This is a genomic window from Nonomuraea insulae, from assembly GCF_042656245.1.
Genome location: NZ_JBHSPA010000119.1, coordinates 1 through 54,814 on the forward strand (window position 1 = coordinate 1; position 54,814 = coordinate 54,814).

Consider the following 54,814-nt stretch of genomic DNA (forward strand, 5'->3'; position numbering starts at 1 on the left):
GCGACCGGCACCCGCAGCCGGCCCGCGCCGGCGAGCGCGACCGCGACCGCGAGACCGTGCACCGCCAGCGGGTCGGCGGGCGCTCCCACGGCCGTCCCCGTCTCGTCGGCCGGCGCGCCGTGCGACATGTGTACGCCGTGGGCCGCCGCGGTGAAGTCCGGGGCGATCGTCACCACCCGCGCCGCGTCGCCGGCGATGGCGACGAGGTCCGGCAGCGCTCCTCCGGCGCAGTCGAACACCGCGTCCACGCCGGACGGCGCCAGCGCGTGAATCCGTTCGACGAGCCCCGTCCCATAAGTCGCCGGCCGCGCGCCGAGGGAGCGCAGGAAGTCGTGGTTGTGCTCGCTCGCCGTACCGATGACGGTGGCGCCCCGGGCGAGCGCGAGCTGGACGGCGACGGTGCCCACCCCACCGGCCGCGCCCTGCACGAGCAGGGTGTGCCCGGCGCCGACCGCGAGCCGGTCGAGGACCCGGGTGGCCGTCTCGACGGCGCCCGCGGCGCCGCCCGCCTCCTCCCAGCTCCACGTGGCCGGTTTGGGCGCCCAGGCGGCCAGGACGGCGAAGTCGGCGTTGGCGCCGCGCACGGCCGTATGGGTCATCCCGAACACCTCATCGCCGATGCCCACGCCCGTGACGCCGTCGCCGACCTCGTCCACCACGCCCGCGGCGTCAACTCCGGTCCTGGACGGGAACGTCGTGGGCACCACCTCACGCAGTTTCCCCGAACGGATCAGCGTCTCCCCCGGCGAGACTCCGGAGGCCCGTACGGCGATGCGGATCTCACCCGGTCCGGCGTGCGGCGCCGCCACCTCGGCGACGTGCACAACGCTGGGCGGGCCGTACTCGATGAACTGGATTGCTCTCATGCCGCAGACCGTAACGGAGCACCCCGTCCGTTTGACTAAAGTGAGAACGGTGACGGCCCAAGTGATAGCGAAGCTCCGCTCGGACGCCCGTGACAACCGCGCGCGCATCCTCGCCGTCGCCCGCGCCACCTTCGCCGCCGAGGGCGTCGGCGTGCCGATCCGGGAGATCGCCCGGCGCGCCGAGGTCGGTGTCGCGACCGTCTACAGGCACTTCCAGACCAAGGAAGCACTGCTGGCCGAGGCCCTGGCCGAGCAGGTGACCCCGTGCTCGGCGATCGTGGAGGAGGGTCTGGCGGCCGACGACCCGTGGCGCGGGTTCCGCCTGGTGATCGAGAAGCTCATGGAGTCGCATGCCCCCGACCGGGGCTTCGCCTCACGGCTTGCCCAGGCGGCCGGCTTGGCCGTGGAACGCGATCGCACGCTGCGGCTGATGCTCGAACTGGTGCGGCGCGCGAAGGAGGCGGGCCCCCTGCGCGGGGATTTCGTGCTGGAGGACATCAGCCTGGCGCTGATGGCGAACGACGGCATCCGCGCCGAGTCGCCCAGGATGAGGGTGGCGGCCTCGCGCCGCTTCGCGGCCCTGATGCTCCAGTCGTTCCAGGCGAGCCCCGTCCCTGCGCCGCTTCCACCGGCCGTCCGGCTGCCGCTCTCCAGAGGCTGACGTCTCGTTCAGGCGCGAGCATGGAGGGTTCGTCTCCCGCTACGGGCGCAGCTCCAGGGAGATGTCCGGGGACAGCGCGCGGAGGAAGCCGGGCGCGTCGAAGAGTGCGCCGGCCGAGGCGACACCGGCCGTCCTGGTCCGTCCGGTGAGGATGCGGTCGGTCGCTTCCACCACGAGCGGCGCGGTGACGGCGTAGATGTCCCGGCCCCGCGCCACGGCGCGCCGTTCATCGCCCCCGGAGCGTACGACGACATCGACGAGGAACGTCTGCGCGGAACGGCCGCGCTCGTCGGCGCCCGTCGGCGGCGGTGTGTCCGGGGTCAGGAGGTCCGTCGCCGCCTCGACCGTCATGTAGGTGCGCACGTCGGGGATGGACAGGTGGCTGGGAATGGTGACGACGTCGGCCATGGTGAACTCCCCGATGACGGCCTGCGGGCCCATCGGGTCGGGAAAGGGCCATTTCAGCGTCGGCAGGTCGTCATGGTGGTACTCCAGCCGCCCGTTCGCGTAACGGACGTGCCGGCCGTCGCGCCGCTGCCGGGAGATCGCGCCCGCGGCACGCGTCCCGGGAGTGGGGTGCCAGCTGCTCAGCCCGTACGCGACGTGCGCCTCGTCGGCCGTCGTCCAGTCGCCCATCGCGGCGGTGGTCAGCAGGTCGCCGAGGCCGCCGTAGAAGGCCATCGCGGGCAGGATCACCGTTCCCGCGGCGCGGGCGCGCTCGGTGAAGTGCGTGAACGTGTCGAGGTTGGCCTCGATCTCGGCCGCCACATCCAGGTACGGAATCCCGGCTCGCAGCGCCGCCTCGATCACGGGGGCGGCCGTGGTGGCGAAGGGCCCGGCACAGTTGATCACGGCCGCCGCCCCGGCCAGTGCGCGGTCGAGCGAGGCGGGATCCCCGACCGACGCCGGGCGGGCCTCCAGGTCCGGATCGCACGCCCTCAGCTTGGCGGCGTCGCGGCCGGAGAGCAGCGGGACGAACCCGCGATCCAGCAGGTGTGCCACCACGAAGCGCCCGGTGTGGCCGTACGCGCCGAACACCGCCACCGTGAGCCCTGATCCCATGGGTTCTCCCCCGTACTCGACCATCGTCGTCCCGGATATTCTGACGAGAGCGGGGGTCTCGCACGAGTGTCCCGAACGCCAATACCCATACAATTCCAGACATGGGCACTGTCGCGCTGGCCGTCACCGACGGGATGTTGCACTTCGAGTTGTCCTTGGCGTACGAGGTCTTCGAGCTGACCGGCCCACGGTACGACGTCGTCGTCTGCGGACCCGCTCCCGTGCGGGTCGGCCGGTTCCTGCTGGAGCCCGATCACGGCCTCGACCGGCTCTCGCGCGCCGACACCGTGATCGTCCCCGGCTGGGCCGACGTCGACGTGGACCCGCCCGCCGCCCTGGTCGACGCGGTGCGCGCGGCGCACGAGGCGGGCGCACGGGTGGCCTCCCTCTGTACGGGCGCGTTCGTGCTGGCCGCCGCCGGTCTGCTGGACGGGCGGCGGGCCACCACGCACTGGGCGCACGCCCGGGCCCTGGCCGCCCGCTACCCGCGGGTGGAGGTGGATCCGGACGTCCTCTACGTGGACGACGGCAGCGTGCTCACCTCCGCGGGCAAAGCCGCCGCCATGGACCTGTGCCTGCACCTCGTCCGCCTCGACCACGGCTCCTCGGTCGCCAACACGCTCGCCCGCTCCCTGGTCGTGCCCCCGCACAGGGACGGCGGCCAGGCCCAGTTCGTGACCACTCCGGTGCCCGCTCCCGGCCACCACCCGCTCGCCGAACTGCTCCCCTGGGCGATCGAACGGCTGGACCGTCCGCTGACCGTGCAGGACCTGGCACACCGGGCGAACATGAGCTCGCGCAACCTGGGCCGCCACTTCAGGTCGGTGACCGGCACCACCCCGCTGCAGTGGCTGCTGACCCAGCGGATCCGCCACGCCCAGGAGTTGCTGGAGACCACCGACGGCAGCGTCGACGCCATCGCGGCGGCCACCGGCATGGGCACCGCCACGACGCTGCGCCGCCACTTCAGCCGCACGGTCGGCGTTCCTCCTGACACCTACCGCCGCACCTTCCGCTCGCGGACCCGCCCGGGTGGCCCGAACTGACCTTCCTGGTCTTCTCGGGCCCTATCCCTGAGTGAGTCCTCGGGTCGTCACGACCGCCCGCCGAACTGCCAGTTGTGCACCTCGATGGCCGCGTACCGGTCCGCGGTCAGGACGGCCCGCGCCGCGCCGGCGTCCGGCGCCCGGAGCAGCGCCGCCGTGCCCAGCCAGGTGTCGCCGTCGTCGGACAACAGCGGCCCGTAGGCGATCAGCTCGTCCCTGCCGGGTGGCACGTCGATGTCGGCGGCCTCCCCCGAGCCGAAGCCGAACACCAGGTACCGGTTGCCGCCCTCCTCGCCGCCGGCGAACTCCCACATGGTGCGCCCCAGCGTGTTGCGCCATCGGCGCACCAGCACGTCCCGGTACGCGCCGGCCTGGTAGTTCGGCTCGTCGAAGGCGAACGCACGGGCGGCGGCGGAATCGGGGAGGTCGACGATGTGCACGCTGCCGGTGGGAGTCTCGCCGTCGTCGGCCATGGTCGGGCCCCGGGCGATCATCTCCTTCGCGTACCGGTCCATGTAGGACCAGTGCTCTTCCAGCAGTTCGTCGCGCAGTGCCAGCGAGTCGAGACGGTCACGGTGGTAACAGAGGAACTCCATGCCCCTAGTTTTCACCCACGGGCAGTTCCCCCCGCACACGGGGTGGGCGGAAACGATCATTTCTGACCGTCATCAATCAACGAGGGTCATCACGTCTGTCTGGCTGGTCATCGTGACGCGCCATATCCAGGTCGCAAAGCCACGCAACCGTGAGGAGCGGATCATGAACCCAACCCCCGGCCCGGCCCGGCGCAGGCGCCTGCTGGCGATCGCCGCCGCGGTCACCGTCATCGGCGGCGGCGGATTCCTGGCCGTCCATCCCGCCCTGGCCGGCCCCTGCGATCTGGACGCAGGGGCCACCTGCCTCGACGAAGACGCTCTCACCTGGGAGGAGCCCACCGGAGAGAGCGATATGGAAGAGGAGTCAGGCGACACGATGGTCCCCAGCGAGGAGGCCGCCGAGGTCTTCGATCCCGATACGAGCGTCGATCCCAGCGTCCAGGCCGCCGAGGGCCTGCCGTGGGGGCCGAAGATCAACGCCGCCATCGATCTCGCGGCGGCGGCGCTCAGGGACAGGCCCGCCTGCGACAACGCCGTGAGCGGCCCGGCGGGACGCGCGTCCAGGATCTTCGCAGGCGTGGTCGGCAGGCGGCGCATCGTCAACCTCACCTCCCAGACCGACGGCGTGTATCCGGACAATCCAGCGGCTGTGAGCGGCAACAAGATCTTCCTCTATCGTCCGTGGCTCACCGCGCAGGCGGCCAAGGTCCGGCACCGCAACAGCGGCGTCTCGCTCGGCGACGATGGATGGCGCACGGTGATCCTGCTGCACGAGCTGGGGCACCTGACCGGTTCGCTCTCCGGCGACCACTTCGAGATGCCGGGATGGGAGTCCAGGGTCCTGGTCAAGTGCCTGAGGTAGGACCTCCACCCGGGCGGGGCCGGTCAGAGCCCCGCCCGGGCTTCGTTTCTTAACCGGCCTCATACATGGGAGTATCTAAAGTCCTAGGACACTAGATAAATGGAGGAGCCGGTGATCGAGTTCCATCTGGACGGACGGTCAGGCGTCTCGCCCTACATGCAGCTGGTCCAGCAGGTACGGCAAGCGCTACGGCTGGGCCTGCTGCGCGAGGGAGACCAGCTTCCGACCGTCAAAGAGGTGGTGGCGCAGCTGGCGATCAACCCCAACACCGTGCTCAAGGCGTACCGGGAGCTGGAGCACGAAGGCCTGGCGGCCGCCCGGCCGGGGGTGGGGACGTTCGTCACGGCGACGCTGGCCGGCAACTCGCTGGCCGCACACGGCCCGCTGCGGCAGGAGCTACGGCGCTGGCTGGCCAAGGCCCGCAAGGCCGGGCTCGACGACGAGAGCATCGAGGCCCTCTTCATGACCACCTTTCGGACCGCCTCTCAGGAGGACATAGCGTGACATCAGCCCTACAGGCCCAGGGACTGGGCAAGAAGTACGGCAAGCGATGGGCGCTGCGCGACTGCACCATCGAGATCCCGGCCGGGCACGTCGCCGGCATGGTGGGCCCCAACGGGGCCGGGAAGACCACACTGCTGAAGCTGGCCACCGGCCAGCTGGAGCCGACGTCAGGCGGCCTGACCGTGCTGGGGGGCCGCCCGGGGGCCGGCCCCGCGCAACTGGCCAAGGTCGGCTTCGTCGCCCAGGACACTCCGCTGTACGGCGCATTGAGCATCGCCGACCATTTACGGCTGGGGGCCGGCCTCAACCCGCGCTGGGACGCCGCGCTGGCCCGCGAGCGGGTCGCCCAGCTCGGCCTGGAGCTCAGCCACCGGGCGGGGAAGTTGTCGGGAGGTCAGCGCGCCCAGCTCGCCCTCACGCTGGGCCTGGCCAAACGGCCCGAACTGCTCATCCTGGACGAGCCGGTCGCCTCGCTCGACCCGCTGGCCCGCCGCGAGTTCATGCAGGGCCTGATGGAGGCGGTGGCCGCGCACGAGTTCAGCGTGCTGTTCTCCTCGCACCTGGTCTCCGACCTGGAGCGGACCTGCGACTACCTGATCGTGCTCGTCGACTCGCGCGTCCAGGTCGTGGGTGAGGTGGACAAGCTGCTGGCCACCCATCACCGCCTCACCGGCCCGCGCCGAGACCCCGACCGGCTCCCCGCCGACCAGCACGTCGTCTCCGCGCGGCACACCGACCGGCAGAGCACGTACGTGGTGCGCACCGACGCGCCCATCCTCGACCCCGCCTGGACCGTCAGCACTCTCACCCTGGAAGACCTCGTCCTGGCCTACATGAGCAAGCCGGCCCTCGACCGGCAGGCCGCGCTGGAGGTGCGGCCATGATCTGGCTGACCTGGCGTCAGTTCCGCGGCCCCGTCGCGCTGATGACCGCCCTGCTCGTGGTCGTCGGCATCGTCCTGGCCGTGACCGGCCCGACCATGGCCACCCGCTACGCCACCGGGATCGCCGCCTGCGCCAAGGTCGAGACCTGCGACCGCTTCTTCGACAACTTCTTCGACGATTACACGACCCCCTTCCTGGCGGTCACGCTCGTCGTGCTGGTCCTGCCCGGCATCGTCGGCTTGTTCTGGGGGGCGCCGCTGATCACCCGCGAACTGGAGGCCGGCACGCATCTGCTGGTATGGAACCAGAGCATCACCCGCACGCGCTGGCTGACCGTCAAGCTCGCCGTGATGGGGCTCGTCGCCATGGCCGCCGCCTGCCTGTGCGGGCTGGCGGTGACGTGGTGGTCGGCGCCCATGGACAAGTCCGCGCCGCCGGAGTTCGCGCTGATGAACCCGCTGGTGTTCGACGCGCGCGGCATCGTCCCCATGGCGTACGCGGCCTTCATGTTCGTGCTCGGCGTGACCGTCGGAATGGTCGTCCGCCGCACGCTGCCCGCCATGGCACTCACCCTGGCCGTCTTCGCCACCCTCCAGATCGGCATGCCGCTGCTGGTCCGGCCCCACCTGCTCCCGCCCGTCCAGGCGGCCATCCAGCTCAGTACCGCGAACGTGGACGGATTCCGCCGCGGCGGCAACGACCTGCTGGCCCTGGAGCTGACGGACCGGGTGTCTCTCGACACCGGCGCCTGGGTGCTCTCCAGCGCTCTCGTCGATCCGGCCGGACGCACGATCGCGACGGGCGAGTCCCTGCCCGTCTCCGCCTCCTCCGGGCCCTGCAGCCCGCCCACGTCCTCCGGGCAGGGCGGGGACCCGATGTCGCTGTGCTTCGCCGAGCTCAACCGGCTGGGCTACCGGCAGGCGGCGACGTATCATCCCACCAGCAGTTTCTGGCCGATGCAGTGGATCGAGGCCGGGCTCTACGTGCTCCTCACGCTCGGCCTCACGGGATTGTGCTTCCGGTGGATCCGCAGGCGCGTGTCATGAGGCCCAAGACTGTGACGGCCGCACTCGCCGCACTCGCCCTCGGCCTCGCGGTGGCGGCCTGCTCGGCACCGGTGCCGCCCCGGGGGGAGGCGACGGCGCAGACCGGCTCCGTCTGCGCGCGGCCTCAGGGCAGGACGCCCAAGCAGACGCCCACCACCATCGACGTCGTCGAGCAGGCGTACTTCTGCATCCTGGGCAACTACTACAGCGGCTCCAAGCTGGACGCCCGCGTGCTGCTGACCGCCGGGTTCGCCGCCTTGACCCGTGAGCTCGACCGCGGCGGGCGCGACGTGGCCGAGTCCACCATGCCCGCGCTGACCGGCGACAGGAAGGCCGACTGGAACGCCTTCGAGGCGGCCTTCAGGAAGATCGCCGGCAAGGTGCCCGACCTTGACGAGAAGCTGGCCGTCGTCACCCTCGAGGCCATGGTGGCCGGGCTCGGCGACGACCACGCCGCCTGGCAGCACGACCCCTCGCCGACCCACCCGGACCTCTACGACGGCGACCGTTACGGTCTGGGGTTGTCGGCCAGCGTCTCACCCCTGCAGCTGAACGGGGACCCGGAGAACACGCTGCCCCCGCTGTTCGTCACCGCCGTTCTGGGCGGGGCGGCGCAGAAGGCCGGGGTGCGTCCCGGCGACCTCATCGAATCGATCGACGGATCGGCGCCGTTCATCGACGGGAAGCTCACCTCCGCCGCGGTGGCCGCGCTCTATCCCCGCTACCCCGACGAGGACCCGGTCCGGCTGCGGCTCCTGCGCGAATCCACCGGCCGCCGCTGGAGCGTGACGCTGAAACCCGACCTGTTCCAGCCGGATCTCGCCGCCCTGCAACTGGTGCGTACGAAGCTGCTGCGCGACTCCGTCGCCTACGTGCAGATCGCAGCGTTCGGGCCCCAGGTCGCCGACCGGGCGCTCAAGGCCGTCGCCAGGCTCGGCACGCTCACCGGGATCGTCCTGGACCTGCGCGGCAACACCGGCGGCAGCCCGGACGAGGTGAACCGGCTGCTCGGGGCGTTCGCCCATAACAAGATCACCGCCTACCAGTGCTCCGTGGACGGCAAGTGCACGGCCATGCGGACCGACAACGGCGTCACCCTGCTCAACCTGCCCCTGGCCGTGCTCACCGATCGCGGCTGCGCCTCGGCCTGCGAGCACTTCAGCGCCGCGGTCAAGGACCTGCGTCTCGGGCAACTCGTCGGCACCCGGACCGCGGGCGCCGTGTCCGGGCTTCAGCAGCCCTATCTCCTGATGAACAACAGCATCCTGGGGTTCCCGTCGAAGCACCACCTCGGGCCCAACCGGGAGCAGATCGACAAGGTCGGCGTCTCCCCCGACCACTATCTCCCCCTGACCGCCGGGGACGTGGCCGCCGGACGTGACCCCGCCCTGTCCAAGGCCCTTTCGCTGCTGCCCACGTAAGGACGTCGTCATGGTCAAGACCTTTGTGGCCGCCGGGCTGGTCGTCCTCACCGCCGCCGCCTGCACCGCGCCCGCCGCGCCCCGCACCGATCCCGCCGCATTCAGCAGCGCGTCCGCCCTGGTGGGCAAGCCGGCGACGCTGCCCGCGCCGACCGGCCCGCACCCCGTCGGCGCCACCCTCCTGTTCCTCAAGGACACCTCGCGTCCCGACCCGTGGGAGCCCACCGCGCCGGCCAGAGAGCTCAAGGTCACCCTGTGGTATCCGGCGAAGACGCGGGCGGGCGAACGGGCGCCGTACACCTCGGCCAAGGAGTCCGAGCTGCTGCTGAAGGCCGCGAGGGTGGGGACCGTGCCGTTCGACCTGTTCAGCAGGACGCGGACCAACGCCGTCAAGGACGCGGAACCGGCCGGGGAGAAGGGCGGGCTGCCGCTCGTCGTGCTCTCCCCCGGCTGGACCAAGCCCGTCAGCACGCTGACGTCGCTGGCCGAGGAGCTGGCCAGCCAGGGTTACGTGGTGGCGGGGATCGACCACCCGTACGAGAGCTACGCGACGGCGCTGCCCGGCGGGCGGATCGCCGAATGCGTCGCGTGCGACTTCGACACGGACCCGGGCTTCGACACCAGGGTGGTCCAGTCGCGGGCGGCCGACGTCTCCTTCACGCTGGACGAACTGATCGACAGGTATCCGGAACTGATCGACCGCTCGCGGATCGCGATGGCGGGCCAGTCGATCGGCGGGGCCGGCGCCGTGGCGGCCATGGTGAAGGACTCCCGGATACGCGCCGGGATCAACATGGACGGCACCACGTACGCCAGGATCCCGAAGAAGGACGGCCTGTCACGGCCGTTCCTGCTGCTCGGCAACCCGGAGCACGTGCCCGGGGGCCGCGACCACTCCTGGGATCGCGACTGGAAGCTGCTGACCGGCTGGAAGCGGTGGCTCATGGTCTCCGGCGGTGATCATCAGAGCTTCACCGACTTCCCCGCGCTGGCCGCCTCGGTCGGTCAGCGGGCCGGTGGCACGCTGACCGCCGCCCGGGCCGCGGAGCTGACCCGTACCTACGTGACGGCCTTTCTCGATCTGCACCTGCGGGGCAAGCGGGAGCCGCTCCTGGACGAGCCGTCGCCGCGCTACCCGGAGGTGAAGTTCTGCGGCCGGTCCTGAGGTCCCGTCCCGTCCGCGGCCGGCAACGGCGGCCAGGCCTGCAGCGTCAGGTCGACCATGGCGTGCAGTTCCGCACGGGACACGCCGCCGGCCGCCTGGACGGAGATGCCGTAGGAGATGGCCCAGACGTAGCCGCGGGCGCGGATGAGCTCGATCACCGTGCCGGCCTTGCGGTCGTCAGGGAGACGTTCCAGAAATCGGCGTAGCGGCCGCCGCGGCGCAGCAGCTCGTCGTGGCCGCCTTCCTCCACGACCCGGCCGCCGTCCAGGAAGACGATGCGGTCGGCCCGCTGGACGGTCCGCAGCCGATGCGCCACCATCACCACCGTCCGCCCCGCCATCAGACGCTCGATCCCTTCGTGCACGGCGGCCTCGTTCAGCGGGTCGAGGGCGGAGGTCACCTCGTCCAGCAGCACGATGGGCGCGTCCTTCAGCAGCGCCCGCGCGATCGAGACCCGCTGGCGCTCCCCGCCCGACAGCAGCGCGCCGCCCTCGCCGACGTTCGCCGCCCATCCGCCGGGCAGCCGCTCGATCACCTCGTCCAGCCGCGCCGCGGTCGCCGCCGCCCGCAGCTCGGCTTCGCCTGCGCCGGGACGGCCGAGACGCACGTTCTCCTCGATCGTGCCGTCGAAGAGATAGACGTCCTGGAAGACGATGGCGATCCGCGCCATCAGCACCTCGGTGTCGATGGCGCGTACGTCGGCGCCTCCCACGCGCACCGCGCCCGCGTCCACGTCGTGGAAGCGCGCGAGCAACTGCAGCAACGTGCTCTTGCCCGCGCCCGAGGGCCCGACGACGGCGAGCCGCTGCCCCTGCGGCACGGACAACGACAGGCCGTCGATCACCGTGTGGTCGTCGCGCCGGAAGGTGACGGAGTCGAACTCGAGGTCGTGGCGTTCCGGCTGGATCGGCTCCAGAGGTTCCGGCAGCGGCTCGGTGCGCAACACCGTGTCGAGTCTCACCAGCTCGGAACGTGCGCCGCGGAGCCGGCCGCCGATCTCCGACAACGACAGCAGCGGGTCCGCGCACCGGGCGGCCAGCACCAGGATCGCCAGGATCTCCGCCGCGCCGATGTTCCCGCCGAGCGCGAGGTAGGAGCCCAGGACCAGCAGCACGGTGAACATCGCCTGCACCGTGAGCGTCAGGCCCAGCGCGCCGGGCAGCGCCGACAGGACGGTACGGCGGGAGGCGCGCTGAAGCTCACGCAGCGAGTCGTCGAGCAACCGGAAACGTTCGCCGGTCCTGCCGCCCGCGCGCAGCACCGGCTGGGCCTGGAGATACTCGATGACGCGCCCGGTGGCCTCGTGGTCGCGTTCGGCGCGCTCGGCGTCGGCGGCGGCCATCGAACGTCCCGCCCGGATCTGCACCACCGCCACGACCGGCACGGCGACCAGCGCGGCCAGCCCCATCTGCCAGTTGAAGGCGAGCATCACGACGACGATCGTCAGAGGGGTCACGCTGGCGGAGACCAGCGGGGCCAGCAGATGCGCGATCACGCTCATCGCCTGCAGGACGCCGCGGCTGGCCAGGACGGACACCTCGCCGACACGGCCCGCGCTGTACCAGCCGATGGGCAACCGGCCCAGATGATCGCCGAGCCGATGGTACATGCCGCGCAACAGCGTGGTCCCGACGCGGAAACCGGACAGATCGCTGACGTAGCGCAGCACCGCGTAGAGCGCGACCGCGCCCCCGAAGGCGATCAGCCAGGGCCAGGCGTCCGCGGGAGTGCCCCCGAGCAGGGCTCGCAGTACCGGAACCAGCAGGGCGTAGGACAAGCCCTCGACGACGGCGGTCGTCGTCATCAGGGCCACGGTGCGTCGCACCGGCCGGGCGTACTGGTGTCCCAGCACGCGCAGCAACATCCGGATCATCGCTCGTCCTCTCGCGGTAGGCCGGCGGTCGCCGATCGGTGGGATCGCCAGAACGCGGCGAACTTTCCGTCCTGTGCCAGCAGTTCGGCGGGCTTGCCTCGTTCGACGATCGACCCGTTCTCCAGCATCACGACGGTGTCGGCGTCGGCGACGGTCTCCAGGCGATGGGCGATGACCAGGATCGTCCGGTCGCCCTCCAGCGTCGCCAGGGCCCGGCGTACCGCCTGTTCGGTCTGCGGGTCGGCGAACGCGGTCGCCTCGTCGAGCACCAGGACGGGCGTGGCGGCGAGCAGCGCCCGTGCGAGCGAGATCCGCTGTGCCTCGCCACCCGACAGCCCGGTGTCCTCACCGATGACCGACTCGTACCCGCGCGGCAGCTCGACGATCCGACCGTGCACGCCGGCCAGCCGGGCGGCGCGGACCACGTCCTCGCGGGCGGCCTGCGGCACCGCCAGCGCGATGTTGTCCGCGACCGACGCGCGCAGCAGGCGGACGTCCTGGAAGACGAAGGAGACCATCCGGTAGAGCTCCCGGCTGCCGATCTCGCGCAGGTCGACCCCGCCCAGGACGACCGAGCCGTGGGCCGGGTCGAAGAAGCGCGGCAACAGCTGAACCAGCGTGGACTTCCCGCTTCCCGACGGCCCGACGACCGCGGTGACCGTCCCCGGTTCGAGCACCAGGTCGATCCCGCGCAGCACCTCGTGATCGGCGTCGTAACCGAACCGGACCCCACGCAGCTCCACCCGGTGGCCTCGTGGTGCGACCGGGCGCGCGGGCTCCGGCAGCGACCGCACCGCGAGCACGTCCCGGATCCGGCCGACCGCGCGCCGGGCGCCCTGCATGTCGTCGAAGCCGTGGCCGAGAGCGGCCACCGGAGCGGTCAGCCCCAGTCCGAGCAGCAGGAAGGGCAGCAGGTCTGCCGGGGCCATGCCCCCGGTGGTGATCAGGGCCGCGCCGCCGATCAGCACGACCAGCAGCACGAACGGCGGCGACAACGCCACCTGCATCCCGGCGGCGATCCCGGACAGACCGCGCACCATCAGGAAGAAGCTGCCGATGAACTCGTCCACGGCCGCGAGGAATCGGCGATGGGCCCGCTCGCCTCCGCCGAACGCCTTGACCACCGCGATGCCCTGGACGAACTCGACGACCGAACTCGCGATCCCTCCCATGGCCGCGTCGAACTCCTTCTGCTCGCGCAGCCTGGCCGGGGCCATCATCAGCGGGACTAGCGCCACTGCCAGCACGACCGGTATCAGCGTGATCAGCGTGAGCCGCCAGTCGACGGAGAACAGGTAGATCAGCGACACCAGCGGCACCACGAACGCCGAGACGAGTTCGCCGGGGGTGTGGGCGATGAACGGGTGCACGGCGCTCACGTCCTCGCCCACCACCTTGGCCAGCTCGCCGGTCCTGCGCCGCGAGAACCAGCCGATCGGCACGCGCCCCAGCCGCTCGGCCAGCCGCCGGCGGAAGGCCAGTTGCACCTGGCCGTCGACGATGTGCCCGATTCCGGATGACGCGGCCGTGAACAGCAGCCGGACGAACAGACCGGCCGCGCCCGCGACCACGACGAACCAGACATGACCGTGATCGATCGGGCCGGGCGACAACAGCGTACGACCCAGTTCGACGACCGCCAGCAGCGGCGCCAGACCCGCGACAGCGCCGATGACCTGCAGGATCGCGACGACGGCGAAACTCGGGAGATGAGGGCGCAGCAGCCCCGCCAGGCTCGGCCCCTCCGCGTCCGGTGGCACTGTGGATCGCTGCTCCCTCGCCTCGGCAAGCCCGGTGGTGGCCATCACGGGCTCACCCGGCCAGGGCGCGGCGCAGGGCCGCGCCGAGTTCGGCGATCTGCCGCTGCGACACCTCGGCCGACAGGATCGCCTGCGACCCGTGGAAGGTGCCCGGCCACTGGTGCAGCTCGACCTGCACGCCGGCCTGCAGCAGCCGCAGCGCGTAGCCGATCTCTTCGTCGCGGTTCGGGTCGAACTCGGCGGTGGCGATGTAGGCGGGCGGCAGCCCGGACAGGTCTTCGGCACGCGCGGGGGCGGCGTACGGCGTGGCGGGCGCGGAGCCCAGGTAGTGCCGCCACGACGTGGCCAGCTTCTCGCGATTCAGCCAGGGCGTGTCGGTGAAGTTCCGTGCCGACCAGGTGTCCTGCCGGTCGTCGAGCCCCGGCTGGTGGAGCAGCTGGAAGCGGATCGCCGGCCCCTGCTCGTCGCGCGCCCGCAGCGCCATCGCCGCCGCGATCCCCGCACCGGCGCTGTGACCTCCGACCGCGATCCGCTCCGGATCGATGCCGAGCTCGGCCGCGTGCTCGGCCGTCCAGGTCAGTACGGCGTAGGCGTCGTCCAGAGCGGCGGGGAAGCGATGCTCCGGTGCCAGCCGGTAGCCCACCGAGATCACCACCGCGCCCGACCCGTCGGCGACCCGGCCGGCCCACGGGTGCTCGGTGTCCAGGTTTCCCATGACGAACCCGCCGCCGTGCAACCACACGATGGCCCCCTGCGCTTCGTGCGGACGGTAGATCCGCACCGGCACGTCCGGATCGGCGGGCACCACGCGGTCCTCGACCTCCATGCCCGCGATGTCCGGCGCCGGCACCGAGGCGGCCAGGTCGGCGAACTTCAAGCGCTCGGCGACCGGGTCGGTCAGGTCGGCACGGGGGAACAAGGGGATGAATACTTCGAGTTCGGGATCCATGCCGGTCATCCTCCCGGACACCATCCCCGAGGTCATCCGCCATCCGTCGGACATCTCTCCCATCTCACGCACCGATCGGCGCGTACGCTGGCGGCATGGAGGCATTAGCCGAACGGCTGTCGCAGCTGGACACGCAGGCCGGAGGCGCGATCCGCGTCGTCATGTTCTACGACACGCTGATGCGCCGGCGGGTGGATCTGCCGGCGCTCGCCCGCGCCTCGGCGGGCCTGGCCTCGTGCGTGGCCGGGATCCGGCTCCACGGCACGGGGCGGACGATCCGCATGGCGCCCGACGGCCTGGAAACCTCCGCCCCGCCGTCACCCGCCTCCACCACGACGCCGATCACCCTGGACGAGGAGGAGATCGGCACGGTCTGGCTCGAACGCCCCGGCCCGCCCGTCCCGCTCGACGAACTGCTGCTGGACCGGCTCGCCATCGCCACCGCGGCGGTCGTCGAACGGTACGGCCCGGCCCGCACCACCATGGCCGACCCCGCCCTCGTCGAACTCGCGATCAGCCCCGACAGCGACGCGGCGGCCAGGGCGCGGGCGCTGCGCCTGCTGGGTTTCGCCCCCGACCTGCCGGTGCGCGTCGTCGCCGTGCACACGCGGCTTCCGCTCGACCAGGTCGGCGGCCTGATCTGCCCGGCCCGGCCGGTCAAGGCGGCGCCGCTCGCCGACGCGGGCGTGCTGCTGGCCACCACCGTGGACCCGGCCCGGTTCCCGGCGGGTGTCCGCGCGGGCATCGGCGCCGCCGTCAGCGCCGACCGATCCTGGCAGCAGGCCCGCACCGCCCTCCGCTTCACCACCGCGCGCCAGCCGGTCATCCGCCACGACGACCTGGGCGCGCTGGCGCTCCTGGCCGAGATACCCCACGACGCCGCGCGCGGCAACACCGACGTGAGCGCGATCACCCGCATGGCGGAAAGTCCCGACGACCTGGAGACCCTCGACGCCTACTGCGCCACCGGCTCCCTGCGGCAGGCCGCCGACCTCCTCCACCTGCACCACAGCAGCATCGCCCGCCGCATCGAACAGATCTCCAAGACCCTGGACATCGACCTCACCGAGCCCACCGGACTGACCCGGGCCAGGCTCGCCCTCACCACCTGGCGGCTGCTCGACGAGCGAAGCGGCGTCTGAGGCGGGCCGTCAAGAACGCCAAGGAGAGGGACACAGCCGGCGCTTGGGCGTCGTCTATGTCGATCACCACACCCAGCAACGCCGTCCGGCGCCTCGGTGGCCACCGGCTCGGCCCTGCTGCCCCTGGAGGCTCTCATCGCCACCGACGCGATGGCGGAGAAGACCGCCCGCTGAGAGCCGCTCTCCCCATGCGTTTCGGACGATGTAACGTCGTTTCCATTCGCGGCGCGAAAGAACATGCATGAGAGCTGAGCTACGCCCCTTCGGACCGGCCTTCGGGGCGCTCGCCGCGTCGGGCTCGACGCCGGAGGTGGAAGGCACCCTGCACGGCTCCGTGAACGGCTGCCTGCCCTACGTCTGGGCGATCTGGGGCAGCACGGCTGCCGCCGCCGTGCTGGGTGTGCTCAAACCGGGGGCGACGTTGTGACCGCTACGCCTGGTAGCCCAGTCTCGCGGACAGGCGGGCGGCGGCTTCCAGGAGCGGTCGCACCGCCTCCCGCATCCGGGGCTTGAAACGGCTGCCCGGCCCGGAGACGCTGATGGCCGCGATCACCAGGCCGTCGTGGTCGAAGATCGGCGCGGCGATGGAGGCGGCGCCGTCCTGGCGCTCGCCGAGTGAGGTGGCGTAGCCCCGGCGGCGTACGCTCGCCAGCTCCGCGAGCAGCTTGCCCGGCTCGGTGATGGTCCTGGCGGTGAGGGCGTCGAGCTTGTGTCTTTCGAGGTAGACCGCGACCTCCTCCTCCCGGAGGAAGGCGAGGATCGCCTTGGAGGAGCTGCCCGCGTGCAAGGGATAGGGGATGCCGAGAGAGACCTCCATGCGCAGCTCCTGCGCCGGCACGGCCTGCTCGACGTAGAGGCGCGTGTCGCCGCGCCGCACGGACAGGGTGGCCGTCTCCTCGGTCTGGGCCGAGAGGCGGCGCAACTCGGGGCCGGCCATGGCGCGCAGGTCGGTGCGGGCCATGTGCGCGCGGCCGAGGGCGATGGCGGCGTGGCCGAGGGAGTAACGCCTGGTGGTGGGGTCGAGGGCGATGAGCTCCCTGCTGCGCAGCGCGGTCAGGATGCGGTGCACGGCCGCCTTGGTCAGGTCGAGCTCCGTGGCGATCTCGGTGACACCCAGATCCGGGCGGGTGGTGCGGCCGAACAACAACAGGACGTCCATCGCCCGCTCCACCGAAGCGATGGACCTGCTCTGGTTCTCGATCTCGGCGTGCGCGCTCACCCGCCCATTCTATTTCCGTGGGGGAAACGGCGTCACATTGACACGAAAGCCGGTGGCTCGTTACCTTCAGCGTTACAGCGTTTCCCTTGTTGGAACAGCGAGGAGCAGTGGCGACTGACCGCACCGTACTGCTCCAGGCTGACGACCCTGACGTCCTCCAGCGGCTTCATAACCGTCCGATCGGCTCGATGATGCGGGCGTGCTCGCCCAGGGCCTCGCCCCATGAGCGGTAGGTGATCCTCATGGCGCTCCGAGGCGGGCGAGCACCGCCTGCTCGTCCCAGACCTCTCCGTACTTCGCCTGGATGTCGGAGAGCGCGACCTCGTGCGGGCCCCGGGAGCGGTCGCCGACTGCCTGCCGCACCACGATGGGGACGAACCCGTGCTGGATCGTGTCCACCGCGCTGGCCCGCACGCATCCGCTGGTGGAGACCCCGGCGATCACCAGCGTGTCCGTGCGGAGAGCGGTGAGCGTGGAGGCCAGGGGGGTGCCGAAGAACGCGCTGGCGTACTGCTTGACGATGACGACCTCGTCCGGCAGCGGGGCGACCTGCGGCATCAGCTCTCCGAGGGGGCCGCTCAGGTCGCGCAGCGGCGGCACCTTCCGGTAGAACAGTCCCCCGTCGATGCCGCCGCGGCTGTGGCCCACCCTGGTGTGGATCACCGGGACGCGCGCCGCGCGGGCCGCCGACAGGAGGCGCGCGGCCGAGGCCAGGCAGTCGGGTGAGCCGACGTAGAGGTCGGCGGCCGGGTCGAAGTAGGCCCTCATCAGGTCGATGAGGATCACCGCGGGACGGTCCCCGAAGGGCAGGCTTCCGTTGAAGAGGCCCACCTAGATGACCCCTTTCCCGGCCAGGTCGGACAGTTCCTCGGAGGTCAGGCCGAGCAGCCCGCGGTAGACCTCGTCGTTGTGCTGGCCGAGGGCCGGTCCCGCGCTGCGTACCGCGCCTGGGGTGGCTGACAGCTTCGGCATGACGTTGTGCATGGCCAGCTCGCCGAACTCGGGGTGCGACACGCGGACGATGGCCTCCCTGGCGGCGAAGTGGGGGTCGGCGAACATGTCCGCGGCCGTATAGATGCGCCCGGCCGGGACGCCGCCCTCGTGCAGGGTGCGCAGCAGGTCCTCGGCGGGAAAGCCCGCCGTCCAGGCGGCGATGAGCTCGTCGAGTTCGGCCATGTGCTCGCCGCGCGCGCCGTGGGTGGCGTAGCGCGCGTCGGCGGCCAGGTCCGGCCGGTCCATCACGCGGGCCAGCCGGGCGAAGACGCTGTCCTGGTTGGCCGCCAGCAGGATGGAGTCGCCGTCCTTGGTGGGGTAGACGTTGCTCGGCGAGACGTTCGGCAGCACGGGGCCGGTGCGTTCGCGCTGGTAGGAGGCCTGCTGCCATTCGGGCACGAGCGACTCCATCATCGCCAGGACGGCCTCGTAGATCGCCGAGTCGACGACCTGGCCCTTGCCGCCGCGTTCGCGTTGGTGCAGCGCGACGAGGGTGCCGACGCAGGCGTGCGTGGCGGCCAGGGAGTCGCCGAGGGAGATCCCGACGCGGGACGGTGGCCGGTCGGGGTCGCCGGTGACGTACCGGATGCCGCCCATCGCCTCGCCGATCGAGCCGTACCCCGCCCGGGAGGCGTAGGGTCCCGTCTGCCCGAACCCGGTGACCCGGGTGATCACCAGGCGGGGGTTGATCGCGTGCAGCTCCGCGGGCGACAGGCCCCACCGCTCCAGCGTGCCCGGCCGGAAGTTCTCCAGCAGGACGTCGGACTCGGCCACCAGCCGCCTCACCAGCCGCTGCCCCTCCGGTGTGCGCAGGTCGCAGGTGACCGACTTCTTGTTGCGGGCCACGACCGGCCACCAGAGCGAGAGTCCGTACGGTTTCTCCCTGCCCCATTGGCGCATCGGGTCGCCGCGTCCGGGGTCCTCCACCTTGATGATCTCGGCGCCGAAGTCGCCGAGCAGCTGGCCGCAGAACGGTCCGGCCAGGAGCTGGCCGAGTTCGACGACGCGCAGGTCGTCGAGGGGGAGCACGCTCATGCCGTCCATTCTGGAACAGCTTTCCGCGTATGGAAACAGCCTGAAGGATCTTTACCGCACGGCCGGCCCCTCGATGACGAGTTCCAGGCACTCGCGGAACAGGTCGTCGACGGTGAGCCCCGGCTGGAAGTAGTCGGTCACGGCGGCCATCACGGTGGGGAACGCCTCGGTGTAGGTGGCCATGTCGAAGCCCTTCAGCGCCTCCGGGTCCGGACGGCCCGCCTGCTCCTCCAGGACGAAGCCGATCGTGAAGCGCTCCACCGTCATGACGATCAGGCGCGACTGCCGCAGGGGGAGGCCGCACCGCACCAGGGAACTCATGGCCAGTTCGGAGATCGCGGCCATCTTGAGTGAGAGCTGGGACGCCGAGATGACGCGGGCGCCGTCCGGGTGGGCCAGCAGGGCACGGCGCAGCCGCTCGGCGAGGCCGCGCAGCCAGTCCTGCCAGCGCTCCCCGGGCTCGGGCGGCGTCAGTTCGGGGAACTGCTCCTCCAGGATCGCCTCGGCGATCGCGGTGACCAGGGCCGCCTTGTTGGGGATGTGCCAATAGAGGGTCGGCGACTGAACGCCGAGCCGGGCGGCCAGCTTGCGCGTCGTCACACCCTCGAGACCTTCGGCGTCCAGCAGTGCGACGGCCTCGGTGACGATCCGCTGTCTGTCCAATGCCAAATTCAGCACCTCCCTGGCGACTCTATCAGTGCTAGAGTCTCTCTATCAGCGATAGAGAGGAGCCGAGATGAAGGCAGCAGTGCTTCACGAAGTCGGCGGAATCCCCCGGCATGAGGACTTCCCGGATCCGGTGGCCGGTGAGGGCGAAGTGATCATCAACGTCAAGGCGGTCGCCGTCGAGAGCGTCGACAAGGCGATCGCGGCCGGCACGCACTACACGAGCACGAACTACCTCACCCACCTGCCGATGATCCCCGCCTTCGACGGCATCGGCGCCCTGCCGGACGGCACCCTCGTCGGGTTCGGCAACCTCAGCTCTCCCTACGGCGCGCTCGCCGAGACGGCCGTGGTGCCCCGCGACTCCTACGTTCCGATCCCCGACGGCATCGACCCCGCTGTGGCGACCGTGCTGGGTTCGGCCATCACCGGCATGTCCATCACGACCGCCGCGGGCTTCGTCCCCGGAGAGACGGTGCTGGTGCAGGGCGCCACCGGGGTCGCCGGGCGGCTCGCGGTCAAGGTGGCCAGGCTGCTCGGCGCCGGCCGGATCGTCGCCACCGGCCGTGACGACGAGCAACTGCGCGAGGTGCTGGCCATCGGCGCCGACACGGTGATCAACACCGCGGTCTCCGACGAGGCGCTGACGCAGGCGTACACCGACGCCAAGGGCGACGGCTACGACGTCGTCGTGGACTACCTGTGGGGCCGGCCCACCGAGATCCTGCTGCGGTCGCTGATCCCGGAGTCGTTCGCATTCGGAAAGCCGACCCGGGTGATCCAGATCGGCGAGTCGGCCGGGACCGGGCTCACCCTCGGCGGGTCAAGCCTGCGCACCTCCGGCGTGGAGATCTACGGCGCGGCCAAGGGCCTCGGCTCACAGACCATGGCCGAGGTGTACGGGCAGATCGTGACGTGGACGCGCTCCGGCGAGCTCACCTTCGACGTGGAGCAGGTCCCGCTGAGCGACATCGAGACCGCCTGGCGCCGGACCGACCTCAAGGGCAGGCGACTCGTCGTGGTGCCGTAGCCGGCTCTGTCAGGACTGCCGGATCGCGACGACGTCGAACTCCAGCACCACCTTCTCGCCGACCATGGCCCCCGTCGCGGCGTTCCAGTTCACGCCCCAGTCCTTGCGGTTGACGGTGACGCCGCCCTTGAAGCCGACCTGGACGTTCCCCGTGCCGGCCAGCTCGAAGTCCACGGTGACCGGCCTGGTCACGCCCCGGATGGTCAGATCGCCGGTGACCTTGAATGCCGTCTCGCCGGCCCGCTCCACGCCGGTCGAGTCGAAGGTGATGGCCGGGTGGTGCTCCACGTCCAGGAACCTGCCGCACAGGTGCTCGTCGCGCCGCGGGTTGCGGGTCTGGAGGCTCTTCGCCCTGATCGTGAGCCGGACGCTCGACCTGGACGGGTCCTCGCCGTCCAGGTGTGCGCTGCCGTCGAACTCCTCGAACCGCCCGCGTACCCTGGTGGCCATCGTGTGCCGGGCGACGAAGCCGATCCGGGTGCGGGCGGTGTCGAGGACGTAGTCGCCGGTCAGCTCACTGAGCGTGGTCGTGGTCGTCATGCTTGGCAGCTCCCAGAGGAAAGAGATGGTCAGCAGTACGACGACGCGACCCCGCCGAATGTGAGGCCTGACATTCGGCGGCGCTGTCTCGTCGTACCGCTAGACCAGATGTGACCAGATGTGACAAGGGAAGGCCGACGACACCATGACCACGCAACCCGACGACCGGCTCGATCCGGACCTGAGCGCGATCATGAGCGAGCGGCGTCAGCTCACCAACCTCGCCTACCGGCTGCTCGGCTCGCTGGCCGACGCCGAGGACGTCGTCCAGGAGACCTACGCCCGCTGGTACGCCATGTCCCGGCCGCAACAGGACGCCATCGACTCACCGGGAGCCTGGCTGACCAAGGTCGCCAGCCGCATCTGCCTCGACCTGCTCGGCTCGGCCAGGGCCCGCCGCGAGCGCTACGTGGGCGAATGGATCCCCGAACCACTGCCCGACCACACGGAATGGACCAGCGCCGACCCCGCCGACCGCGTCACCCTCGACGAATCGGTCAGCATGGCCTTCCTCGTCGTCCTCGAATCCATGACCCCGGCGGAACGCGTCTCGCTCATCCTGCACGACGTCTTCCGCTACTCCTTCGCCGAGGTGGCCGACGTCGTGGGCCGCACCCCGGCGGCCTGCCGCCAGCTCGCCTCCTCCGGCCGGCGACGCATCCGCGAGTCAGAGGCCCCCGCTCCCACGGCGGCCCGGCGCGTCGGCCTCGTCAGGGAGTTCAAGCAGGCGTGGGAGGCGAAGGACATCGACGCCCTCGTCAGCATCCTCGCCCCCGACGCCACGGGCGTCGCCGACGGCGGCGGCCTCGTCAGCGCCGTGCTCCGTCCCGTCGAGGGCAGCGAGGAGATCGCGCGCCTCTTCGTCGACATCGCCCGCAAGGTGCCCGACATGAGGATCCTGGAACGCACGGTCAACGGCCAGCCCGGCCTGGTGGCCCAGCACGACGGCGCCACCTTGGTGGTGATCGCCTTCGACGTCGCGGGCGACCGGATCAACCGCATCTGGGCGGTGCGCAACCCCGAGAAGCTCCGGCCTTGGCGGGAGACGGCCTCCTAGGACGGCCTTTCATGGTCACCTGCCGCCGCCCACGCGTGCGTTGCGGAGGTCACGGTGGGCGGCGAGCAGGACGGCCGCGACCACGGCGCGTGCCTGTGGTGCAGGATTCGCAGCGCCTCCACCTTGCCGGCCGCGACGGCGGCGACGAGTTCGGCGTCGCCGCTGTCGGGCCCGGCGGGGGCGCGTCCCGAGTTCCGCTGAAGAAGCGGTGCACACCACCTCTATCGCACGACGAACCGCCCCCGGTTCCCCTGTGCGGGATGTGGTGTCCGGCTACGGCGTGTCGTGGGCGAGCTTGCGCAGTTCGGGGCCGTAGGTCGGGTGTGCGAGAGCGGCGGCGAACTGGGCCTTGAGGTAGTTGAGCGGCGATCCCGTGTCCCACCAGGTGCCGTCGATGACCTGCCCGTACACCTCGTGCGTGAGCGCGTACTCGTGCAGGGCGTCCGTCAGGTAGATCTCGCCTTCCGGATGTTGCCGCCACTTGCGCGTCTGGGCTTCCAGGACGTCGATGACGCCGGGGGTGACGACGTATCCGCCGATGGCGGCGTAGTGGGACGGGGCCTTTTCCGGGGCCGGCTTCTCCACCAGGCCGGAGATCCGCAGGCGGCCGTGCCCGAGGTCCTTCGTCACGATGGGCACGCCGTAGCGGGAGGCGTCCTCGACCTCCATCGGCATCAGCGCCAGGACGGGGGCCCGCGTCGCCTCGTACGCCGCCTTGAGCTGCTTGGCCCGTGGCACGTCGGCCACGAAGACGTCGTCGGCCCACAGGACCATGAACGGTTCGTCGCCGATGACGCGGGCGGCGTTCAGGACGGGCGTGCCGTTGCCGTAGGGGCCGTTCTGGTAGAGGTAGGTGATCTGGGCCAGCGACGCCAGCTCCGCGACCGCGTCGGCCAGTTCGGGCTTGCCGGCCGTGCGGAGCTGGAGTTCGAGGTCGTCGTCGGGCGCGAAGTGCTGCTGGATGAGCTGTTTGCGGCCCGACGTGACGATGGTGATCTCGTCGATGCCCGAATCCACCAGCTCCCTGATGGTGTGCTCGATGACGGGTTTGTCGCCGATCGGCAGCATCTCTTTGGGGAGTGCTCTGGTCAGTGGCAACAGCCGGCTGCCCAGGCCGGCGACCGGAATCACGGCTTTGCGGATCACGTGCTCTCCTGACGTTGACGTCACCGTTGCCGACCAGGGTCAGCCGGGGCTTTCCTGCGCAAGGTCAAGATAAGCATGCACTCACCACCGGCGGCATCCTCACGTAGGGTCCGGGACCCCTCCCGGCCGGTCGCGCGGACAATGGCACTCCGTCAGCACGCAGGAAGGGAACTCCCTTGGATCCCGCAGGCCGATCCCGTGACCCGCTGGCCGTCGCGCTCGCCAACGCGTCCCTGCTCAGCATCGGCTACGTGATGCTGGGGCGGTGGCGGTGGGCCGTGGGCACCGGGGCGGTCACGGTCGTGCTCGTCGTCGTCCTCGCGCTGTTCGCCCGTTCCGTCTGGTTCGAGATCGTCGTCCTGTTGTGGTGGGCGGCTCTCATCGCGCACGGGTGGCACCTGGCGGGCGGGCGCGCGGGGCGGGCGGACCGGAGGCAGCGGCTCATCGCGCTCGGCGTGGCGCTGCCCGGGCTGGTGGCCGCCGGGTTCCTCCGCTTCGACGGCGCGCGCGTCGAGCGGGCCGCCGCCGAAGCCCACCGCGGCGGCGACTGCTCACGCGCGTTGTCGATCATGGACGGTCTGTGGACCGGGCACCGTCTGGCCGACGCGCCCCTGACCGTCCGGGTCGAGACCGCGGCCGAGGCGTGCGAGCTGCTGGTGCGGGCCGGGCGGCAGAACGACCGGCTCCAGGCGGCCAGGACGCTGGAGACGTACGCCGCCCATCCGGGGGCGCTGTGGAAGGGTGTGGAGAGCCGCCGTGCCGATCTCTTCCTGGCTCAGGCCTCAGCCGAGCTCGACACGGCCCTGACCGGCGACGCCCAGGCTTTGACGGCGGGTTTCGGCCACCTGTCCACGGTCCTCACGGGCTTCCCCGGCCAGGAGGGCAGGGTCACGGGGATCCTCGGCGCGTTCTCCGGCCGGCTGCCCGTCGAGGACGCCTGCTCCACCAGGGCGATCACCGACTGGCTCGGCCGGCGGCCGGCCGACGGTGGCCCGCTGGACCAGGCCGCCGGCGTCGTCCCGCGCGTCGCGCCCGCGGCGATCCTCGGATGCGGCGACCGGTTCATGGCCGACGACGAGTGGAAGCAGGCCCGCGAGCAGTACAAGCAGTTGCTCGCCCAGTATCCCGAGCACGACCTGGCCTCCAAGGCCGAGGACGGTGTCAGGAAGGCCGGCCTGGCGATCGAGCTGGCCGCCGTGCGGCGGCTGGTCAAGGACGGGGACTACTGCTCACACCCGGCGCGGTACAGCGGCGCGGAGGCGTACAAGGGCGGCGGGCCGCACCGCGCCCTGCTGCTCGGCAGGAGCGACCACAAGGCGAAGCTGCCCTCCTCCTGGCTGGCCAAGGACCCCGCCAAAGCCACGCTGGTGATCTGCGCGGGCGAGACGACATACGGCTCCAAGGTCGCGACCTGCCCGTACGAGAGCCGCCTGTCGCCGTACTTTCCCACGGACGTGACGTTCCGCAAGAAGAAGATCCCCGTACGCGTCTACGAGCTGCGGACGGGAAAGCGCGTGAGCCCGAAGAGCCTGCAGATCAGCGGGACCTTCTGCCCGAGGACCCTCCACTACACCACCTACTCCGACCTCGTCGACCTCGGCCCGCCGTCGAAGGTGTACGTCAAGACGTCCGCGGTGAACATCCGCGCCGCCTACGCCGCCGTGATCAAGCCCTGAGCCCCGCATTATTAAACCTTGACTTATATAAGCCACGGGTGAGACCGTCGGTAAGCCGTTGACTCGGCGCCACCACGGGAGGCCGCCATCTGGCTGGAGCGCCTGCGCCGGTTCTGGAGCCAGCGCCTCGACGCGCTGGCCACCGAACTCTCGCGGGGCAAGCGTGAGCACCGCGAACAACGTGAGAACACCGCCGGCGGGCCATCCGCGGAGAGCGAGGATGACTAGGACGCCGCTGACCTGCCGCTCCGGCGCGGAGTGGCGATATCCTGGCAACAGGCGTCCGGTACGCGCCCAACCTCCGGCGACCCGCCCCAGCCGGGTCATCCCACGGAGGCAAAGGGAGGCCCACCTCTCGGCCGGGGTGGCTTCGTTGTCGATCGCGCGCCCGCCGTACCGGCCGCTGGGGGTCCGCGGATGGGCCGCGCGGGAGATGACCATGACCAAGCAGGCCGACTTCAAACGGCGCGTACGCGCCCGCATGGCCAAGACCGGCGAGTCCTACGCGACCGCCCGCAGCCGGCTCCTCGCCGGCCAGCCGGACACGACGGCGCCCGGCACCGGCTGGATGGCCGAGGCGCTGCACGTCAGCAACGGCGACGCCACCGACCTGCCCGGGACCGGGCTCGCGCCGCGCGTGGTGTTCTGGCGCGACGTCCTGCACGAAGGCCCGGTGCCCGAGGTGGGGCCGGAAGAGCTGCGCCGGATCAGGGCCGCCTTCCTCGTCCAGGCGGGCGCGGACGACCGCGGCGAGGCCACGGCGATGTTCACCGAACGTGACCGCCTGCTGGAGGCCAACCGGGACGGCGAGTACGTGTTGTGGTTCGAGGCGGATCTGTACGACCAGCTCCAGATCATCCAGATCCTCGCCCGTCTCGCCGACCTCGACGTGCCCGCGCGGCGCGTCACCCTGATCTGCATCGGCGAGCATCCGGGCATCGCCCGATTCGGCGGCCTGGGCCAGCTGACCGCCGAACAACTGCGCGAGCTGCCCGCGACGAAGGCGTGCGCCCGCCTGACCCCGGCCGCGCTGGAGCTCGCCACCCAAGCCTGGGCCGCCTTCCGCGCGCCGACGCCCGCCGGCCTCGGCGCCGTCGCCGCCACCCGCTCGCCTGACCTGCGTTTCCTCGGCGAGGCGTTCGACCGGCTCAGCCGCGAGTACCCGTCCACCCGCGACGGCCTGTCGCTGACCGAACGACGGGTGCTCGCCGCGGTCGCCGACGGCGCGTCCGGCGCCGGGACCGACGCCGGGACCGCGTTCGTCCGGGCGGCGTCCCGGGAAACGCGCCCGTACCTGGGAGACGACTGGTGCTTCGCGATGATGGACCGGATGGCTCAGGCGCCCGTCCCGCTGCTCGCCGCCGAGCCGGCCGATGAGCCGGCGAACCGCGCCACCCGCCTGCGCCTGACCGGCGCCGGGACGCGGGTGCTGGCGGGCGAGGCGGACCACGTCACGCTCAACGGCCTCGACCGGTGGATCGGCGGCGTGCACCTCCAGGGCCGGCACACCCGGTGGCGCTGGGACGACGGCACCGAGACCATCACGGAGCCGACCGCGTAGCAGCCGTCCAGGGGCGGGTCCGGTTTGCCATGCGCAATTCTGGAGTTCTAGTATCCAGGATATGCGGATGAGCGAGGGCGTGGAATGGGCCCTGCACAGTTGCCTGAACCTGACCTGGCTCGACTCGGACGAGGCGATGACCGCGGCCCGGCTGGCGGCGTTCTACGAACTGCCCGCGGCATACCTGAACAAGCAGCTTCAGGCGCTGGCGCGGGCGGGCATCCTCGCCTCCACGTCCGGCCCTCGCGGCGGGTTCCGGCTGGCGCGCCCGCCGGAACAGATCACGTTGCTCGACGTGGTGACGGCGATCGAGGGACCGGGCGAGGCGTTCCGCTGTGAGGAGATCCTGCGCAAGGGGCCGGGCGGCCGGGAGGATGCCGACTACCGCAAGGCGTGCGTCGTGTCGCAGGCCATGCGCCGGGCCGAGCTGACGTGGCGCAAGGAGCTGGCCGGTCAGACGCTGGCCGACATCAAGGCGACGGTGGAGCGCCGCCACCCCCGCGCGCCCGCGTCCGCGCGCGACTGGTTTGCCAGTCGCCGCCCCTGAGCCCCTGAGCCCCCGAGCCCCCGAGCAGCCTGTGGCAGCACGGGCATTTGGCAAGATTCTGGATATCAAATATCTCGATTATCCACAAAGGAGACACAAGATGCGCATGAGCATCCGTAAGCCCGCCGCGGACGGCATGAAGGCGATGTACGCGCTGGAGGCGTACCTCAACGGCACCTCCGTCCCCCGCGCCACGCTCGACCTGCTGCGGCTGCGGGTCAGCCAGATCAACGGCTGCGGCTACTGCGTGGACATGCACGCCCGCGAGGCCCAGCAGGCCGGCGTGTCCGAGCGGCGCGTCCACGCGCTCGCGGCCTGGCGCGACACCCCGTTCTTCTCCGACGAGGAGCGCGCCGCCCTGGCGCTCGCCGAGGCGGCCACGCGGATCTCCGACAACCCCGACGGGGTCCCGGACGACGTGTGGGACGCGGCGGCGGACCACTACGACGAGGAGTCACTGGCCGCCCTGGTCATGGCGATCGCGTCGATCAACGCCTGGAACCGCATCAACGTCACACTCCGCAACGCTCCCGGCCATTAGTCCTCTCGCCGGTCACTTTCGGTTCAGCACCGGCATGACGGCCCGGTCGAGGTAGTCGTCGATCTCGTCCGGGCCGGGGGGCGTGCCCGTGTGCATGAAGTGCTGCAGGAGCAGGCTGCCTGCCACCTGCACCGGCAGGGCGCGGGCCGCCTCGGCGGGGATCTCGCCGCGGGCGACGGCACGGTCCAGGGCCTCCAGCATCAGCCGCTGACGGGGCCGGACGACGCGCTCCATGACGGCCTCGGCGACCTCGGGATGCCGCCGGCGTTCCGCGGCCACGGTCAGCAGGACCTGGCCGGCCAGGCCGCCGAGGGACTGGGCCATCAGGCTCATCATGACGGCGAAGTCACCGCGCACGCTGCCGGTGCTCGGCCCGCGGTCGGGCAGGGGCAGCGCGTTCGCCAGCGCGTCGATGACGAGCTCCTCCTTGGTGGCCCAGTAGCGGTAGACCGACGTCTTGGCCGCGCCGGCCCGTGCCGCCACGCCCTCGATGGAGACCTCGCCGTAGCCGTGCTCCACCAGCTCGTCGATCATCGCCTGCTGGATGTCCCGGCGCAGCGCCTCGCTGGGACGGCGGGCGCGGCGAGGATCCTTGGTCATCTCCATAGGGTAGCAACGCTTGCGTATCTAACGAAAGGAGATTACGGTCGAATAGATACGGTTGCGTATCTAAGGCCATCGAGGGGGCTCACATGAGTGACACCTACGCCCGTTATGCCACCCTGCGTGAAGAAGGTCCCGTACAGCGCGTCGCCACACCACTGGGCGGGTACGCGTACGTCGTCCTCCGCTACGACGACGCCCGCGCCGCCCTGAACGACCAGCGCCTGTCCAAGCACCCCAAGAACGCGCCCGCCTATCTGCGCGAGGCGGGAATCGTCACCGAGGACGTCGGGCCGCTCGGCGTCAACATGCTGGCCAGCGACCCGCCCGACCACACGCGCCTGCGGCGGGTCGTCGGCAGGGCGTTCACGCCGAGACGCGTCGAGAGCCTGCGCCCGCGCATCCAGCAGATCACCGACGACCTGCTCGACGCGCTGCCGGTCGGCGAGGAGATCGACCTCATCGGCCGGTTCGCCTTCCCGCTGCCGGTCATCGTGATCTGCGAGATGCTCGGCGTCCCGGCGGAGGATCGCGACCAGTTCCGTACGTGGACGCGTTCCATGACGATCGTGCCCTCGACGCCGGAGCGCAGGCAGCGGCGCGAGGCGGGGCTGGCGGCGCTCGGAATCTACATGTCCGACCTCATCGCGCTGCGCCGGAGCGAGATCGACCGCACCCTGCCGAGCGAGGAGCAGCCCGACCTGATCAGCGCGCTGATCATGGCCACCGACGATCGGGGCACGCTCGACGAGCAGGAGTTGCACGGCACGCTCATGCTGCTGTTCATCGCCGGGCACGAGACCACGGTCAACCTCATCGGCAACGGCACCCTCGCCCTGCTGCGCAACCGCGACCAGCTCGACGCGCTCATGGCCGACCCCGGGCTGCTGCCGTCGGCCGTGGAGGAGCTGCTGCGGTACGACGGCCCGGTCGAGCGCGCCACCTTCCGCACCGCCGTCGAGGACGTCGAGGTGGGCGGCGTCACCATTCCCTCAGGCAGCCTGGTGGTCGTCGCCCTGGGCTCGGCCGACCGCGATCCCCACCGCTTCGACCTGCCCGACAAGCTCGACCTGGCCAGGAAGGACAACCCGCACCTGGCCTTCGGGCACGGCATGCACTTCTGCCTCGGCGCGCCGCTGGCCAGGCTGGAGGGGATGGTGGCCTTCTCGTCCCTGTTCGCGCGCTTCCCCGGGATCCGGCTCGCCGCCCCGCCCGAGGACCTCCGGATGCGCCCCCAGGAGGCACTGATGATCTTCCGCGGCCTTGAGGAGCTCCCGGTCAGGCTTTAGACCGGGATGTCGCCGTGCGCCCCCCTTGCTGGCACGGCCTCGGCGATCGCCAGGGCGATGGCGCCGCGCGTCCTCGCGGGCTCGATGACCTCGTCGATGACGCCGGCGCCCTGAGCACGTTCGAGGCCGCCGGCGATCTTCTCGCGCTCGGTCACCTTCAGCGGCTCCTACACTACACCGGAGTGAGTCCTCACTCCATCATTGACGGAGTGAGGACTCACTCCGTAGTCTGGCACGCATGACGACCGCACCACACGAGATGACGTACGAACTCCTGCCTGACCGAGCCCGCCGCCCGCTCACCGCCGCCCTGCTCGGCTGCACCTTCCTGGCGATGCTGGACGGCACCGTGACCGGCACGGCGATGCCCAGGATCGTCGCCCAGCTCGGCGGCACCGCCACCTGGTACGTGTGGGTGGTCACCGCCTACCTGCTGACCTCCACCGTCACCGTCCCGCTCTACGGCCGCTTCTCCGACCTGCACGGCCGGCGCGGCCCGCTGCTCGTCGGCCTGGGCGTGTTCCTGGCCGGCTCACTGGCCTGCGGCGCCGCGCAGTCCATCACCATGCTGATCGCCGCCCGGGCCCTGCAGGGGCTCGGGGCGGGCGCGCTGCTCACGGTGAGCATGTCGGTGATCCGCGACATGTATCCGCCCAGCCGCATGGCGGGCATGGTACGCATGCAGAGCGTCATGGCCGGCATGCTGATCGTCGGCATGATCGGCGGCCCGCTGGTCGGCGGCGTCCTGACCGACTACGCGAGCTGGCGGTGGGCGTTCCTGCTCAACCTCCCGATCGGGCTGACCGGAGCGGCCGTCCTCGTCGCCCTGCTGCCACGCCTCCGCCCCGGCACCGCCGCCACCGGCCGGCTGGACCTGGCGGGCGTCGTGCTGCTCACCGCGGGCCTGTCCCTGGTGCTGCTCGGTCTGACCCTCAAGGGGTACGGCGAGCGCGGCTGGGCCGACCTGACGGTGGGCGGGCCCATCGTGCTGGGCGGTGTGCTGCTGGGGGTCCTGGTCGCGGTGGAGCGGCGCACCGAGGTGCCGATCCTGCCGCTGCGCCTGTTCGGGCACCGCGCGTACGCGGCGATCATCGCGGCCGGGTTCTTCTTCCAGGCCGCGAGCCTGCCCGCGGGCATCTTCCTGGCCCTCTACTTCCAGCAGGTACGCGGCTACAGCGCCACCGTCTCCGGGCTGCTCCTGCTGCCGATGCTGGCCGGGATGGTGCTCAGCAACCGGCTGACCGGCGCCGCCGTGCAGCGCACCGGGCGGCCCAGGACCGCGCTGCTGCTCGGCGCCGGGTCGCTGACCGCCGGCAGCCTGCCCTTCCTCGCTCTCGGCACCGGCACCCCCACCCCGCTGATCGCCTGCTGCCTGCTGCTCATCGGCCTGGGCACCGGGCCCGCCATGGGCGGCGCCAGCATCGTCGCCCAGAACAGCGTCCCCCGGGCCGACATCGGCACCGCCACCGCCGGCTCCATGCTCACCAAGCAGCTCGGCGGGGCCGCCGCCCTCGCCGTCGGCCAGTCCCTGCTCGCCCACCACCTCACCGGCGGAGCGAGCGCCGGCGCCCTCATCCAGGGCATCGGCACCACCGTGGCCTGGATCGGCGGTCTGGGCGGCCTGCTCGCGCTGACCGCGATCCTACTCATGCCGGACATCAGGATCCGCTAAACGTACGCCGGTAGGTGTGGGGGCTGACGCCGGTGGTGCGCTTGAAGCGGTCGCGGAAGGCGGTCGGCGAGCCGAAGCCGACCTGGGCGCCGATGCGCTCGACGGGGTGCTGAGTGGTCTCCAGGAGGTGCTGCGCCTGGCGGATGCGGGCACGGTGCAGCCATTGGAGCGGAGTCGTGCCGGTCTGGTCGCGAAAGCGGCGGATCAGCGTGCGGGTGCTGGTGCCGGCCTTCGCGGCGATGTCGGCGAGGGTGAGATCGGCGGCCAGGTTGTCCTGCAACCAGGCGAGCACGGGGTCGAGGACCGAGCCCTGCGGGGTGGGCGCGTAGTCGTGGACGATGAACTGCGCCTGGCCGCCCTCCCGTTCCAGGGGCATGACGGACAGCCGGGCGGCGTGTGCGGCGACGGCCGAGCCGCAGTCGCGGCGGATCAGGTGCAGGCACAGGTCGAGGCCCGCGGCGGCGCCGGCCGAGGTGAGGATCTGGCCGTTGTCGACGTAGAGGACGTCGGGGTCCACCTCGATGTCCGGGTAGGTGGCGGCGAGGAGGCCGGCCGCGATCCAGTGGGTGGTGGCCCGCAGGCCGTCGAGGAGGCCGGTGGCGGCCAGGGTGAAGGTGCCGGTGCAGATGGAGGCGATGCGGGTGCCGTACGCGGCGGCTGCCAGGAGCGCGTCGCGGACGGCCGGGGCGAGCGGGGCCGCGGGGTCGGCCGTGCCGGGCACGATGATCGTGTCGGCGCCCTTGAGCCCGTCCAGCCCCCAGGGCGCGCGCAGGGTGAAGGCGCCCGCGTCGATCTCCGGGTGTTCCGCGCACACGCGGATCTGGTAGCCGGGGCGTCCGTCCGGGAGACGGGTTCGGGTGAAGGTCTCGATCGGGGTGGACAGATCGAACGGGATCACCCCGTCCAGGGCGAGCACGGCGATGGTGTGCATGGCAGGAACATACCCGCCCACCTGACCCATGTCTTCCCAAAAGCCGCTCTGGCCTGGCCTTATCCCTCTGGCGTTTTCCCGGGGGAAGATGTCACTAATGCCACTGGGAGGCGAGGTGGCGGCCCGTTAACGTCGGGGACCGATCCCATCGCCACCAGGAGGACTTCTCCATGCACGCCCAGATAGTTCTGTTCGACGGCTTCGATCCGCTCGACGCCGTCGCCCCCTACGAGGTGCTGTCCGCCGGGGGCGCTGCCTCCGACGGCGCGGTGAGCGTGGAACTGGTCTCCGCCGAAGGACCGCGCGAGGTGGTCAGCGGCACCGGGGGGCTGGCGCTGCGCGCCACCGCCGCCCTCGATCCCGGGCGGGCGGGCCTGATCGTGGTGCCCGGCGCCGCCGGCCGTATCGGTGAGCCGGGTGAGGAGGGCGGGGACGAGTCGATCCCCGTGCTGCTCGGCCGTACCCTGACCACTGACCTGCCCGCGCTGCTCAAAGCGGCGATGGAGAACCCGCGGGTGACGGTCGGCACGGTGTGCGGCGGCTCGCTGGTCCTGGCCATGGCCGGGCTGCTGGAAGGCCGCGCCGCCACCACCCACCACCTGGGCCTGGACCTGCTCGACGCCACCGGCGCGCACGCGGTCAGGGCCCGCGTCGTCGACGACGGCGACCTGGTCACCGGCGCCGGTGTCACCTCGGGGCTCGACCTGGCCCTTTACCTGCTGGAACGCGAGGTCGGCCCCCGGATCGCGCATGCCGTCGAAGAGTTGTTCGCCTATGAGCGCCGCGGCGTCGTCTGGCACGACCGGGGCCCGGCGCCCGCCGGCTTCTGACCACTTCAAGGAGAAAGAACGCATCATGTCCGTCGAAGGCACCTGGGACGTGTCCATGTCCACCCCGATCGGCACGATCAAGGCGGTGGTCGAGCTCCGGCGGGACGACGGGGTCCTGGCCGGGACCGCGTACGGGACGGGAGAGGAGGTCACGCTCGGCGACGTCGTCCTCGACGGGAACCGGCTCACCTGGAACCAGGCCATCACCAAGCCCATGCGCCTGAACCTGACCTTCACCACGACCGTGGACGGCGACACCCTGACCGGCACCTCCAGGGCCGGACGCCTGCCGGCCTCGAAGGTCACCGGTCTGCGCCGCACGGCCGCGGAGCGCCGGCCGTGACGAAACTGTTCCTGTCCGTGCACGTCCTGGCCGCCATCGTGGCAGTCGGCCCGGTCACCGTGGCGGCGAGCATGTTCCCCGCGACCCTGCGCCGCGCCGGCCACGACTCGCTCACCACCCTGCGCATGCTGCACCGCATCTGCCGTGTCTACTCGGCCGTCGGCATCGCGGTCCCCGTGTTCGGGTTCGCCACGGCGAGCAGCCTCGGCGTGCTCGGCGACACGTGGCTGATCGCCTCGATCATCCTGACCGCCGCGGCCGCCGCCATCCTGGGCCTGCTGATCCTGCCCGCCCAGGACACCGCGCTCGCCACCGCGCCAGACCCCGGGCCCGCCGGCCGCCTGGCCATGCTGACCGGGGTGTTCAACCTCCTGTGGGCCACGGTCACCGTCCTGATGATCATCCGTCCCGGCTCCACCACGGGAGTGTGAGCGTGCACCTTCGTCCCCTGCGCATCGCGGCGCACGCCGAGCTCGTCTCCCTGGTCATCATGCTCGCCAACCTCGCCACCGTGCACCTCAAGCCCATCTCCTCCCTGATGGGGCCCGCGCACGGGTGCGCGTACCTGATCGTCGTGATCGCGACCTGGCGCGTCCGGCGGGCCCCGGCTCCCGCCAAGGCCCTCGCCGTCATTCCCGGCGTCGGCGGCCTGCTCGCGCTGCGGCGGCTCAGCGCTCATGACGAGGACGCCGCCCGGTCGCGCGGCTAGTTCCGCGACGCGCTGAGGGAGGCGAGGTAGACCGCGCTACGGCGGGCCCATGCGGTGCTCCAACAGCAGGAGGGCGATGTCGTCGGTGCGCCGCATGGTGTGCGGGGCAGGGCCGAGCAGGGTGTTGCTGAGCTGGTGGAGGGACTCCTCCGAGGCGTCGGTCAGCCGGGCCGCGAGGGCGCCGATGGCGTCGTCGATGTCGACGCCGGGGGTTTCGACCAGGCCGTCGGTGTAGAGGGCGAGCAGCGCCCCGGGCGGGAACGGCACTTCGAGGGTGGAGTAGTCCACGTCGGTGTCCACGCCGAGCAGCAGTCCCGGGGCCACGTCGATGATCTCGCCGGGAGCGTTGGGCGGGCGCAGCAGCGGGGGCGGGTGGCCGGCGCTGGACGTGCGGAGGGTACGCAGCCGCAGGTCGACCTGGACGAGCAGGCAACTGGTGAACAGGTCGGTCTCGGTCTCGATGAGCAGGCGGTTGGTGTGTTCGAGCACCTCACCGGGGGTGGCGCCGGCGGCGGCGTGGGCGCGGATGGCGGTGCGTACCTGCCCCATGAGCGCGGCGGCCGTCACGTTGTGCCCCTGGACGTCGCCGATGACCGCCATCAGCAGGGTGTCGCTGAGGCGGATGAGGTCGTAGAAGTCGCCGCCGATGCCCACGCCGCGGGTGGCGGGCAGGTAGCGGGCCGCCACGTCGAGCCCGGGGATCTCGGGCAGGCTCCTCGGGAGCAGCGTCTCCTGGAGGGTCTGCGCCAGCCGTTCCTTGGCGTCGTAGAGCAGGGCTCGGTCGAGGGCCGTGGCGATCAGGCCGGCCAGGGTGGTGAGGCTGGTGCGTTCCTCGGTGCTGAACGGGCGGGGCTCGGCGAAGGCGAGCACGCAGGTGCCGATCCCGCCGTCGGAGCCGGCCAGGGGCAGGAAGGCCCAGGCTGCCATGTCGTCACAGTCGGGGGCATCCGCGTACATGTGCCGCAGTTCGCCGCGGTTGGAGAAGAACAGGGGCTCGCCGGTGCGCAGGACACGTTCGGCGGGGGTCACTGAGTTCAGTGACAGGCCGTCGAGATGGTCGAGCACCTCACTGCCGTAGCCGCGGGAGCCGAGGACCTTCGTCTTGTCACCCTCCGCTATCACCATGGCCATCGCCTTGGCCTTGAACACCGGCATGACCTGGTCGGCGAACAGATCGATGATCTCCCGTACGTTGAGCGCCCTGGTCAGGGCCGTCGCCAGGTGGACGAAGTTGTAGAAGACGTCCGCCTGCTGCAGGCTCCTGAGGCTGGAATCGAGCGGCTCGTACGGATGCGGCTGCGTCGCCTGATCGATCGGGACCGGGGCGATGCGCAGGCTGATGCCCGTCGAATCCGGATACAGGTAGAAACGCAGTTCGCAGCCGTCCGGGCGGCGGACCGTACAGGACGTGGTCTCCTGACTGATCACGGCGGCCCTGCACCGATCTTCGAACACCGGGTTCTTCAACCAGGGGGCCGCCTCCCACAGCGGCGTGCCCAGCAGCCCGGCGACGTCGCCGCCGAGCAGGTCGGCGGCCGAGGCGCTGACGAAGGTGATGCGGCCTTCCAGGCTGAACGCGAGACATCCGTCGCGGAACCGGTCGAGGTAGAGCGCGGCGGCGACGGCCTGCCCGACCTCCGGCGTCCGGCCCGGCGTCGGAAGGAGAACGCGCGGCTCCCCCGTGTGCGGCGGCAGAACCCCACTGTCGGCCGCCTGCCCCAGCAGGCCGCCCAGCTTCTTGCAGGCGGCGTCCATGCTCTCCTGCTCGTGGGAGGCGAGTTCGGAGGGATGGGACGGCGGCCAGAGCAACGCCAGGGCTCCCCAGACGCGGTCACCGGTCTGGATGGGAGCGGCGGCCGCGGCGAACGGGTACGGCAGCGCGAGCGCGGTGGCGGGAAAACGGCGGGCCATCTCCTGGTGATCGGGGGCCCACACCAATTGCCGCTGACGTACGGCGGCGGCGGCCGGAGCGCCGGCGTTCATCCTGAGCCTGGCCCAGGGTTTGACGACCTGGGCCGGCAGTCCGATCTCCGTGTCCAGGAAAAGGACTTGACCGTCGTCGGACAGGAGATAGATGACGCCGATATGTGCACCGGCCGCGCCGACGGCATGCCGCAGCACCTCATCCAGCTCGGACGCATGCCGTTGAGCAGTCACATCAACCTGGCCGGACACGGCTCAGCAGGCTCCACTCCGGGGCGACACGCGGTCCCAAGAAACGGTCATACCGCCAACGATATGCGCCTACGCCAGGGATAAGGACATTCATGGGTGGATTGTGAGGGCTATTTGGCGCGAGATTGATAAATGACGGAATTACTCATTGGTGGGCTTCCCGCGCCCCTCAGGAGCGGGCGCCGAGGGCGGCGGCTCCTGGGTCAGAGCAGGCGTCTCTGCACGGCGTCGGCGATGACCGTCGCCACGACCTTGTGGACGGCCGCGTAGTCCGGCGGGGCGGCCTGGCGGTCGGCGAACAGCAGGTGCCCGGCCCCGATCAGGGAGAGCGCGAGCGTGCCGGCGTCGGCGTTCGCCGCGATGCGGCCCATGGCGCGCTCTTCGACGAGATAGAACGTGATCATGGAAGCCGCGTCCGTCAGGATCGGCACGCCGAACGGCACGGCCTCACGCAGCCGGGCCCGCAACTCGTCGCGCGAGATGACGAGCCCGACGACCGCCACGGCGACCGGCTCGAACACCTCCACCAGCGCGCCGGTGAGGTTGTCCGCCACGCTGCCGGTCCCGGCACGGTCGCCCAGGTCGATGGCCTGGGCGTTGATCCTGGTGACGCGGTCGAGCACGAGTTCGGTGAGGAAGCCGTCGAAGTCGGTGAAGTGCCGGTGCAGGACGCCCTTGGCGCAGCCCGCCTCCGTGGTGACCGCCCGGCTGGTCAGGCCGCTCGGGCCGTCGCGGAGCAGGACACGTTCGGCGGCGTCGAACAACTGCTCGCGCGCGTCACGCAGAGCCACCCCTGTCGGCACCGTGCCTCCGTTCGCATGGTGGGCAAGCGCCCATGGTGGGCACATGCCCACAGTAGCGCAGCCGCGTTCGCGCCTCGGTGAGGTGAAAGGCGGAACCGCCGCCTTCAGCGGGACGGTTCTCTCGATCGCAGCAGGGTGACGACGCGTTCACGCAGCAGCCGCAGCGCCTGGCGCAGCTCCGTGACCTGCTGTTCGGCGGGCGCGCCGATGAGATGGGCGGCGAGGGTGTCCATGCGGGCGGCGGCCTCCGCGAGGACGGCGCGGCCGGGGTCGGTGAGGCTGAGGATGACGCGGCGCCCGTCCTCGGGGGCGCGGGCGCGGCGCAGCAGACCGCGCTGCACCAGGAGGTCGACGCTCTGCGAGATCGCGGCGAGGCTGATCGTCGCGTTCTCGTAGATCATGGTCGCCGTCTCCTGTCCCTGGTCGATGACCCGGAGCAGGCGGTACTGCCGGGAGGTCAGCGAGGGTTCCAGAGACGCGAGCGTCTCGCTCTCCAACCGTGCCACGAGCGCCGCGACGCCCAGCAGCTCTTCGCTGTCGATGCCCACCACGGTCCACCCCTTCCCTCACCACCCGTCACGCTACGCGCTGACCTACCCGCCGAACCCCTTGGCGACTTCACGTGCTTCCGGTCCGCAGGAAATCGGGGGTTGTGCCGTCCCAGCCGATGGTGTCGAGCGCGGCGACGATCTTTCGTTCCTCGTAGGTGAAGTGCGATTCCATCAACGCGGCCAGGCCGTCCAGCTCGGCTCGCAGGTCGCGGGGCCGGGCGGCGCGGCCCTCCAGGTGGAGATCGACGTTCTCGCGGAGCCTGGCCGGCTCCGCGCGAAGCCAGGAGTGCACGTGGATCAGTTGGTCGCCGAAGGCGTTGAGCCGGTCCTGAGTGGTCAAGGGTGTCCCGGGTTACGGCGCCTCCATGCCCGCGGCGATCTGCTTGCCGGGTGCACTGCGACGCTGACCCGGGATTCCATCACTCCCACGGCTGCCCGTCAAACCGCCGCACGAGGTGACAGCGCCCCGGGCCGTACGGCATCATGAGATCCATGATCTACGGAAAGGGCGGCCACCGCCCCAGCCGGTGAACCCCGGCACGAGGAAGCTGAGCGACGACGATCGGCTCACCTTCCTGGCACACGCGATCACCATGTCCTCCCTGTACGGCTTCGGCCCCTGGCCACCGCATGCCCAGACGCTGCCGGACGAGCCCCCTCGCCCGGACGACGGCAAGCCGTACTTCTCCTCCACCGTCCTCGACGGCATCCGTTCCCACCACTTCTCCACCGAGCCCGCCCCGGACACCGTCGCGGAGGTCGCCGACCTGCTGCAGTCCGGCGCACCGCCGGATCACCTGCACGACCGGCTGGCCAGCGCCTCCGCGCTGGCGATCTGCGACGACCTGCTGCGCGAGCTGTCCCGCAGGAGCCTGCCAGGAAAGCGGCTCCACGAGGCGGGCCGGTGGCTGGCCGAGTACGGCACCCACCGCGAAGCCACCAAGATCGGCATCGTCCTCCTCGGCGCCTGCGGCGACCCGGACGACCGCGAACTGCTGCTCCTGCTCGGCACGCTCGAAGAGTTCACCCTGTACGCGGTCGTCGCCCTGCTGAGGACCCAGCCGGACCGGCAGCGGGCGGTGTACGAGCTGGCCAGACGGGTCACGGGCTGGGGCCGCATCCACGCGGTCGAACGGCTCAAAGGCTGCGACGACCCGGAGATCAAGGCGTGGCTGCTGCGCGGCGGCTACCGCAACGACATCCTGGCGGAATACCTGGCCCCGCTCGCCGCCTCCACCGGCGACCTGTACTCCGCGCTCCTCGACCCGGAGCCTGACGAGGCCCTGGTGGACGGCGCGGGCGGCATCCTCGCCACTCTTGTCCGGGGCGAGGGCGGGCCCACGACGGGCATCAGCGCGTACGCCGACGGAGTGCCCGCCCTGGCCCGCCATGCGGACCTGGTCGCGACCCGGACCGCGACGATCCCCCGCCTCGATGATCTGCTGACCATCGTGCGGTGCCTGCGCCGCCCGCGCTCTGACGAGTACGGCTGGGCGCCCGGCGACCGGGCGGCGCTGCTGCGCCGCTACGAGCAGGTGCTGGAGCAGCCGCGCTGGTCCGAGATGGCGCTGGCCGGCGTGGCGGACCCCGACGCGGCGGACTTCGGCTGGGCGGCGCACTGCGCGTCTCTGCTCGGCCTGCCGATCCTCGCGCAGGTCGTGGCCCGGCTACGCCTCCATCCCGGCGACGCCTACCTCTGGGAGGAGATGACCCGCCTGGCCGAGCCCGCCGCCCTGGTGGCGCTTGCCGAGGAGTCGCTGCCGTTGGAGAATCTGGACACCGGGCCCGGCGACCGGATCTTCGGCAGCGAGCACGAGCGGGCCCTGGAGTGCGTGGTCGAGACGCTGAAGACGCATCCCGGCCTGGGGCTGCCCCTCATCAGGACGGCCCTGCGCAACCGGGGGGTCAGGCTCCGCCGGCGTGCTCTGCGGGTCCTGGACGCCTGGCCTGACGTGCCGGACGAGGCGGTCGGGTGGGTGCGGGCGGCGTACGAGGTGGAGCCGGACGACGAGATACGCGAGGAGATGCGGGCCTTCCTCGGGGTGACGGCCCGGTAGGCGATCGGCGGCCCCGGCCGGCGTCCGGGGCCGCCGTTGACAAATTGTCCAGAAGTGTCGAACCGCACCGTGCCCGCCAGCGCGCCGACACCGCCCGCTCCGATGACCGCGACCCGCGAGGCGGCGGTGATCCCGCCCTGCCGCAGGCCGCTGAAGGCGGCCACGTCCGCGTCGCCGGACGGACGTGGGCTCGCGGGTGCGAGCCGCCCTTCAGCCGTAGGGCTTCAGTTCTGTGCGTACTGCGCCACGCCGTCGGCGAACGACCAGTCGATCGACTCGTTCTCGGCCAGGGTGATGAGGACGTTGCGGGGCTCGGTCCCGGCGTAGTCTTGCGCCAGTTCGGCGATCCGCCGGTAGAGGGCCTGTTTCTGGGCGGGGGTGCGGCCGGAGCGCAGGGTGATCGCGACGTAGACGATGTCGTCGTCGCGGTGCACGCCGGGGAAGCCGCCGTAGCGCAGGGTGCCGCTCGTGCCGTCGTGGTCGGTCAGGACCTGGAACAGGTCGTCGGGCGGGATGCCGATGGCCTCGACCAGGGCGTCGTGCACGGCGCGGCCGAGCGCGCCGAGCCGGTCGGGGCCGGCCCGCAACGCGTCGATGCGTACGAATGGCATGTCGGTCGTTCTCCTCTCAGGACTTCACGGTTGACGGACGTGACCGGCCAGCAGGCCCAGGGCGCCTTCGACGGCCTGGGCGTACACCTCGGCCGAGCCCGCGGCGCGGGCCAGCACGTAGCCGCCCTGCAGCACGGCGACCAGCGCGGTGGCCGTGGTGGCGGGGTCCAGGGAGGCGTCGAGCTCGCCGTCCTCGCGGCCCTGGGCCAGCAGCCCGGCCAGCCGGTCGGTGAGCCAGGCGAAGGTGCGCTCGATCGGCGCGCTCAGTCCCGGGTCCGCCATCACGTCGGGATCCTGGGTGAGGCGGCCGACCGGGCAGCCCTTCAGCGCGTCCCGCTCCCGCCGCAGGTAGGCGGCGACCCGCTCGATCACGGTGCCGGAGCCGGTGAACGCGGTCTCCGCCCGGTCCCTCATCTCCCCGGCGCTGCGGTCGATCGCGGCGAGTGCCAGGTCGGGTTTGCCGCGGAAGTGGTGGTACATGCTGCCCTGGCCGGCGCCGGAGCGTTCCTGGATCGCCTTCGGGCTCATTCCCACGTAGCCGCGCTCCCACAGCAGCTCGCGAGTGCTCTGGATGAGCCGTTCCCTCGTGTCCATGCCGTACATACTAGTAGGTACAGGATACGATCATCACATGCACGGACCCCTCCATCTCCTCGCGGGCGCGCCGGCCTCGGGCAAGACGACACTGCTCCCCCACCTGATCCGGGCCGCTGACGGGCTGGTCGTGATGGACATGGACGAGCTGCTCGAAGACGGCGCGCTGATCGGCGTGCCCATCGCGGACCCGGCGGCGGCGCCCGTCTGGCCGGTCTACGACCGGATGTGGGCGCGCATCGTGACCATGGTGCGCCGGGCCGGTCACCCGGTCCCGCTGCTGTGCCCGATCCCGGACGCCGCCGAGCTCGCGCCGGGTTCGCGGTGGGCGGAGCCGGTTCACTGGGCGCTGCTGGACTGCCCGGACGAGGAGCGGGTACGCCGGTTGCGCGAGCGGGGCGAGCCAGAGGAATGGATCGACGACGCGGTCGCGGACGCGGCCCAGGGGCGCGCGCTGATCCCCACGGTGTTCAACTCGGAGGATGACGTGGCCGCGCGGGTCCTCGCGTGGGTGTCGCGCGAGGCAAGATCCCTCATATGATCCCGTCATGGCCGAAGATGGCAGGGCGATGACCGACGAGCAGGCCCCCCGAGGCGTCGACCCGACGGTTCCCAGCGTCGCGCGGATGTACGACTACTACCTGGGCGGCAAGGACCACTTCCACGCCGACAGGGAAGCGGCCGAGCAGATCGTCCGGCTCGCCCGTGACAACGGCGCCGACGTGCGGGAAGTCGCCCGGGCCAACAGGGGCTTCCTCGTCCGTGCCGTGCGGCACATCGCCGAGTCCGGAGTGCGGCAGTTCCTCGACATCGGCACCGGCCTGCCGACGCAGAACAACGTACACCAGGTGGTGCGGGGCGTCGCGCCGGACTCGAAGGTCGTCTACGTCGACAACGACCCGATCGTGCTGGTCCACGCCCAGGCCCTGCTCGCCGACAGCTCCGGCACCTCCGTGGTCGACGGCGACCTGCACCGGCCGGCGGACATCCTGAAGGCGGCGGCCGCCCACCTCGACTTCAGCCGGCCCGTGGCGATCATCGTGGCCGCCGTCTTCCACTTCTTCCAGGACGACGACGAGGTCGCCGCGATCGTCTCCACCCTGCGCGACAACCTGGTGCCCGGCGGCTACCTGGTGATCTCGCACAGCTACATCGAGCCCGAGGCCGGGCAGCCCGACAAGATGGACGAGGCCAAGGGCATCTACCGGCGCTCCGCCTCCGGATCGATCGCCTGGCGCGGCCGGGAGACCGTGCGGGGTTACTTCGCCGGGCTGGAGCTGCTGGAGCCGGGGATCGTACCGGTCCAGGACTGGCGCAACGACGAGCCGTACCTGCCACCGGGTCTGGCCAAGGGCGGCGTGCTCGGGGGGGTCGGCCGCCTCCACGCGTAACCTTCCGGAAGGGGCATCGCGATGCCAAGTGAGATCAGCGGGATGAACGCCGGCGATCGGGAGGCGACGCGCTTCCTCATCGACGAAGCACTCTCCTACGTCTATCCGGCCGCCCTGCGCGCCGTGGCCATGACCGGCGTGGCCGACCACCTCGCGAACGGGCCGCTCACGGTGGCGGAGCTCGCCGGGCGGGCGGGCGTACACGAGGACAATCTGCGCAGGACCCTGCGGCTGCTGGCCACGCGCGGCATCTTCGAGGAGCTGGCCGACGGGCGCTGGGGCCTCACCGCGATCGGGCAGCCGCTGCGCGCGGACGCGCCCCTGACGGCGCGTCCCGCCATCCTCATGCTCACCGAGCGTTCGCTGTGGCAGCCCACCGGCGAGATGGAGCAGGTCCTGAGGCATGGCGTCTCAGCCTTCGAGGACCTCTTCGGCATGCCGTTCTTCGAGTACGTCGCCCGCGACCAGCAGGCCGCGACCGCCTTCCACAGCGGCATGGCGGCCTTCTCCGACCAGGAGAACGCGCCCATCGCCGCCTCCTACGACTTCCCCGCGGCAGGGACCGTGATGGACGTCGGCGGCGGCCAGGGCGGGTTCCTGCTGGAGGTGCTGCGCCTGGCGACCGGCCTGGAGGGCGTGCTGCTGGACGCGCCGCACGTGGTGGCCGAGCACCGGCTGGACGTCGATGAGGTCAAGGGCCGCTGGCGGCTCTCCCCCGGTGACTTCTTCACCGAGGTGCCCGCCGCCGACGTCTACATGGTCAAGCGGGTCCTGCACGACTGGGACGACGACCAGTGCGTACGGATCCTCGGCAACTGCCGCCGGGCCATGGCGGCCGGCGGGCGGGTCCTGGTCGTCGACGCGGTCATCCCGGCCGGCTCCGAGCCCCATCAGGCCAAGGCGGTGGACGTGCTGCTGATGACGGGGCTCACCGGCCGTGAGCGTACCGAGGCCGAGTTCGCCCGGCTGCTGGAGGCGGCCGGGCTCCGGCTGTCGCGGGTCATCCCCACGGGGACGGTCCTGTCCATCGTCGAAGCGACGGCCGGCGACTGACGATCGCCGGCCTTGTCACCGGGTCCCGTCACAGGCAGGCCAGGCGGACCGGGCCCGCCGCCATCGACTGGTCGCCTGTGGTGTTCCCCGAACCGGTGTCCTTGATCTCCACCATGACCAGGCCGCTCGCGACCGTGACCGGCACCGGGGCCGGGACCCAGGTGCCCTGCCGCATGCGCTGGTCCAGGGTGAACTCCCCGATCGTGCGCGCGTCGTCGTCGAAGCCGTCCCTGACCGTGTACCAGACCCGCTGGCCGGCCAGGCCGGACTTGGGGACGTACACGCCCACGAGGCACTGGCGCGGACCGCGCAGGCCGGTCGTGAACCGCCACTGGAAGACGTTGCGCGGATGTTCGGCGGTCTTGGGGTCGAAGGTCAGCTCCGAGAACAGGAACCCCTCCCCGCAACCCGCGCCCGTCCAGCCGGGGGCCTCGGCGTCCTTCCAGCCGCTCCTGCCCGGCACGCCGTTGATGTTGACGGTGCGGCTGGTGTCACGCGGGCACCCGGGGCCTGCGATCGCCGCGAAGGCGGGCCGGGGCGCGCTCACCGCCCCGGCCTTTCCCTGGGCGGGGGTCGGCTGCGTGCCCGGGGCCGGGGTCCGCTGTGTGCGCGGCTCCGTACCGGCTGGGGTTTGTTGTGAGCGTTGTTGCCCGGGCTGCGCGGTCCGGCCCTCGGACGGCTCGCCGGTCCTGCGGTCGGACGGTTGGCCGGTCCGGCCCTCGGACGGCTGCGCCTGGGCTGTCCGGCCCGCTTTGGGCTGGTCCTCGGCCTGCGCGGCGGACGTGGGGGTGGGCTCCGGGCTCGGGCGGAGCAGGGCCGCCGCCAGCAACCCGGCCTGCGCGAGCACCCCGGCGATCACCCAGACCTTGACGGAGTTCCGCCGCCGTCCCTGACGAGGGGGTTGCGCCGGCGTGGCCTCAGGCGGCTCGACCGGAGGAACCGGCGGCGCCTCTGACCGTGCGGCCTGCCGCTGATCGGCCGAGGTGGTGCGCAGCGACTCGCCCGACAGGGGCCGTGGTGGTTCGGCACGCATGACTCGCAGGTCCTCGCCCGGCCGAGGCAGTGGCGGCTCAGCCCCCATGACCCGCAGGTCCTCGGATGGTGTGGGTCGCAGGGGGTCGGGGCGGGTGGCTCGGGGGAACTCCACCGTGTCGTGTGCCGCGTGGCGGCCTCTGCGTTCCAGGCGGGCGCTGATCGAGTGCCAGGATCGGGTCCATTCCTCCTGGTCGCCGTCGCAGGCTTCCACGTACGCCTGGGTGATCACCAGGGTCGGCAGCGCGTCCCCCGACGCGGCCGCCGACAGGGCGTAGGCGGGGCAGCCCGTCTTCCGCTCCATGGCCCGGTAACTCGGCGAGCCCGCCGCCGCCCTGAGGTCGCGTAACCCCTGGGCGAAGAGGTGGAGCGCCGGCGCCGGATGCCTCTGCCGTCCGCTCGCCGTCCCGTTCTCGTTCGTCATCGTGCCCCCTAGTTGTCGCCGGCCTCGCTCGGGCCGGCGTGCGATCGACTCTCCGCAACCTTGGATACGGCGCGAAATGATGACCAGCCAGGTGAAGGTGATGACCAACGTTCAGCGCCCGCGACCGGAGCGCGCTTCACAGGCACGAGAGCCGGGCAGGACCGGCCGCCATGGACTGGTCGCCGGTCGCGTTGCCCATGCCGTTGTCCTGGATCTCCACCATGACCAGCCCGCTGGTGACCGCGACGGGGAACGGCGTCGGGACCCAGGTGCCCTGCCGCGAGCGCTGGTCGAGCGTGAACTCCGCGACCGTGCGGGCGTCGTCGTCGAAGCCGTCCCTGACCGTGTACCAGACGCGCTGGGCGGATTGGGGAACCTTAGGGACGTAAACCTCGACGAAGCACTGACGGTGGCCGCGCAGACCCGTGGTGAATCTCCACTGGAAGGAGTTCTGCGGGCGTTCGGTGGACTGAGGGTCGTACGCCAGCTTCGAGAACAGCAGGCCGTTTCCGCAGCCTTCGCCCGTCCAGCCGGGGGCCTCTGCCGCCTTCCAGCCGTCGTCACCCGGAACGCCGCTCATGCGTACGGTACGGCTGGTGTCACGCGGGCAGTCGGGTCCGGCGACGGCTGTGAAGACGGGCTTGAGTGGAGTCGTACGGACCTGGGCGTTCTCGGCGGCCTGCTGGGCGGCGGACACCGGCGCCTCCCGCTGCGTCCCGGCCGATGGCAGGTCGTCGGTCTTCGTCGCCGAGATCATCCAGGACGGCAGGTCCTTGCCGAACGTGCTGGCCGTGACCAGCACGATCAGCCCGAGCGCGACGAAGCTCCCCCAGAGCCTCACCGCGCGGCGGCGCGGGAGTGCGGACCGGCGCTGAGCATGCGAGGCGGGCTCAAGCAGTGCGGTGCGGTCGTCCACGGAGCCGTCCACGGAGCCGTCGGCGGCGGTGTCCTCAGCGGTGTCCTCAGCGGTGTCGTCGCCGGTGTCGCACGTGGCGTCCAGCTCCGACCTGACGACGTGCCATCTCCGGCTCCACTCCTCCTGGTCGCCGCCGCACGCGCCCACGTACGCCTGCGTGACCCCCAGGCTCGGCAACCGGTCCCCCGACGCGGCCGCGGACAGGGCGGAGGCGGAGTAGCCCGCCTTGCGTTCCATCGCCCGGTAACTCGGATTACCCGCATCCGCGCGGAGCTCGCGCAGACCCTGGGCGAATTCCTGAAGCGGGCCGGGCGGCACCGGCCGCTCCCTCCGCCCCCTTGTCGTGTTGTCATGCATGTTCGTGCCCCCTGACGAGAATTGTCACCCCCTATTCGTGGCTGCCCGGCCGACGGACGGCTGCCTCTGACCACAGGTGTCAAGTGCACAAAAGCGGGTGGCCCCTGACTCCAGGGGCCACCCGCGATCAACGATTCACACTGGGGCGATCACTCACTTCGTCCGCGCGGGGACGATGCACACCCCCTTCACGTCGTCCTCCCACGGCTCCGCGTCGGCGTCCTTCGCCGACAGGGAACCGGTCAGGTGACCGAGCTCGTGCAGCAAGGTCAGGACCCGGGACTCCTCGTCGGACAGCGTCGTCGTGGTGGACGACAGCAGCCAGCCCGCGTAGAACGTGATGGTGCCGTTGGAGCCGTCGCCCTGGCTGACCGCCTCGGCCTTCACCGGCCTGCCGGTCAGGAACTGGGTCTTGCTCCTGCTGGTGGCGTCTTTGAGACGCTTGTTGGTGTCCAGGGTGCCGAGAATGACGGACGCCTTGTACTTGGACTTTCCGGTCACCTTGCTCTCGCAGCTCGGGTAGTCCTTGAGCATGCGCATCGCCTCGTCGATCGCGGTGCGAATCTCGAAGGTGGCGTTCTGCCCCGCGGTCTCCGTGTCAATGCTGGATTCCGTGTCGGTGCCGGTATCCGTGTCGGTGCCGGTATCCGTGTCGGTGCCGGTATCCGTGCCGGTGCTGGATTCCGTGCCGGTGCTGGTTTCCGTGTCAGTGGTGGATTCCGTGTCAGTGCCTGCCTCGGTGTCGGCCGCCTCCGGGGCGGCTTCTTCGAGGGTCGCGCCGGCCTCTCCGGATTCGTCCGCCGGATCCGTCACGATCTCGTCCATCGATTCAGTGGTGTCCGCCGGGGCAGGAGCGTCCTCGATACAGAACAGGTCGGTCTTGGCGTCGCAAGGGTCCGCGGCCGCCATGGCCTGGCTGACCGCCACGCTCCCGCCGCCGGTCAGGACGGCGAGGATCGCGACGGTCGCCGCCACGCGCCCACGGTGTCGTCGCAGCCCCTGGCGCGAGCGGGTCGATCGGGGTGTCGGGTTCACGGGGTACCTCCAGTTGGGTTGTCTCAGACTTCGGCGTGTGCTCTCGGTATGCGCGCCTGGCCGAAGCTCGGTCGCTCCCGCCAGGCGACTGCGGCATGCGTGGGGGTTCTAGGACCTCTTCTCGAGCACGCCCAGGACATCCCTGACCGACTTGCCGCACTTGTTTTGGTAGGCGGCGACCACGGTGTACTCGAGATCCTCGTCGAGGAACCTCAGGTCGTACCGATAGGTGTCGTTGAGGACTGAATTGCGGGAGACCTTGGGCTGCGGGTAGAAGACCTGCGCGCCCTTCCTCGACAGGAAGACGAAGTTGACGGTGCTCCTGGGCAGGAGATTGTTACCGAACGGCACCAGGAAGGCTCTGCGGTCCAGGAACAGCTTCGCCCTGGGGGTCACGCTCCCGATGGCGTCCCGGCGGCTGAACTTGTTCCCCCCGAACCTCGTGCCGAACAGCTCGACGAAGGGGCGGTCCCTGCCGCAGGACTGGTTCTGCCGGCCCGGCCGCAGCTGCCTGTACCACTTCGCATACGATTCCCAGCGGCCCTTCGAGCGGCCCGTCGGCCACCTCTTCTCGAGGATGTCTCCGAGCACGCCCTCCAGACGCCCGCGCCAGCCGCCGTCCCTCCTCGGCTCCGTCCTGGACGTCTTGGAGTCGCCGCGCGGGCCGGGGAGGAGGTCCTGGACGATCTTGCCGACGTCGTTCAGCGACGGCCCGTTGTCGCCGAGGCCGGGGATCTTGAAGCCGTCCGAACCACCCGAAGGCAGGAAGTCGGACGGGTTGAAGCCGTCTCCTGAGCCGAAGAGGCCGGAGGGATCGAAGGGACCGGCTGCCATCGAGGTCGTCCTGGTGCCGGCGTTGGCCGTGCCGACGAACCCGCCGGCGAGAACCGCGCTGCCGATGGCCACGCCGGCCACCGTCTTGCGCAGCTTTGAAGGTGCACTCACGGTGCTTCTCCTTTCGCGTTGACGCGGCCGGCGATGGCGGCGCCCTCGTACGAGAGCCCCCCGGAGCGCCGATCCGCATCTGGATGCTTCAGGAGTACGGGGCCGGGCGATGACCATCCAGATGGCCGCGTTGTCCATTGGCTCAAGCCGTTGACCAGCGGCGCCGCGGGCCGCTGGTCAACGGGGCCGCCGGTCTCGGTGCGTGACGACGCGACTAGATGAGCGCCCTTCATCTACTCCCGCGGCAGCGCGGCCCGGACACTGCATGCTGTGCCCCCATGATCTGGAGGGGGTCCGACGAGGAAGGAGTGACGAGGGCGTGAGAGGACTCGCCATGTTGCTGACCACGCTCGTCTCGGTGGTCGTGGCCGTCTCGGTCCCCGCCGCCGAGGCGGCATCCGTGCCTCGGACGGGCTCGCCCGAGCCGTCGGACCGGTGGTTGTTCGAGCCGTGCGGCATCGTCTCCGCCTGCGTGGTCTACGACGGGCCGGACGCCTGCGATCAGGCCGAGCGGCTGGAAGCAGCTCAGCCGGGTGTCGTACGAACACGTAAGTGCGCGGAACCGGACGGCGACACGGTCATGGTCCAGTGGGGTTGCCCGGCGGACACGCTGCGCCAGACTCAGACGCCGGGCTCAAGTCCGGGAGACACATGCTCGATCGCCTGGTACTTCAGCTCCTGAGGCTCTGACAGCCGGCCGGTCTCCGCACAGGAGACCGGTCCGCACGCGCGCCCTCTTCTTCTCTCACAGACAAGGCAACCGGATGGGCGGCGACTGAACATTCTGTAAGGTCCCTGGAGTGGAGGAACCGGGGCGCAGGGAACGCAAGAAGCAGCGCACGCGACAGGCGCTCGTCGCCGAGGCGATGCGGCTGTTCGAGCAGCAGGGCTACGACCGGACCACGGTCGCCCAGATCGCCGCGGCGGCCGACGTGTCCACCCGGACCTTCTTCCTGCACTTTCCCGCCAAAGAGGACGTGCTGCTGGGCGACACCGTCGTGCGGATGGACCTGTGTCTCAGCGTCATCGCCGACCGGCGGCCCGATGAGCGGCCCGCCGACGTCCTGGCGCGGGCGATCGAGGAGTTGATCACGCGCGCCTGGGCCGACCTGAGCACCGGGCTGGCCCGGGTGCGCACCGACGTGCTCGCCTCGTCCCCGGCCGCGCAGTCCCGGCTGCTGCAGCGTTTCCTGGCCGCGCACGCCGAACTGACCGACGCGCTGCTGCGGGCCTGCCCTGGGGAGCTCGACCGGGTGGCCGCGGCGACGCTGGTCGGCGGGGTGTGCGGCGCCGTGGGCGCGGCCGCCTTCACCAGCCTGCGCCAGGGCGACCCGCCGGAGCGGGTACGCGAGGCGATGCGGCGCGCGATCGCACTTTCCCCGCTGACTCCTTGAGGTGCAACCTTTCGCTCGCCGGATGGCGTTGGGAAGGGGCGAGAGGAGATCACTTTGGACCGTCACGACGGATTCCGCGAGTTCGTGCTCGCCCGTCAGCAAGCGCTGATGCGGACCGCGTACCTGCTCACGGGAGACGCCCATCTCGCCGAGGACCTGCTGCAGAGCGTCCTGATCAAGGTCGTGGGGCAGTGGGACAAGCTGGCCAGGGGCGGCAATCCCGAGGCTTACACGCGCAAGGCGCTGGTCAACCAGTACATCTCCTGGAGGCGCCGGCCGAGCCGCGAGGTGCCGAGCGCCGAGGTTCCCGAGCGCGGCGTCTCCCCTGACGACACCGCGCTCGACCGGATCGTGTTACGCCAGGCGCTGGCCAAGCTCACCACCAAACAGCGCGCCGTGATCGTGCTGCGCTTCTGGGAGGACCTCACCGAGGCGCAGACGGCCGACGTGCTCGGCTGCTCCCTCGGCAACGTCAAGAGCCAGGTGCACCGTTCGCTGGCCCGCCTGCGCACGATCGCACCCGAACTTGAGCATCTGCTGTCCGAGCACGAGATCAAGTCCGAGATGAAGGAGGTCGCCCGATGACGAGGCTGCGTGAGGCACTGGACGGCATCGCCGCCGAGGCTCCCCCGGTGAACCTGGCCGACGCGGCCATCGCCGGCCACCGGCGCCGGCGGCGGGCCACGCTGGCGCTGGCCGCCGTCGCGACGGTGGCGGTGGTGGGCGGGGCGAGCGCAGCCGTGTCACTGCCGGGGCGATGGGCCGCCGACGCCGCCGCGCCGCAGGACGCCGCCGTGGTGCCCGACCTGCCCGATGGGCCGGTGGGGGCGCTCACGTACGCCTACCAGACGCTCTGCGAGGTGGACTACATCAGCAAGCAGCAGGCGACGGTCGACTGCGGTTCGGTGGAGTGGCGGGTGGTCACCACGACGGGGCGGACGTACCGGATGCCACAGGCGCTCGCCTACAACGTGAACGATCGCCCCGTCCCCGTGGCGATCAGCCGGGACGGGCGCAAGCTCGCCTACTACAGCCGCGACGCCCAGGCGCATGTGGTGCGCGACATGGTGACCGGGACCGAGGTGACCTCGCCGGTGACGGTGCCGGAGGAGAAGATCGGCATCGGCTCCACACTCGTCCTCTCCGACGACGGCCGCCACCTGGTCTTCGACCCGCGGGTGGGGAGCAAGTACCCCGGAGTGCTGATCGACACGCGGACCGGCGCGCGGGCGACACTGAACGGCAAGTACGAGACCGTCGGCATCAAGGACGGTCACGTCGAGCTGATCCGCTACATCAAGACCGACCTGTGGCTGCGGCCCGTCGCAGGGGGCGGCAAGCCGGTGCGCTTCGACGGCGTGTTCATCGCCTTCAGCGAGGTCTCGCCGGACGGCCGCACGGTCGCCGCGCAGGACATGGCCGACCGCCGCAGCCACAAGCAGACGCTCACCCTGCTCGACGTCAAGACCGGCCGGACCCTGCGCAAGGTGGAGATCAACGGCATGCCCAAGGCCTTCGGGATGGACGGCACCACCGTGTGGCGGTCCGCGTCGGAGGTCACGGTGACGTACACGAACAGCCAGGGCCGGTTCGGCTACGGAGTGGACGTCAAGACCGGCAAGGCCCGGCTGCTGACCCGCTACGGCGACGGACGTCGCATGCGCATGCTGGTGCTTCCCGGGACGGAGTCGGGCAACCACTAGGCTCCCTCGATCCGGCGGCCCGCTACCTCGCCCGCTCGCGCAGCAGCTGGGTGACGGTGGTGGCGCGCATCATGTGCGGGTCCAGCGACTCCGCCCGGCGGCGCGGGATGCCCCCCGCCAGGGCGGCGTCGGTGAGGGCGGCCCTGAGCCACCGCACGTCCACGGGACGGCCGTCGGCCCGCCTGATCAGCGGCTCGCCGGCGGTCAGGGTGGAGGACAGGGCAGTCAGCAGGGGGCGGGCCACCGGCGGGATCGGGAAGGCGACGAGGTGTCCCCGGCCGTCGTCCACGGTCACGATGGCCGGCTCCCCGGCGATCACCGCCCGCAGGTCCTGCAGGGTCAGCCCGGCCAGGGCGTCGGCGGGCGCGCCGGTGGCGTCCAGCAGCGCGATGGCCGCGGCCTCGGCGGGCCGGCCGTCGGCGGCCAGCCGGGCGATGCCCTGGCGCAGCAGCCGCCGGTCCTGGCGGGTCAGTGTCCCGACGTCGCCGATCTCCAGGTCATGCCGTACGGCGCCGCTTCGCCAGGCGAAGGTGTAGAACGACGACAGGACGGCGCGTTTCCTGGCCACGGTCGCCCTGGCCAGGGGTTTGCCGGGGGTGCGGACGCCGATGGTGAGGGTCCCGGCGAGCGCCGCGTCGCAGTAGCCGTCGAGGTGCGCTCCGGTGACCGCGAACGGTTCGAGGTCCGGCTCCACGGCGCGCAACCAGCGCAGGAACGCGGCCAGGACCTGCAGCCTGCCCTGCCGCGCGGCCGGGGACGGCTTTTCGCGCAACCAGGCGGCCACGGTGGCACGAACCGGCGCGGCCAGTGCGTCCACCAGGTCGACGTCGGCCCCGGGCACCTCACCCCCGTCGCCGGCCCGCCGCCTCGGCCGCAGCCCGCCGATCCGCCCGACGCTCTCGTCTCCCCCGCCGACCACCCACGACCCGGTGCCTCCCGGACCGCCCTCCCAGATCCCGGCCGATCCCGCGAGCACCGACTCCCCGCCGACTCCGGGCGCCGTGGCGGCCCCGTCGGGAAGGCCGGGGACGGCCGCCGCGGGCCGGTGGTCGCCCATTAAGACAGCGACCTGCCGGCTCGTAGTCGGTCCGGGGGCGTCGTCGGTTCGGGGCAGGCTCAGCATGGCTTCGATCTTCTCACGGCGAGAGGAACGGCATCACGCGTTCGCGCACCTCCCGCGTACGGCACCAGCGGACGCCCGCGCGCATTTACATCGAGTATTGATATAAATGGGGTCATGTCCACGGACGCCCTGGACCTCGACGCGCTGACCACCACGATCGAGGACTTCAACACGTACTTCATCCGGCTCCCTTCGGTCAGGAGGCTCAGCTTCTCGGCCCTGTCCGTGCTGCACACCCTGGCCCGCGGCGGCCCGATGCGCCTGACCGACCTGACGGCGACGGAGCAGCTCAAGCAGCCCGCGCTGACGAGCCTGGTCGCCAGGCTGGAGCAGGACGGGCTGGTGTCGCGCCGCCAGGACCCGCGCGACGGGCGGGCCGTCCTGCTGTCCCTCACTCCGGAGGGCGATCTCATCGTCAGGTCCCGCCACGAGGACCGGGTGGCGAGGGTGGCCCGGCTGGTGGACCACCTGAGCGAGGACGAGCGCGCCCAGCTCGCCGCGACGGCGCGCGTCCTGGCCCGCCTGACCGAGATCGCCGCCCGGCTCGACGACTAGGAGTTCTCATGTTGCCCCCACCCATCCCGCTGCACGTGCCCGACGAGGTGCTGGACGACCTGCGCCGCCGGCTCACCATGACCAAGTGGCCGCTTGACGCCGGCAACGACGACGGCCGCTACGGCGTGCGCCGCGGTTACCTGCAGGAGCTGGTCGCCTACTGGGCCGACGGCTTCGACTGGCGTGCCGCCGAGCGGGCGATCAACGCCTATGAGCACTACCGGGTGGACGTCGGCGGCGTGCCCGTGCACTTCATGCGCAAGCCCGGCGTCGGGCCGGACCCGGTGCCGCTGATCCTCAGCCACGGCTGGCCGTGGACGTTCTGGCACTGGTCGAAGGTGATCGACCCGCTCGCCGACCCCGCCGCGTACGGAGGGGATCCGGCGGAGGCGTTCGACGTGATCGTGCCGTCCCTGCCGGGGTTCGGTTTCTCCACGCCGCTGACGCGGCACCCGGACATGAACTTCTGGAAGATCGCCGATGTCTGGCACGAGCTGATGACGGGCGTCCTCGGGCACGACAGGTACGCCGCCGCGGGCTGCGACGTCGGCGCGCTGATCACCGGGCAGCTCGGCCACAAGTACGCCGATGAGCTGCACGCCATCCACATCGGCTCGGCGCTGAAGCTCACCCTGTTCAACGGCGAGCGCGCCTGGGACATGAGCGGCGGGGTGCCCATTCCCGAGGGCCTGCCCGACGACGTACACGATCGGATCGTCGAGCTGGAGCGCCGCTTCGCCGTGCACCTGGCCGCGCACATGCTCGCCCCGTCCACGCTCGGCTACGGGCTGGCCGACTCCCCGGCCGGCATGCTCGCCTGGATCCTGGAGCGCTGGACGAAATGGTCGGACAACGGCGGGGACGTGGAGACCGTGTTCACCAAGGACGACCTGCTCACGCACGCCACGATCTTCTGGGCGGGCAACGCGATCGACACCTCGATCCGTACCTACGCCAACAACAACCGCTACCCGTGGACCCCGTCACACGACCGGTGGCCGGTGGTCGAGGCGCCCACGGGCATCACGTTCGTCGGCTACGAGAACCCGCCGGGCGTGCGGACGAGCGAGCAGCGGGTGCGCAACTTCCTCGACGGCGACCGGGCGGCCTGGTACAACCACGTCAACATCACCGCCCACGACCATGGCGGGCACTTCATCCCGTGGGAGGTCCCGGACCAGTGGGTCGACGACCTGCGCCGCACGTTCCGGGATCGCCGCTGACCGGTCACGATGATGGCTTGGCCGGCGGCGGGACCAGAACGTCGGCCATGCCACCGCCCTCGCGCCACTGGCGCAGCAGCCGGTGGAAGTCGACCGGGCCCGGGCCGTAGGAGGAGCTGCGCGGCCGCGGCCTGCCTTCGTTGTTGTAGTAGCCGGGAGTGCATTCCGCCTGGAACGCATAGTTGTCCGGGGCCGTGGCCGCGATGGTGGCGACCCAGTCCTGCTCGGCCTGCTCGCTCGGTTCGATCCAGCGGGCACCGTGCTTGCGGGCCTCGCCTACGACCGCGCCGATGTGTCCGGCCTGCTCCTGCAAGACGTGCACGAAGTTCACCGCCGCGGCGTTCTGCAGCGAGCCGAGGTGAAAGAGGTTCGGGAAGCCGTGGCTGTAGAAGCCGTGCAGGGTCCGCGGGCCTCGCGCCCACGCCTGCAGCAGCGGTACGCCGCCGCGCCCGTACACCGGCAAGGTGCCGGAGATGACGCCTGAGACGCCGACCTCGAAGCCGGTGGCGAAGATGACGCAGTCCACCTCGTACGCCCGGTCGCCGACCAGGACGGCGTTCTCGGTCATGCCGGTGACGCCGCCGTGGTCGGCGGTGTCCACGAGGGTGACGTCGGGCCGGTTGAACGTCTGCAGGTAGTGGTCGCTG

General features: G+C 71.2%; 60 protein-coding genes (1 of these 60 cut by a window edge). 32 read left to right on the forward strand and 28 right to left on the reverse strand.

Annotated features, from left to right (window positions below; all coding sequences use genetic code 11):
• Positions 1–866: NADP-dependent oxidoreductase (locus ACFPZ3_RS66310; protein ID WP_379524631.1), on the reverse strand; the 866-nt coding region annotated here is incomplete at its 3' end.
• Between the two features lie 49 nt (positions 867–915).
• Between ACFPZ3_RS66310 and ACFPZ3_RS66315 the strand changes: the two genes are divergently transcribed.
• Positions 916–1,527 carry a TetR/AcrR family transcriptional regulator gene (locus ACFPZ3_RS66315; protein WP_379524632.1) on the forward strand — a complete coding sequence of 204 codons (612 nt, stop codon included), beginning with the start codon at positions 916–918 and terminating at the stop codon, positions 1,525–1,527.
• Positions 1,528–1,566: 39 nt separating this feature from the next.
• On the opposite strand, the gene ACFPZ3_RS66320 is transcribed toward ACFPZ3_RS66315, so the two are convergent.
• A complete protein-coding gene (locus ACFPZ3_RS66320) occupies positions 1,567–2,589 on the reverse strand; it encodes a saccharopine dehydrogenase family protein (protein ID WP_379524633.1) in 1,023 nt (340 codons plus the stop codon).
• Between the two features lie 101 nt (positions 2,590–2,690).
• Between ACFPZ3_RS66320 and ACFPZ3_RS66325 the strand changes: the two genes are divergently transcribed.
• A complete protein-coding gene (locus ACFPZ3_RS66325; RefSeq protein ID WP_379524634.1) occupies positions 2,691–3,635 on the forward strand; it encodes a helix-turn-helix domain-containing protein in 945 nt (314 codons plus the stop codon).
• Positions 3,636–3,682: 47 nt separating this feature from the next.
• Here ACFPZ3_RS66325 and ACFPZ3_RS66330 read toward each other — a convergent pair whose 3' ends face one another.
• Positions 3,683–4,231 (reverse strand): YciI family protein, encoded by a 549-nt coding sequence (locus ACFPZ3_RS66330; protein ID WP_379524635.1) that lies wholly within the window; start codon positions 4,229–4,231, stop codon positions 3,683–3,685.
• Between the two features lie 163 nt (positions 4,232–4,394).
• Between ACFPZ3_RS66330 and ACFPZ3_RS66335 the strand changes: the two genes are divergently transcribed.
• The 6 genes from ACFPZ3_RS66335 to ACFPZ3_RS66360 all read left to right on the forward strand — a co-directional run bounded on the left by ACFPZ3_RS66335 (position 4,395) and on the right by ACFPZ3_RS66360 (position 10,113).
• A complete protein-coding gene (locus ACFPZ3_RS66335) occupies positions 4,395–5,093 on the forward strand; it encodes a hypothetical protein (protein WP_379524636.1) in 699 nt (232 codons plus the stop codon).
• 111 nt (positions 5,094–5,204) lie between these two features.
• Complete coding sequence (locus tag ACFPZ3_RS66340; protein WP_379524637.1) at positions 5,205–5,597, forward strand: GntR family transcriptional regulator; 393 nt, start codon at positions 5,205–5,207, stop codon at positions 5,595–5,597.
• On the forward strand, positions 5,594–6,481 hold the full coding sequence (locus ACFPZ3_RS66345; protein WP_379524638.1) for an ABC transporter ATP-binding protein: 888 nt from the start codon (positions 5,594–5,596) through the stop codon (positions 6,479–6,481). Before ACFPZ3_RS66340 ends, ACFPZ3_RS66345 begins: the two co-directional genes overlap by 4 nt.
• On the forward strand, positions 6,478–7,527 hold the full coding sequence (locus ACFPZ3_RS66350) for an ABC-2 transporter permease (protein ID WP_379524639.1): 1,050 nt from the start codon (positions 6,478–6,480) through the stop codon (positions 7,525–7,527). Before ACFPZ3_RS66345 ends, ACFPZ3_RS66350 begins: the two co-directional genes overlap by 4 nt.
• The gene (locus ACFPZ3_RS66355; RefSeq protein ID WP_379524640.1) at positions 7,524–8,948 is read left to right on the forward strand and encodes a S41 family peptidase; all 1,425 of its coding nucleotides are present in this window, start codon (positions 7,524–7,526) and stop codon (positions 8,946–8,948) included. Before ACFPZ3_RS66350 ends, ACFPZ3_RS66355 begins: the two co-directional genes overlap by 4 nt.
• A gap of 10 nt (positions 8,949–8,958) precedes the next feature.
• A complete protein-coding gene (locus ACFPZ3_RS66360; RefSeq protein WP_379524641.1) occupies positions 8,959–10,113 on the forward strand; it encodes an alpha/beta hydrolase family protein in 1,155 nt (384 codons plus the stop codon).
• Here ACFPZ3_RS66360 and ACFPZ3_RS66365 read toward each other — a convergent pair.
• Genes ACFPZ3_RS66365 through ACFPZ3_RS66380 form a run of 4 tightly spaced genes read right to left on the reverse strand, consistent with a single transcriptional unit; the run spans position 10,080 to position 14,749 of the window.
• Positions 10,080–10,271, reverse strand: coding sequence for a hypothetical protein (locus tag ACFPZ3_RS66365; protein WP_379524642.1), 192 nt, complete (start codon positions 10,269–10,271; stop codon positions 10,080–10,082). The two genes, ACFPZ3_RS66360 and ACFPZ3_RS66365, sit on opposite strands and share 34 nt — an antisense overlap.
• Positions 10,268–11,986: an ABC transporter ATP-binding protein gene (locus ACFPZ3_RS66370; RefSeq protein WP_379524643.1), complete on the reverse strand. Its 1,719-nt coding sequence runs from the start codon at positions 11,984–11,986 to the stop codon at positions 10,268–10,270. The genes ACFPZ3_RS66365 and ACFPZ3_RS66370 overlap by 4 nt, the downstream gene beginning before the upstream one ends.
• Positions 11,983–13,791 carry an ABC transporter ATP-binding protein gene (locus ACFPZ3_RS66375; RefSeq protein ID WP_379524693.1) on the reverse strand — a complete coding sequence of 603 codons (1,809 nt, stop codon included), beginning with the start codon at positions 13,789–13,791 and terminating at the stop codon, positions 11,983–11,985. Before ACFPZ3_RS66375 ends, ACFPZ3_RS66370 begins: the two co-directional genes overlap by 4 nt.
• A 7-nt stretch (positions 13,792–13,798) precedes the next feature.
• Positions 13,799–14,749 (reverse strand): alpha/beta hydrolase, encoded by a 951-nt coding sequence (locus ACFPZ3_RS66380; protein WP_379524644.1) that lies wholly within the window; start codon positions 14,747–14,749, stop codon positions 13,799–13,801.
• Between the two features lie 41 nt (positions 14,750–14,790).
• On the opposite strand from ACFPZ3_RS66380, the gene ACFPZ3_RS66385 reads away from it, so the two are divergent.
• Positions 14,791–15,837, forward strand: a complete 1,047-nt coding sequence (locus tag ACFPZ3_RS66385; protein WP_379524645.1) for a helix-turn-helix domain-containing protein — start codon at positions 14,791–14,793, stop codon at positions 15,835–15,837.
• A 241-nt stretch (positions 15,838–16,078) separates the two neighbouring features.
• Complete coding sequence (locus ACFPZ3_RS66390) at positions 16,079–16,264, forward strand: hypothetical protein (protein ID WP_379524646.1); 186 nt, start codon at positions 16,079–16,081, stop codon at positions 16,262–16,264.
• A gap of 3 nt (positions 16,265–16,267) precedes the next feature.
• On the opposite strand, the gene ACFPZ3_RS66395 is transcribed toward ACFPZ3_RS66390, so the two are convergent.
• The 4 genes from ACFPZ3_RS66395 to ACFPZ3_RS66410 all read right to left on the reverse strand — a co-directional run bounded on the left by ACFPZ3_RS66395 (position 16,268) and on the right by ACFPZ3_RS66410 (position 19,753).
• Positions 16,268–17,056, reverse strand: a complete 789-nt coding sequence (locus tag ACFPZ3_RS66395) for an IclR family transcriptional regulator (RefSeq protein WP_379524647.1) — start codon at positions 17,054–17,056, stop codon at positions 16,268–16,270.
• A 240-nt stretch (positions 17,057–17,296) separates the two neighbouring features.
• Complete coding sequence (locus ACFPZ3_RS66400; RefSeq protein ID WP_379524648.1) at positions 17,297–17,887, reverse strand: isochorismatase family protein; 591 nt, start codon at positions 17,885–17,887, stop codon at positions 17,297–17,299.
• Positions 17,888–19,084: a CaiB/BaiF CoA transferase family protein gene (locus ACFPZ3_RS66405; protein ID WP_379524649.1), complete on the reverse strand. Its 1,197-nt coding sequence runs from the start codon at positions 19,082–19,084 to the stop codon at positions 17,888–17,890. It lies immediately after the preceding gene.
• Between the two features lie 51 nt (positions 19,085–19,135).
• Positions 19,136–19,753 carry a TetR/AcrR family transcriptional regulator C-terminal domain-containing protein gene (locus ACFPZ3_RS66410; RefSeq protein WP_379524650.1) on the reverse strand — a complete coding sequence of 206 codons (618 nt, stop codon included), beginning with the start codon at positions 19,751–19,753 and terminating at the stop codon, positions 19,136–19,138.
• 67 nt (positions 19,754–19,820) lie between these two features.
• Between ACFPZ3_RS66410 and ACFPZ3_RS66415 the strand changes: the two genes are divergently transcribed.
• Complete coding sequence (locus ACFPZ3_RS66415) at positions 19,821–20,780, forward strand: quinone oxidoreductase family protein (protein ID WP_379524651.1); 960 nt, start codon at positions 19,821–19,823, stop codon at positions 20,778–20,780.
• A gap of 9 nt (positions 20,781–20,789) precedes the next feature.
• On the opposite strand, the gene ACFPZ3_RS66420 is transcribed toward ACFPZ3_RS66415, so the two are convergent.
• A complete protein-coding gene (locus ACFPZ3_RS66420; RefSeq protein ID WP_379524652.1) occupies positions 20,790–21,320 on the reverse strand; it encodes a YceI family protein in 531 nt (176 codons plus the stop codon).
• A gap of 145 nt (positions 21,321–21,465) precedes the next feature.
• Here ACFPZ3_RS66420 and sigJ point away from each other — a divergent pair, with 145 nt between their 5' ends.
• The gene (sigJ, locus tag ACFPZ3_RS66425) at positions 21,466–22,377 is read left to right on the forward strand and encodes an RNA polymerase sigma factor SigJ (protein ID WP_379524653.1); all 912 of its coding nucleotides are present in this window, start codon (positions 21,466–21,468) and stop codon (positions 22,375–22,377) included.
• A 273-nt stretch (positions 22,378–22,650) separates the two neighbouring features.
• On the opposite strand, the gene ACFPZ3_RS66430 is transcribed toward sigJ, so the two are convergent.
• Complete coding sequence (locus ACFPZ3_RS66430; RefSeq protein WP_379524654.1) at positions 22,651–23,523, reverse strand: UTP--glucose-1-phosphate uridylyltransferase; 873 nt, start codon at positions 23,521–23,523, stop codon at positions 22,651–22,653.
• 176 nt (positions 23,524–23,699) lie between these two features.
• On the opposite strand from ACFPZ3_RS66430, the gene ACFPZ3_RS66435 reads away from it, so the two are divergent.
• The 4 genes from ACFPZ3_RS66435 to ACFPZ3_RS66450 all read left to right on the forward strand — a co-directional run bounded on the left by ACFPZ3_RS66435 (position 23,700) and on the right by ACFPZ3_RS66450 (position 27,848).
• Positions 23,700–25,199, forward strand: a complete 1,500-nt coding sequence (locus ACFPZ3_RS66435; protein WP_379524655.1) for a tetratricopeptide repeat protein — start codon at positions 23,700–23,702, stop codon at positions 25,197–25,199.
• Positions 25,200–25,572: 373 nt separating this feature from the next.
• Entirely contained in the window at positions 25,573–26,760 is a 1,188-nt protein-coding gene (locus tag ACFPZ3_RS66440) for a hypothetical protein (RefSeq protein ID WP_379524656.1), read from the forward strand.
• A gap of 67 nt (positions 26,761–26,827) precedes the next feature.
• Positions 26,828–27,307 (forward strand): RrF2 family transcriptional regulator, encoded by a 480-nt coding sequence (locus ACFPZ3_RS66445; RefSeq protein WP_379524657.1) that lies wholly within the window; start codon positions 26,828–26,830, stop codon positions 27,305–27,307.
• Positions 27,308–27,413: 106 nt separating this feature from the next.
• Positions 27,414–27,848: a carboxymuconolactone decarboxylase family protein gene (locus ACFPZ3_RS66450; protein WP_379524658.1), complete on the forward strand. Its 435-nt coding sequence runs from the start codon at positions 27,414–27,416 to the stop codon at positions 27,846–27,848.
• Positions 27,849–27,860: 12 nt separating this feature from the next.
• On the opposite strand, the gene ACFPZ3_RS66455 is transcribed toward ACFPZ3_RS66450, so the two are convergent.
• A complete protein-coding gene (locus ACFPZ3_RS66455; RefSeq protein WP_379524659.1) occupies positions 27,861–28,448 on the reverse strand; it encodes a TetR/AcrR family transcriptional regulator in 588 nt (195 codons plus the stop codon).
• Positions 28,449–28,540: 92 nt separating this feature from the next.
• Between ACFPZ3_RS66455 and ACFPZ3_RS66460 the strand changes: the two genes are divergently transcribed.
• Positions 28,541–29,740 carry a cytochrome P450 family protein gene (locus tag ACFPZ3_RS66460; protein ID WP_379524660.1) on the forward strand — a complete coding sequence of 400 codons (1,200 nt, stop codon included), beginning with the start codon at positions 28,541–28,543 and terminating at the stop codon, positions 29,738–29,740.
• Here ACFPZ3_RS66460 and ACFPZ3_RS66465 read toward each other — a convergent pair.
• The gene (locus ACFPZ3_RS66465) at positions 29,737–29,895 is read right to left on the reverse strand and encodes a hypothetical protein (protein WP_379524661.1); all 159 of its coding nucleotides are present in this window, start codon (positions 29,893–29,895) and stop codon (positions 29,737–29,739) included. The genes ACFPZ3_RS66460 and ACFPZ3_RS66465 overlap by 4 nt on opposite strands.
• 83 nt (positions 29,896–29,978) lie before the next feature.
• Between ACFPZ3_RS66465 and ACFPZ3_RS66470 the strand changes: the two genes are divergently transcribed.
• Positions 29,979–31,412 (forward strand): MFS transporter, encoded by a 1,434-nt coding sequence (locus tag ACFPZ3_RS66470; protein WP_379524662.1) that lies wholly within the window; start codon positions 29,979–29,981, stop codon positions 31,410–31,412.
• Here the strand turns inward: ACFPZ3_RS66470 and ACFPZ3_RS66475 are convergent.
• Complete coding sequence (locus ACFPZ3_RS66475) at positions 31,399–32,343, reverse strand: GlxA family transcriptional regulator (RefSeq protein ID WP_379524663.1); 945 nt, start codon at positions 32,341–32,343, stop codon at positions 31,399–31,401. The genes ACFPZ3_RS66470 and ACFPZ3_RS66475 overlap by 14 nt on opposite strands.
• Positions 32,344–32,513: 170 nt before the next feature.
• On the opposite strand from ACFPZ3_RS66475, the gene ACFPZ3_RS66480 reads away from it, so the two are divergent.
• Genes ACFPZ3_RS66480 through ACFPZ3_RS66495 form a run of 4 tightly spaced genes read left to right on the forward strand, consistent with a single transcriptional unit; the run spans position 32,514 to position 34,225 of the window.
• Positions 32,514–33,173, forward strand: coding sequence for a DJ-1/PfpI family protein (locus ACFPZ3_RS66480; protein ID WP_379524664.1), 660 nt, complete (start codon positions 32,514–32,516; stop codon positions 33,171–33,173).
• Positions 33,174–33,198: 25 nt separating this feature from the next.
• Positions 33,199–33,516: a hypothetical protein gene (locus ACFPZ3_RS66485; protein WP_379524665.1), complete on the forward strand. Its 318-nt coding sequence runs from the start codon at positions 33,199–33,201 to the stop codon at positions 33,514–33,516.
• Positions 33,513–33,947 carry a hypothetical protein gene (locus tag ACFPZ3_RS66490; RefSeq protein WP_379524666.1) on the forward strand — a complete coding sequence of 145 codons (435 nt, stop codon included), beginning with the start codon at positions 33,513–33,515 and terminating at the stop codon, positions 33,945–33,947. Before ACFPZ3_RS66485 ends, ACFPZ3_RS66490 begins: the two co-directional genes overlap by 4 nt.
• Positions 33,948–33,949: 2 nt before the next feature.
• The gene (locus ACFPZ3_RS66495; RefSeq protein WP_379524667.1) at positions 33,950–34,225 is read left to right on the forward strand and encodes a hypothetical protein; all 276 of its coding nucleotides are present in this window, start codon (positions 33,950–33,952) and stop codon (positions 34,223–34,225) included.
• A gap of 36 nt (positions 34,226–34,261) precedes the next feature.
• Here the strand turns inward: ACFPZ3_RS66495 and ACFPZ3_RS66500 are convergent, their stop codons facing one another.
• The 4 genes from ACFPZ3_RS66500 to ACFPZ3_RS66515 form a co-directional block, all read right to left on the reverse strand.
• Positions 34,262–36,400: a SpoIIE family protein phosphatase gene (locus tag ACFPZ3_RS66500; protein ID WP_379524668.1), complete on the reverse strand. Its 2,139-nt coding sequence runs from the start codon at positions 36,398–36,400 to the stop codon at positions 34,262–34,264.
• Between the two features lie 203 nt (positions 36,401–36,603).
• Positions 36,604–37,203 (reverse strand): TetR/AcrR family transcriptional regulator, encoded by a 600-nt coding sequence (locus ACFPZ3_RS66505; RefSeq protein WP_379524669.1) that lies wholly within the window; start codon positions 37,201–37,203, stop codon positions 36,604–36,606.
• A gap of 104 nt (positions 37,204–37,307) precedes the next feature.
• Positions 37,308–37,754, reverse strand: coding sequence for a MarR family winged helix-turn-helix transcriptional regulator (locus ACFPZ3_RS66510; RefSeq protein WP_379524670.1), 447 nt, complete (start codon positions 37,752–37,754; stop codon positions 37,308–37,310).
• Between the two features lie 67 nt (positions 37,755–37,821).
• The gene (locus ACFPZ3_RS66515; RefSeq protein ID WP_379524671.1) at positions 37,822–38,094 is read right to left on the reverse strand and encodes a hypothetical protein; all 273 of its coding nucleotides are present in this window, start codon (positions 38,092–38,094) and stop codon (positions 37,822–37,824) included.
• Positions 38,095–38,281: 187 nt separating this feature from the next.
• Here ACFPZ3_RS66515 and ACFPZ3_RS66520 point away from each other — a divergent pair, with 187 nt between their 5' ends.
• Positions 38,282–39,811: a hypothetical protein gene (locus ACFPZ3_RS66520; RefSeq protein WP_379524672.1), complete on the forward strand. Its 1,530-nt coding sequence runs from the start codon at positions 38,282–38,284 to the stop codon at positions 39,809–39,811.
• Positions 39,812–40,035: 224 nt separating this feature from the next.
• Here the strand turns inward: ACFPZ3_RS66520 and ACFPZ3_RS66525 are convergent, their stop codons facing one another.
• Positions 40,036–40,422 (reverse strand): tautomerase family protein, encoded by a 387-nt coding sequence (locus ACFPZ3_RS66525; RefSeq protein ID WP_379524673.1) that lies wholly within the window; start codon positions 40,420–40,422, stop codon positions 40,036–40,038.
• 24 nt (positions 40,423–40,446) lie between these two features.
• On the reverse strand, positions 40,447–41,016 hold the full coding sequence (locus ACFPZ3_RS66530; RefSeq protein WP_379524674.1) for a TetR/AcrR family transcriptional regulator: 570 nt from the start codon (positions 41,014–41,016) through the stop codon (positions 40,447–40,449).
• Positions 41,017–41,053: 37 nt separating this feature from the next.
• On the opposite strand from ACFPZ3_RS66530, the gene ACFPZ3_RS66535 reads away from it, so the two are divergent.
• Genes ACFPZ3_RS66535 through ACFPZ3_RS66545 form a run of 3 tightly spaced genes read left to right on the forward strand, consistent with a single transcriptional unit; the run spans position 41,054 to position 43,460 of the window.
• Complete coding sequence (locus ACFPZ3_RS66535) at positions 41,054–41,557, forward strand: AAA family ATPase (RefSeq protein WP_379524675.1); 504 nt, start codon at positions 41,054–41,056, stop codon at positions 41,555–41,557.
• 7 nt (positions 41,558–41,564) lie between these two features.
• Positions 41,565–42,407 carry an SAM-dependent methyltransferase gene (locus ACFPZ3_RS66540; protein ID WP_379524676.1) on the forward strand — a complete coding sequence of 281 codons (843 nt, stop codon included), beginning with the start codon at positions 41,565–41,567 and terminating at the stop codon, positions 42,405–42,407.
• 21 nt (positions 42,408–42,428) lie between these two features.
• Complete coding sequence (locus ACFPZ3_RS66545) at positions 42,429–43,460, forward strand: methyltransferase (protein WP_379524677.1); 1,032 nt, start codon at positions 42,429–42,431, stop codon at positions 43,458–43,460.
• Positions 43,461–43,488: 28 nt separating this feature from the next.
• Here ACFPZ3_RS66545 and ACFPZ3_RS66550 read toward each other — a convergent pair whose 3' ends face one another.
• From ACFPZ3_RS66550 to ACFPZ3_RS66565, 4 genes are all read right to left on the reverse strand, one after another.
• Positions 43,489–44,916, reverse strand: a complete 1,428-nt coding sequence (locus ACFPZ3_RS66550; RefSeq protein ID WP_379524678.1) for a hypothetical protein — start codon at positions 44,914–44,916, stop codon at positions 43,489–43,491.
• A gap of 136 nt (positions 44,917–45,052) precedes the next feature.
• Positions 45,053–46,189: a hypothetical protein gene (locus ACFPZ3_RS66555; protein WP_379524679.1), complete on the reverse strand. Its 1,137-nt coding sequence runs from the start codon at positions 46,187–46,189 to the stop codon at positions 45,053–45,055.
• A 153-nt stretch (positions 46,190–46,342) separates the two neighbouring features.
• Positions 46,343–47,116, reverse strand: a complete 774-nt coding sequence (locus ACFPZ3_RS66560; RefSeq protein WP_379524680.1) for a hypothetical protein — start codon at positions 47,114–47,116, stop codon at positions 46,343–46,345.
• Positions 47,117–47,332: 216 nt separating this feature from the next.
• Positions 47,333–48,169, reverse strand: coding sequence for a hypothetical protein (locus tag ACFPZ3_RS66565; protein ID WP_379524681.1), 837 nt, complete (start codon positions 48,167–48,169; stop codon positions 47,333–47,335).
• Positions 48,170–48,488: 319 nt separating this feature from the next.
• On the opposite strand from ACFPZ3_RS66565, the gene ACFPZ3_RS66570 reads away from it, so the two are divergent.
• The 4 genes from ACFPZ3_RS66570 to ACFPZ3_RS66585 all read left to right on the forward strand — a co-directional run bounded on the left by ACFPZ3_RS66570 (position 48,489) and on the right by ACFPZ3_RS66585 (position 51,266).
• Entirely contained in the window at positions 48,489–48,851 is a 363-nt protein-coding gene (locus tag ACFPZ3_RS66570; RefSeq protein WP_379524682.1) for a hypothetical protein, read from the forward strand.
• 118 nt (positions 48,852–48,969) lie between these two features.
• A complete protein-coding gene (locus ACFPZ3_RS66575) occupies positions 48,970–49,563 on the forward strand; it encodes a TetR/AcrR family transcriptional regulator (protein WP_379524683.1) in 594 nt (197 codons plus the stop codon).
• 54 nt (positions 49,564–49,617) lie between these two features.
• Complete coding sequence (locus ACFPZ3_RS66580) at positions 49,618–50,148, forward strand: SigE family RNA polymerase sigma factor (RefSeq protein WP_379524684.1); 531 nt, start codon at positions 49,618–49,620, stop codon at positions 50,146–50,148.
• A complete protein-coding gene (locus ACFPZ3_RS66585; RefSeq protein ID WP_379524685.1) occupies positions 50,145–51,266 on the forward strand; it encodes a WD40 repeat domain-containing protein in 1,122 nt (373 codons plus the stop codon). The genes ACFPZ3_RS66580 and ACFPZ3_RS66585 overlap by 4 nt, the downstream gene beginning before the upstream one ends.
• Before the next feature lie 22 nt (positions 51,267–51,288).
• Here ACFPZ3_RS66585 and ACFPZ3_RS66590 read toward each other — a convergent pair whose 3' ends face one another.
• Positions 51,289–52,389 carry a hypothetical protein gene (locus ACFPZ3_RS66590; protein WP_379524686.1) on the reverse strand — a complete coding sequence of 367 codons (1,101 nt, stop codon included), beginning with the start codon at positions 52,387–52,389 and terminating at the stop codon, positions 51,289–51,291.
• A gap of 114 nt (positions 52,390–52,503) precedes the next feature.
• Here ACFPZ3_RS66590 and ACFPZ3_RS66595 point away from each other — a divergent pair, with 114 nt between their 5' ends.
• Positions 52,504–52,944, forward strand: a complete 441-nt coding sequence (locus ACFPZ3_RS66595; RefSeq protein WP_379524687.1) for a MarR family winged helix-turn-helix transcriptional regulator — start codon at positions 52,504–52,506, stop codon at positions 52,942–52,944.
• Positions 52,945–52,952: 8 nt separating this feature from the next.
• Positions 52,953–54,167, forward strand: coding sequence for an epoxide hydrolase family protein (locus ACFPZ3_RS66600; protein ID WP_379524688.1), 1,215 nt, complete (start codon positions 52,953–52,955; stop codon positions 54,165–54,167).
• Between the two features lie 4 nt (positions 54,168–54,171).
• Here ACFPZ3_RS66600 and ACFPZ3_RS66605 read toward each other — a convergent pair whose 3' ends face one another.
• Positions 54,172–54,814, reverse strand: partial view of a flavin-containing monooxygenase gene (locus ACFPZ3_RS66605; RefSeq protein WP_379524689.1) — the final stretch only. The gene runs 1,163 nt beyond the window's last position; 643 of the gene's 1,806 nt are visible here — the last part of the coding sequence; its start codon lies off the right edge, out of view — the gene reads right to left on this strand; its stop codon occupies positions 54,172–54,174.

Coding starts and splice junctions, on each gene's coding strand:
- ACFPZ3_RS66320 (WP_379524633.1), bottom strand. CDS start 2,589: ATGGGATCAGGGCTCACGGTGGCGGTGTTCGGCGCGTACGGCCACACC.
- ACFPZ3_RS66325 (WP_379524634.1), top strand. CDS start 2,691: ATGGGCACTGTCGCGCTGGCCGTCACCGACGGGATGTTGCACTTCGAG.
- ACFPZ3_RS66330 (WP_379524635.1), bottom strand. CDS start 4,231: ATGGAGTTCCTCTGTTACCACCGTGACCGTCTCGACTCGCTGGCACTG.
- ACFPZ3_RS66335 (WP_379524636.1), top strand. CDS start 4,395: ATGAACCCAACCCCCGGCCCGGCCCGGCGCAGGCGCCTGCTGGCGATC.
- ACFPZ3_RS66350 (WP_379524639.1), top strand. CDS start 6,478: ATGATCTGGCTGACCTGGCGTCAGTTCCGCGGCCCCGTCGCGCTGATG.
- ACFPZ3_RS66355 (WP_379524640.1), top strand. CDS start 7,524: ATGAGGCCCAAGACTGTGACGGCCGCACTCGCCGCACTCGCCCTCGGC.
- ACFPZ3_RS66360 (WP_379524641.1), top strand. CDS start 8,959: ATGGTCAAGACCTTTGTGGCCGCCGGGCTGGTCGTCCTCACCGCCGCC.
- ACFPZ3_RS66370 (WP_379524643.1), bottom strand. CDS start 11,986: ATGATCCGGATGTTGCTGCGCGTGCTGGGACACCAGTACGCCCGGCCG.
- ACFPZ3_RS66375 (WP_379524693.1), bottom strand. CDS start 13,791: ATGGCCACCACCGGGCTTGCCGAGGCGAGGGAGCAGCGATCCACAGTG.
- ACFPZ3_RS66380 (WP_379524644.1), bottom strand. CDS start 14,749: ATGTCCGACGGATGGCGGATGACCTCGGGGATGGTGTCCGGGAGGATG.
- ACFPZ3_RS66385 (WP_379524645.1), top strand. CDS start 14,791: ATGGAGGCATTAGCCGAACGGCTGTCGCAGCTGGACACGCAGGCCGGA.
- ACFPZ3_RS66390 (WP_379524646.1), top strand. CDS start 16,079: ATGAGAGCTGAGCTACGCCCCTTCGGACCGGCCTTCGGGGCGCTCGCC.
- ACFPZ3_RS66405 (WP_379524649.1), bottom strand. CDS start 19,084: ATGAGCGTGCTCCCCCTCGACGACCTGCGCGTCGTCGAACTCGGCCAG.
- ACFPZ3_RS66415 (WP_379524651.1), top strand. CDS start 19,821: ATGAAGGCAGCAGTGCTTCACGAAGTCGGCGGAATCCCCCGGCATGAG.
- ACFPZ3_RS66420 (WP_379524652.1), bottom strand. CDS start 21,320: ATGACGACCACGACCACGCTCAGTGAGCTGACCGGCGACTACGTCCTC.
- sigJ (WP_379524653.1), top strand. CDS start 21,466: ATGACCACGCAACCCGACGACCGGCTCGATCCGGACCTGAGCGCGATC.
- ACFPZ3_RS66445 (WP_379524657.1), top strand. CDS start 26,828: ATGAGCGAGGGCGTGGAATGGGCCCTGCACAGTTGCCTGAACCTGACC.
- ACFPZ3_RS66450 (WP_379524658.1), top strand. CDS start 27,414: ATGAGCATCCGTAAGCCCGCCGCGGACGGCATGAAGGCGATGTACGCG.
- ACFPZ3_RS66455 (WP_379524659.1), bottom strand. CDS start 28,448: ATGACCAAGGATCCTCGCCGCGCCCGCCGTCCCAGCGAGGCGCTGCGC.
- ACFPZ3_RS66460 (WP_379524660.1), top strand. CDS start 28,541: ATGAGTGACACCTACGCCCGTTATGCCACCCTGCGTGAAGAAGGTCCC.
- ACFPZ3_RS66470 (WP_379524662.1), top strand. CDS start 29,979: ATGACGACCGCACCACACGAGATGACGTACGAACTCCTGCCTGACCGA.
- ACFPZ3_RS66475 (WP_379524663.1), bottom strand. CDS start 32,343: ATGCACACCATCGCCGTGCTCGCCCTGGACGGGGTGATCCCGTTCGAT.
- ACFPZ3_RS66480 (WP_379524664.1), top strand. CDS start 32,514: ATGCACGCCCAGATAGTTCTGTTCGACGGCTTCGATCCGCTCGACGCC.
- ACFPZ3_RS66485 (WP_379524665.1), top strand. CDS start 33,199: ATGTCCGTCGAAGGCACCTGGGACGTGTCCATGTCCACCCCGATCGGC.
- ACFPZ3_RS66525 (WP_379524673.1), bottom strand. CDS start 40,422: ATGCCATTCGTACGCATCGACGCGTTGCGGGCCGGCCCCGACCGGCTC.
- ACFPZ3_RS66530 (WP_379524674.1), bottom strand. CDS start 41,016: ATGGACACGAGGGAACGGCTCATCCAGAGCACTCGCGAGCTGCTGTGG.
- ACFPZ3_RS66535 (WP_379524675.1), top strand. CDS start 41,054: ATGCACGGACCCCTCCATCTCCTCGCGGGCGCGCCGGCCTCGGGCAAG.
- ACFPZ3_RS66540 (WP_379524676.1), top strand. CDS start 41,565: ATGGCCGAAGATGGCAGGGCGATGACCGACGAGCAGGCCCCCCGAGGC.
- ACFPZ3_RS66545 (WP_379524677.1), top strand. CDS start 42,429: ATGCCAAGTGAGATCAGCGGGATGAACGCCGGCGATCGGGAGGCGACG.
- ACFPZ3_RS66550 (WP_379524678.1), bottom strand. CDS start 44,916: ATGACGAACGAGAACGGGACGGCGAGCGGACGGCAGAGGCATCCGGCG.
- ACFPZ3_RS66555 (WP_379524679.1), bottom strand. CDS start 46,189: ATGCATGACAACACGACAAGGGGGCGGAGGGAGCGGCCGGTGCCGCCC.
- ACFPZ3_RS66585 (WP_379524685.1), top strand. CDS start 50,145: ATGACGAGGCTGCGTGAGGCACTGGACGGCATCGCCGCCGAGGCTCCC.
- ACFPZ3_RS66590 (WP_379524686.1), bottom strand. CDS start 52,389: ATGCTGAGCCTGCCCCGAACCGACGACGCCCCCGGACCGACTACGAGC.
- ACFPZ3_RS66595 (WP_379524687.1), top strand. CDS start 52,504: ATGTCCACGGACGCCCTGGACCTCGACGCGCTGACCACCACGATCGAG.
- ACFPZ3_RS66600 (WP_379524688.1), top strand. CDS start 52,953: ATGTTGCCCCCACCCATCCCGCTGCACGTGCCCGACGAGGTGCTGGAC.